The sequence below is a fragment of the Paenibacillus sp. UNC496MF genome (assembly GCF_900113915.1).
Taxonomy (GTDB): Bacteria; Bacillota; Bacilli; order Paenibacillales; family Paenibacillaceae; genus Paenibacillus_Z; species Paenibacillus_Z artemisiicola.
This window is the reverse complement of record NZ_FORE01000015.1, coordinates 1-57,671: the sequence shown is the minus strand read 5'-3', so window position 1 is coordinate 57,671 and position 57,671 is coordinate 1. Positions and strand designations below refer to the sequence as shown.

Annotated in this window: 48 protein-coding genes (1 of these 48 running past the window's edge); 14 read left to right on the top strand and 34 right to left on the bottom strand. The window is 51.9% G+C overall.

Features of this window, described 5'->3' with window-relative positions; translation table 11 throughout:
- The 3 genes from BMZ79_RS25405 to BMZ79_RS25390 all read right to left on the bottom strand — a co-directional run.
- Positions 1–683, bottom strand: the 5' portion of a protein-coding gene (locus BMZ79_RS25405) for a GerAB/ArcD/ProY family transporter (protein WP_090645698.1). Its footprint begins 451 nt before the window's first position; the window shows 683 of its 1,134 coding nt (coding positions 1–683); the start codon lies at positions 681–683; its stop codon lies beyond the left edge, outside the window.
- A 236-nt stretch (positions 684–919) separates the two neighbouring features.
- Positions 920–2,116: a Ger(x)C family spore germination protein gene (locus BMZ79_RS25395; RefSeq protein ID WP_177222333.1), complete on the bottom strand. Its 1,197-nt coding sequence runs from the start codon at positions 2,114–2,116 to the stop codon at positions 920–922.
- Positions 2,113–3,660, bottom strand: coding sequence for a spore germination protein (locus BMZ79_RS25390; RefSeq protein WP_177222332.1), 1,548 nt, complete (start codon positions 3,658–3,660; stop codon positions 2,113–2,115). Before BMZ79_RS25390 ends, BMZ79_RS25395 begins: the two co-directional genes overlap by 4 nt.
- A gap of 366 nt (positions 3,661–4,026) precedes the next feature.
- Between BMZ79_RS25390 and BMZ79_RS25385 the strand changes: the two genes are divergently transcribed.
- On the top strand, positions 4,027–5,700 hold the full coding sequence (locus BMZ79_RS25385; protein WP_090645688.1) for a metallophosphoesterase family protein: 1,674 nt from the start codon (positions 4,027–4,029) through the stop codon (positions 5,698–5,700).
- A 274-nt stretch (positions 5,701–5,974) separates the two neighbouring features.
- Here BMZ79_RS25385 and BMZ79_RS25380 read toward each other — a convergent pair whose 3' ends face one another.
- A complete protein-coding gene (locus tag BMZ79_RS25380) occupies positions 5,975–6,469 on the bottom strand; it encodes a phosphoglycerate mutase family protein (RefSeq protein ID WP_090645685.1) in 495 nt (164 codons plus the stop codon).
- A 530-nt stretch (positions 6,470–6,999) separates the two neighbouring features.
- Between BMZ79_RS25380 and BMZ79_RS33810 the strand changes: the two genes are divergently transcribed.
- Positions 7,000–7,137 carry a sporulation protein YjcZ gene (locus BMZ79_RS33810; protein ID WP_143089085.1) on the top strand — a complete coding sequence of 46 codons (138 nt, stop codon included), beginning with the start codon at positions 7,000–7,002 and terminating at the stop codon, positions 7,135–7,137.
- A gap of 173 nt (positions 7,138–7,310) precedes the next feature.
- Here BMZ79_RS33810 and BMZ79_RS33805 read toward each other — a convergent pair whose 3' ends face one another.
- Both BMZ79_RS33805 and BMZ79_RS25375 read right to left on the bottom strand, forming a co-directional pair.
- A complete protein-coding gene (locus BMZ79_RS33805) occupies positions 7,311–7,613 on the bottom strand; it encodes a WGxxGxxG family protein (protein ID WP_256253142.1) in 303 nt (100 codons plus the stop codon).
- 111 nt (positions 7,614–7,724) lie between these two features.
- Positions 7,725–8,351, bottom strand: coding sequence for a DUF3231 family protein (locus tag BMZ79_RS25375; protein ID WP_090645683.1), 627 nt, complete (start codon positions 8,349–8,351; stop codon positions 7,725–7,727).
- A 664-nt stretch (positions 8,352–9,015) separates the two neighbouring features.
- On the opposite strand from BMZ79_RS25375, the gene BMZ79_RS25370 reads away from it, so the two are divergent.
- Positions 9,016–9,480 carry an MBL fold metallo-hydrolase gene (locus BMZ79_RS25370; protein ID WP_256253113.1) on the top strand — a complete coding sequence of 155 codons (465 nt, stop codon included), beginning with the start codon at positions 9,016–9,018 and terminating at the stop codon, positions 9,478–9,480.
- 16 nt (positions 9,481–9,496) lie between these two features.
- Here BMZ79_RS25370 and BMZ79_RS25365 read toward each other — a convergent pair whose 3' ends face one another.
- Positions 9,497–10,585: a helix-turn-helix transcriptional regulator gene (locus BMZ79_RS25365; RefSeq protein ID WP_090645680.1), complete on the bottom strand. Its 1,089-nt coding sequence runs from the start codon at positions 10,583–10,585 to the stop codon at positions 9,497–9,499.
- 298 nt (positions 10,586–10,883) lie between these two features.
- On the opposite strand from BMZ79_RS25365, the gene BMZ79_RS25360 reads away from it, so the two are divergent.
- Entirely contained in the window at positions 10,884–12,578 is a 1,695-nt protein-coding gene (locus BMZ79_RS25360; protein ID WP_090645678.1) for a M3 family oligoendopeptidase, read from the top strand.
- A gap of 693 nt (positions 12,579–13,271) precedes the next feature.
- On the top strand, positions 13,272–13,907 hold the full coding sequence (locus BMZ79_RS25355; protein WP_256253112.1) for a peptide-methionine (S)-S-oxide reductase MsrA: 636 nt from the start codon (positions 13,272–13,274) through the stop codon (positions 13,905–13,907).
- A 251-nt stretch (positions 13,908–14,158) separates the two neighbouring features.
- Here the strand turns inward: BMZ79_RS25355 and BMZ79_RS25350 are convergent, their stop codons facing one another.
- From BMZ79_RS25350 to BMZ79_RS25315, 8 genes are all read right to left on the bottom strand, one after another.
- Positions 14,159–15,817 carry an S-layer homology domain-containing protein gene (locus tag BMZ79_RS25350; protein WP_090645675.1) on the bottom strand — a complete coding sequence of 553 codons (1,659 nt, stop codon included), beginning with the start codon at positions 15,815–15,817 and terminating at the stop codon, positions 14,159–14,161.
- 610 nt (positions 15,818–16,427) lie between these two features.
- Complete coding sequence (locus BMZ79_RS25345) at positions 16,428–21,077, bottom strand: DUF7402 domain-containing protein (protein WP_090645672.1); 4,650 nt, start codon at positions 21,075–21,077, stop codon at positions 16,428–16,430.
- 655 nt (positions 21,078–21,732) lie between these two features.
- The gene (locus tag BMZ79_RS25340; RefSeq protein WP_090645670.1) at positions 21,733–22,236 is read right to left on the bottom strand and encodes a P-loop nucleotide/nucleoside kinase family protein; all 504 of its coding nucleotides are present in this window, start codon (positions 22,234–22,236) and stop codon (positions 21,733–21,735) included.
- Between the two features lie 1,133 nt (positions 22,237–23,369).
- A complete protein-coding gene (locus tag BMZ79_RS25335) occupies positions 23,370–26,840 on the bottom strand; it encodes a hypothetical protein (RefSeq protein WP_218154785.1) in 3,471 nt (1,156 codons plus the stop codon).
- Between the two features lie 207 nt (positions 26,841–27,047).
- Complete coding sequence (locus BMZ79_RS25330; RefSeq protein WP_090645665.1) at positions 27,048–27,596, bottom strand: HupE/UreJ family protein; 549 nt, start codon at positions 27,594–27,596, stop codon at positions 27,048–27,050.
- A gap of 35 nt (positions 27,597–27,631) precedes the next feature.
- Entirely contained in the window at positions 27,632–28,906 is a 1,275-nt protein-coding gene (locus BMZ79_RS25325) for a tetratricopeptide repeat protein (RefSeq protein WP_090645662.1), read from the bottom strand.
- 22 nt (positions 28,907–28,928) lie between these two features.
- Positions 28,929–30,104 carry a HupE/UreJ family protein gene (locus BMZ79_RS25320; RefSeq protein ID WP_090645659.1) on the bottom strand — a complete coding sequence of 392 codons (1,176 nt, stop codon included), beginning with the start codon at positions 30,102–30,104 and terminating at the stop codon, positions 28,929–28,931.
- A gap of 234 nt (positions 30,105–30,338) precedes the next feature.
- On the bottom strand, positions 30,339–33,353 hold the full coding sequence (locus BMZ79_RS25315; protein WP_256253140.1) for an S-layer homology domain-containing protein: 3,015 nt from the start codon (positions 33,351–33,353) through the stop codon (positions 30,339–30,341).
- A gap of 427 nt (positions 33,354–33,780) precedes the next feature.
- Between BMZ79_RS25315 and BMZ79_RS25310 the strand changes: the two genes are divergently transcribed.
- The 4 genes from BMZ79_RS25310 to BMZ79_RS25295 all read left to right on the top strand — a co-directional run bounded on the left by BMZ79_RS25310 (position 33,781) and on the right by BMZ79_RS25295 (position 36,580).
- The gene (locus BMZ79_RS25310) at positions 33,781–34,344 is read left to right on the top strand and encodes a hypothetical protein (protein WP_090645654.1); all 564 of its coding nucleotides are present in this window, start codon (positions 33,781–33,783) and stop codon (positions 34,342–34,344) included.
- 31 nt (positions 34,345–34,375) lie between these two features.
- Positions 34,376–34,768 carry a hypothetical protein gene (locus BMZ79_RS25305; protein WP_090645651.1) on the top strand — a complete coding sequence of 131 codons (393 nt, stop codon included), beginning with the start codon at positions 34,376–34,378 and terminating at the stop codon, positions 34,766–34,768.
- A 229-nt stretch (positions 34,769–34,997) separates the two neighbouring features.
- Entirely contained in the window at positions 34,998–36,197 is a 1,200-nt protein-coding gene (locus BMZ79_RS25300) for a hypothetical protein (RefSeq protein ID WP_218154784.1), read from the top strand.
- On the top strand, positions 36,197–36,580 hold the full coding sequence (locus tag BMZ79_RS25295) for a hypothetical protein (RefSeq protein ID WP_090645646.1): 384 nt from the start codon (positions 36,197–36,199) through the stop codon (positions 36,578–36,580). The genes BMZ79_RS25300 and BMZ79_RS25295 overlap by 1 nt, the downstream gene beginning before the upstream one ends.
- Before the next feature lie 109 nt (positions 36,581–36,689).
- Here the strand turns inward: BMZ79_RS25295 and BMZ79_RS25290 are convergent, their stop codons facing one another.
- Positions 36,690–37,799, bottom strand: a complete 1,110-nt coding sequence (locus BMZ79_RS25290; protein ID WP_090645644.1) for an AraC family transcriptional regulator — start codon at positions 37,797–37,799, stop codon at positions 36,690–36,692.
- Positions 37,800–37,965: 166 nt separating this feature from the next.
- On the opposite strand from BMZ79_RS25290, the gene BMZ79_RS33795 reads away from it, so the two are divergent.
- Positions 37,966–38,214 (top strand): hypothetical protein, encoded by a 249-nt coding sequence (locus BMZ79_RS33795; RefSeq protein WP_143089081.1) that lies wholly within the window; start codon positions 37,966–37,968, stop codon positions 38,212–38,214.
- 43 nt (positions 38,215–38,257) lie between these two features.
- Here the strand turns inward: BMZ79_RS33795 and BMZ79_RS25285 are convergent, their stop codons facing one another.
- Together BMZ79_RS25285 and BMZ79_RS25280 are read right to left on the bottom strand one after the other, a co-directional pair.
- On the bottom strand, positions 38,258–38,725 hold the full coding sequence (locus BMZ79_RS25285; protein ID WP_090645641.1) for a hypothetical protein: 468 nt from the start codon (positions 38,723–38,725) through the stop codon (positions 38,258–38,260).
- A gap of 115 nt (positions 38,726–38,840) precedes the next feature.
- On the bottom strand, positions 38,841–39,260 hold the full coding sequence (locus BMZ79_RS25280) for a cupin domain-containing protein (RefSeq protein ID WP_090645639.1): 420 nt from the start codon (positions 39,258–39,260) through the stop codon (positions 38,841–38,843).
- Between the two features lie 387 nt (positions 39,261–39,647).
- Here BMZ79_RS25280 and BMZ79_RS25275 point away from each other — a divergent pair, with 387 nt between their 5' ends.
- Positions 39,648–40,199: a VanZ family protein gene (locus tag BMZ79_RS25275; RefSeq protein ID WP_090645636.1), complete on the top strand. Its 552-nt coding sequence runs from the start codon at positions 39,648–39,650 to the stop codon at positions 40,197–40,199.
- Positions 40,200–40,248: 49 nt separating this feature from the next.
- Here BMZ79_RS25275 and BMZ79_RS25270 read toward each other — a convergent pair whose 3' ends face one another.
- The 7 genes from BMZ79_RS25270 to BMZ79_RS25240 form a co-directional block, all read right to left on the bottom strand.
- Complete coding sequence (locus BMZ79_RS25270; RefSeq protein ID WP_090645631.1) at positions 40,249–41,325, bottom strand: Ger(x)C family spore germination protein; 1,077 nt, start codon at positions 41,323–41,325, stop codon at positions 40,249–40,251.
- Positions 41,322–42,410 (bottom strand): GerAB/ArcD/ProY family transporter, encoded by a 1,089-nt coding sequence (locus tag BMZ79_RS25265; protein ID WP_090645628.1) that lies wholly within the window; start codon positions 42,408–42,410, stop codon positions 41,322–41,324. The genes BMZ79_RS25270 and BMZ79_RS25265 overlap by 4 nt, the downstream gene beginning before the upstream one ends.
- A 22-nt stretch (positions 42,411–42,432) precedes the next feature.
- A complete protein-coding gene (locus tag BMZ79_RS25260) occupies positions 42,433–43,884 on the bottom strand; it encodes a spore germination protein (RefSeq protein WP_090645625.1) in 1,452 nt (483 codons plus the stop codon).
- Between the two features lie 146 nt (positions 43,885–44,030).
- A complete protein-coding gene (locus tag BMZ79_RS25255) occupies positions 44,031–45,209 on the bottom strand; it encodes an NAD(P)/FAD-dependent oxidoreductase (RefSeq protein ID WP_090645622.1) in 1,179 nt (392 codons plus the stop codon).
- Between the two features lie 141 nt (positions 45,210–45,350).
- Entirely contained in the window at positions 45,351–45,875 is a 525-nt protein-coding gene (locus BMZ79_RS25250) for a GNAT family N-acetyltransferase (RefSeq protein WP_371263797.1), read from the bottom strand.
- 57 nt (positions 45,876–45,932) lie between these two features.
- Complete coding sequence (gene msrA / locus BMZ79_RS25245; protein ID WP_090645616.1) at positions 45,933–46,451, bottom strand: peptide-methionine (S)-S-oxide reductase MsrA; 519 nt, start codon at positions 46,449–46,451, stop codon at positions 45,933–45,935.
- 149 nt (positions 46,452–46,600) lie between these two features.
- On the bottom strand, positions 46,601–47,002 hold the full coding sequence (locus BMZ79_RS25240) for an antibiotic biosynthesis monooxygenase (RefSeq protein WP_090645613.1): 402 nt from the start codon (positions 47,000–47,002) through the stop codon (positions 46,601–46,603).
- 339 nt (positions 47,003–47,341) lie between these two features.
- On the opposite strand from BMZ79_RS25240, the gene mraY reads away from it, so the two are divergent.
- Both mraY and BMZ79_RS25230 read left to right on the top strand, forming a co-directional pair.
- On the top strand, positions 47,342–48,301 hold the full coding sequence (mraY, locus tag BMZ79_RS25235) for a phospho-N-acetylmuramoyl-pentapeptide-transferase (RefSeq protein WP_090645610.1): 960 nt from the start codon (positions 47,342–47,344) through the stop codon (positions 48,299–48,301).
- Between the two features lie 150 nt (positions 48,302–48,451).
- Positions 48,452–48,727, top strand: a complete 276-nt coding sequence (locus BMZ79_RS25230; RefSeq protein WP_090645608.1) for a hypothetical protein — start codon at positions 48,452–48,454, stop codon at positions 48,725–48,727.
- A gap of 165 nt (positions 48,728–48,892) precedes the next feature.
- Here the strand turns inward: BMZ79_RS25230 and BMZ79_RS25225 are convergent, their stop codons facing one another.
- The 9 genes from BMZ79_RS25225 to BMZ79_RS25180 form a co-directional block, all read right to left on the bottom strand.
- The gene (locus tag BMZ79_RS25225; protein WP_090645605.1) at positions 48,893–49,861 is read right to left on the bottom strand and encodes a prenyltransferase/squalene oxidase repeat-containing protein; all 969 of its coding nucleotides are present in this window, start codon (positions 49,859–49,861) and stop codon (positions 48,893–48,895) included.
- A 217-nt stretch (positions 49,862–50,078) separates the two neighbouring features.
- A complete protein-coding gene (locus BMZ79_RS25220) occupies positions 50,079–50,282 on the bottom strand; it encodes a zinc ribbon domain-containing protein (protein ID WP_090645603.1) in 204 nt (67 codons plus the stop codon).
- A gap of 107 nt (positions 50,283–50,389) precedes the next feature.
- Positions 50,390–50,917: a DUF4181 domain-containing protein gene (locus tag BMZ79_RS25215; RefSeq protein ID WP_090645600.1), complete on the bottom strand. Its 528-nt coding sequence runs from the start codon at positions 50,915–50,917 to the stop codon at positions 50,390–50,392.
- The gene (locus BMZ79_RS25210) at positions 50,914–51,471 is read right to left on the bottom strand and encodes a nicotianamine synthase family protein (protein ID WP_177222331.1); all 558 of its coding nucleotides are present in this window, start codon (positions 51,469–51,471) and stop codon (positions 50,914–50,916) included. The genes BMZ79_RS25215 and BMZ79_RS25210 overlap by 4 nt, the downstream gene beginning before the upstream one ends.
- Before the next feature lie 456 nt (positions 51,472–51,927).
- Positions 51,928–52,332: a DUF2500 domain-containing protein gene (locus BMZ79_RS25205; RefSeq protein ID WP_090645596.1), complete on the bottom strand. Its 405-nt coding sequence runs from the start codon at positions 52,330–52,332 to the stop codon at positions 51,928–51,930.
- A 130-nt stretch (positions 52,333–52,462) separates the two neighbouring features.
- Positions 52,463–53,554, bottom strand: a complete 1,092-nt coding sequence (locus BMZ79_RS25200; RefSeq protein WP_256253109.1) for a polysaccharide deacetylase family protein — start codon at positions 53,552–53,554, stop codon at positions 52,463–52,465.
- A 301-nt stretch (positions 53,555–53,855) separates the two neighbouring features.
- On the bottom strand, positions 53,856–54,557 hold the full coding sequence (locus tag BMZ79_RS25190) for a class I SAM-dependent methyltransferase (protein ID WP_256253108.1): 702 nt from the start codon (positions 54,555–54,557) through the stop codon (positions 53,856–53,858).
- A gap of 267 nt (positions 54,558–54,824) precedes the next feature.
- Positions 54,825–55,301: a GNAT family N-acetyltransferase gene (locus BMZ79_RS25185; protein WP_090645983.1), complete on the bottom strand. Its 477-nt coding sequence runs from the start codon at positions 55,299–55,301 to the stop codon at positions 54,825–54,827.
- 274 nt (positions 55,302–55,575) lie between these two features.
- Positions 55,576–57,051: a sulfatase family protein gene (locus tag BMZ79_RS25180; protein WP_090645587.1), complete on the bottom strand. Its 1,476-nt coding sequence runs from the start codon at positions 57,049–57,051 to the stop codon at positions 55,576–55,578.
- Between the two features lie 361 nt (positions 57,052–57,412).
- On the opposite strand from BMZ79_RS25180, the gene BMZ79_RS25175 reads away from it, so the two are divergent.
- Positions 57,413–57,671: transposase (locus BMZ79_RS25175; protein ID WP_143089079.1), on the top strand; the 259-nt coding region annotated here is incomplete at its 3' end.

Here is a 57,671-nt window from a genome sequence, read left to right as displayed (position 1 = left end):
AGGATCCCGCAAGCACCGATAGCGCAGATTACGGTCCGTCTGACGGTTGAAGTCCGATTCACGTACGGAATCAGCATGGCGAAAACGATTGTTTCTCCAAGCGGTACAGTCGCGATCTGTCCCGCGCCCCACAAGACGGAAGGCCATCCGTTATCAAGGATCGGGAGCATATTGGCGGGTTCCATATCCGGGATCAATAAGACGCATCCGATAAATGTGGAAACGAAAATGAGCACGAGGATCATCAGCGAGCATCTGCTTACGACCTCGATTCCCTTGGTTGCGGTCCATACCGTAAGCGTGATCATGACGGTCCCGAGGACGACGGTCGGCGTTCGCGGCAACAAAACCGCAGCGGTCATATCCGTGAAGCTCCGAAGAACGTAGCAACCAAGATAGAAGCCATACCAGGCATATAACAAGCCGACGAGTTTGCCGATCCAAGAGCCTAGAAGAACATGCGCAATCTCCACCAACGATTTATGCGGATAACGGTGGCAAAGGTAAACGTATAACCCATTAATGGCTAGTCCAACAAGCGTACCGATCAAGACGGATATCCAAGCATCGTGCCCGGCTGCGAAACCGACAGGAATCGTCAGTAAGCTGCCCACGACGAAAACGAACATGAGGGCGAATAACTCCATGTTGGAAATCCGGTCGTTGTACCCGTAGCTTTTCATGACTCCTCTCCTCCGTTTCGTTTACATCTCCATGAACATGAGCCATTTTTTAATGAACAACGACGGACTGGGAATGGGAACGTTCAAAATCAATAGAAAACCGATAGTGGCCACCCCTACATACATTATCGTAACGAGTATGTAATCCTGTATGCTCGCCTTCATCTTCATCCAGCGAAATTGCATCCATGCGATGACGATGATGCCGAACATATACAACAGCCCCGACCCTAAGATCATCGCTTCGCCTCGGTTTCTTCGTTCGTTAAGGAACCCGTAGTAATTCCCGCCCGATCTATCTTGATCGTCGCCTTTACAGAAACTTCGGCGCTAGCAAACGTCGCGTCCCAATTTTTTCGTACCTTTCTCCAAGCGCTTGGTTGGAACCGGTGAAGCTGCAAGCCTATTCCGAAAACGTCCGCTTTCCATTCGGTTTGCGCTTTTTTCACTGTATGCAAGGCTTGCCTGGCAATCAATTGCCCAAGCTCCTTTTCGATGACTGAGACGTTCTTCGGATCGTTCATATCCATATTTACGTTCGCTTCGTTGAGTACGCCTTCCCCGTAAAGCTCGATACACAACAGGACTTTGCCGTCTTTTAACGTCGTAACAATACGACTGCTCGTTTTGTTTAACACGGCGCCGACGTTGCCTCCTGCCCGGGGTAATTTTTCGGCTACAATTGTTTGACCAAGCTTATTTTTGATCCAATTCATGCTTCTCGTTTCGATGTCGTTCAGATAACCTACAAGCCGATAGTCCTTAAAAACGGCGGTCGAAGACAGTGAATTCAATCGAAAGCCGTCCTCTTTCCCGGGATTGTCCGTCGGGGAGATTAACTCGATCGCCCCCATGATCGGGACGATACCTTCGTTTGCTTGTGCCATGAGAAAATCCCGAAATGTAACCGATGTGCCCGTGCCGGAACGTTCAAGCTCGCGGACGTCCTCCGACGGAATGCGTTCAATAGGGTGGTCGTTCATTAACAGTTTCGTTGCTTCTCCCCCCTTTGCAACGACTAAATACGTTCTTAATCGGCTTCCTGGATCTCTGGCGTAATAATCGAGAGCGTCTTTAATTCCGCTTCTGGCAAACTTTTCTCCGATAAAGACGACTCTTCGATGGCCCTTGAAAAAATGCCGGGACATCTTGTATTGAATTTTTCTTTCCGCATCGTGAATGTTAATTCCTGTAGAGGTTACAACGAAATACGTTTTGCCGAGCATCCCCCCCGTTGATGCCTTCCCGCTCTCCCCGCTCCCGGCACCTACGGGAATTGGCACTTGGATCGAAATTTTCAACTCGCCTTTGTCCGTCAGATCCAAGGCCGATGCCATAAAAAATGAAATGTCGTTCATTTCGACCCGATCCCAGCATCCGCCGAGCAGCGGGACGATCAAGAGAAGCCAAAGCGATCTCATCGCTGTCTTCAATCCTTCCCGCTCCCTTTCGATCGTTGACCGACTGATTGCGGCCGAAGATAAAGCGTCCATATCGGAGCACGGAATAACGCGTCCTTAAGACCTTTCAGGTTAACAGGCGCCATTGGAAACAAATACGGCACGCCGAACGATTTCAGTTCGCACAGATGAACCAAGATCACAAGCAAACCAACCGAAACCCCGTAGAGTCCAAATATGCCGGCAAGAATAATTAAAGGAAAACGTAAAATACGGAAAGCAAGCGAGAAATTATAACGGGGAATCGTAAAGGAAGCGATTCCCGTCAAAGATACGACGATGACCATTGGAGCCGAGACGATACCCGCTTGAACAGCCGCTTGACCGACGACCAAGCCTCCTACGATGCTCACTGCTTGGCCGACTTGTTTAGGCAGTCTCACTCCCGCCTCCCTTAAGCCTTCGAATGTAATTTCCATAATCAGGGCCTCCACCAGCGCCGGAAAAGGTACTCCTTCTCGCGCCGCCGCGATGCTTAGCAACAGGTTCGTCGGAATCATTTGTTGATGGAAGGTTGTCAGAGCGACGTAAAGTGACGGCAACAGCAACGCGATCATGGAAAATAAAAGGCGGATCATCCGAATCAAATTGGCGTAAACGACCCGCTCGTAATAATCTTCGCCTGCCTGAAGGAATCCCCAGAAGGTCATCGGTGCGCTAATAACAAATGGAGATCCATCTGTAAGGATCGCGACCTGGCCTTGCAATAAAGCAGAGACAACATAATCCGGTCTTTCCGTCGCGAGGAACTGAGGAAACGGAGAGAAAGGCTTTTCTTCAATGAATTGCTCGATATTTCCCGATTCCAGTAATTCATCCGTATGTATGCTTTGAATTCTGGCCTTGATTTCCCGCAGAACCCGTTCGTTGGCTAAACCGTTAATATAAGCTATCGCAATGCTTGTTCGAGTGATGTCACCGACCGTCATTCCGTCGATCTTCAAACGGGATGACCGAATTTTCCTGCGGATCAAGCTCGTGTTCGTGTTCAATATTTCTGTGAAAGAGTCCCGCGGGCCGCGAACCGTATTTTCGGTGGACGGCTGCTCCACCGATCGAACGTTCCCTCCTGCCACGTTTGCCAAGATCGATTCTGATTGTCCGTCGACGCACAAAACAACGAAGCCCTTTAAGATTTCCAGCTCGATCTGCCGGAGACTCGACGCCCGTTTAACTTGGCCGATCGCAATCCCTCTCTTCTCGAGGACCCGAATCATATCCGCTTTTGCTGAAAACGATGGTAAGGAATAGTCGCTTGTCATTAACGGTTTCAAGATCGTCTCTTCCAATTGTTTCGCGTCGACGAGTCCTTCGATATAGACGAGCAGAGCATCGGTCACATCACCAATGCTGAATGCGCGAAAGACCACGTCTGAGCAGCCATTAAATATTTCCTTAAGCTTGCTCGCCGTCTCCTCCAAAGAGGAGGATAGCCTATCTTCTCCTTCGGGAATCGGATTTTGTCTCTCCACGAATACCTTCTTTGATTGTCCTTTCCCCAAAAGCCTTCTGATCATCGCAGTCCTCTCCCACGAAATGCTTGTTTGGATTCGCATGTATTTTACACTTATGACCATTTTTTTATGTATCGGTTTCGGGGTGAAGCAATAACCGAAAGTTTGACTAAAGAAACAGAAGTATGTGTTTGCTACCCAGTCGCCGCCTACTGACTTTTTGATTCCCGGGAATGGGCTGTGCTTCGTTGCCGGGAGTCTCACACAATCCTAGTCCCCCTTGGAGTGTGAATTTGTAGGTATTTTACTAATAAAAAACATAGATTTGATTTGGAATTAATGGTTAAGGTTCTATATTTACTTCAGAAGCTTGACCAATCTCTAGCAATTCAAGCTCAATGGTTCAAATGTTAATTAGGAGGAATAATTATGAGACAAATCCGCAAGAAAGGGTTTATCCTGCTTGCCGCCACCGGCATCGTCACCGTTACGCTCCTCGCTCCCGGCGTAGGGATCGCCACGGCAGCGGCCCCGTCGCACCCGACCGCAGGGGACGGCCACGCCGCTCAGCCCGCGCAGCAGACCATCTGGCGTGGCGACTTCGACAACTCCAGCTCCGCCTGGACCGTCGAGACCGCCGGCGACACCGCCGCTTGGCTCGGTTGGACGTTTACGCCGCGAGACGACTGGTTCGCCTCCGCCGAACCGACGGACGTCGGCTGTGATCCGGACGTTGATCAGCCGCTGGACATCACCTGCTTCCTCGACGAGCGCAACCAGTTCTCTCGCGCGCGCGGCACGATCGCCGTGGCCGACAACGGGATCGCGGCCGCGAACGGAGCCGTCATTGACAACGCGCACCCCGTCTCCACCTCGCTGATCAGCCCGAGCGTCTCCGTCGAGGGCCGCGACGCCGTCGAACTCGTCTTCGCTTCGCACTACGAGCAGGCGCACAAGGCTGTCGCGCGGGTCACCGTATCGTTCGACGGCGGCGAGGCGCAGGAGATCCTGCGCTATTCCGGTGCGCGCATCAGCGACAATGGCGGCGGCGACGTGCTCTCCGGTCAGGAGGTCATTCCGGTGGATGTCCCCGCCAGAGCAAAGTCCGCTGTGTTCCGCTTCGAGTACACCAGCAATAAGCCCGAGCTGTACTGGGCACTGGACGACGTGCTAGTGCGCACGCCGCTCGCCCCGCTGGCTCCGAACGCAAAGGGCACGACGCTGCAGGTGTTCAGCGACATCCAGGGTGAGGGTCTCCCCTACCTCGACGCCGCCCTCGATCTGCTGCACCGCGAGGCCCCGAAGGCGCCTGCCGCACTTGTCGTCGGCGACATCATCAGCGGCCCGAAGGAGAACGGCCAGGATGCGCAGCTCGCCGAGTACAAGGAGGTGAGCGACATATTCGCCAAGCACAAGATGCCGCCGGTGTACCCTGCGATCGGAAACCACGATACGCGCAGCTCCGTGCTCAGCCTCGGTCAGCAGGTCGACAATTTCATCGCCTGGGGCAACCAGTGGGGTGCCAAGATCGACAACACCTACTACGAGAAGGTGATCGACGGCATTCCCTTGATCGCACTTGGCGTTGAGGACGGTACCACGGCCGCCGAAGGCGGGGTAAGCGAAAAGCAGGTTAAGTTCTTGAAGGACCGCCTCGCGTACTGGAAGACGCAGGGTAAGCAGGTCATCGTGATGGGCCACTACCCGTTTGAGTGGTCGGTCTCCGGCACCTACAGCAGCTTTTACCAGAACAGTAGCCGCGTCCAGGTGCTCGAGGACATCATCGGCCAGTATTCCAACGTCGTTTACATCAGCGGCCACTCGCACTGGTCGCCATATCTGCGCGACTGGTCGGGTCGCCCGGTGACCAAAGGCGGCGACCCCGACGGTTACGCTGCGTTCAACACGGGCGCACTAGCGATGGAGTTCGGTCCAAACCCGATTAACCCGTGGGATGAGGACTCGATGACCGACCGACCGGAGTCGCCCACGGTTATGACCATCACTAAGTACGACGACCGGATGATCGTGCGTGACTTCGACGTCCTGACCGGGGAGAAGATCCAGGAGCTGACCGTAGCGAACCCGCTCTCAGGAGACTGACACCTCTGAATCCCAACGCCCCGTCTCGCCTCTTACTGGGCGGGGTGGGGTGTTTTCACGAGGGCCGTCAGAACCCAGTGAGCCACGCGGAAGGAACTAAATCATTTAGAGGAAGCATAATGAACAGAAAAGGCGCAACACCATCTGATGGTCTCACAGGTCGAAATGGCGACGCCACAAGCTTCTATTAAATCGCCCGTTAGGATCATTGCAACGGCAGCCGATCGTCCTGCAGCCGGCTGCCGTTGCGTCTAAATTGAGCTATTGTGTCCCGTCAGTTTAAATGACAGGTGCTATTTGAAAATTTTATAATATCTGCTTTGGGATGATAGTGTAAGAAATGAATTCCCGTGTTGTTGGTATGGAACCAGACATTATTATTTAAAGGTAGCCGGAGGAAGTTCTCGATGAGTTTCGTAATCGTTCCTCCGTGGATAACAATAGCAACTCTTTTATATTGACTGCTATTCTCTTTTATGTAAGAAAAGATTTGTTGGATTCGCTCATGAAATTTCAAGTCGCATTCGTCAACTTTCTGCTCACAGAGATGATCAAGATATTTCACTTCACAATCAACGATATTCGCTACTATATCCGCTGTTTGCTTTGCACGTTGAAGTGTACTTGACCAAATTAACTCTGGCGGAAATTCTTTTGAAACACGTACAGACATTTTTTTGCTTTGCTCAATTCCTAAGTTTGTTAACGGTTCAAGCACATTTACTGTCTCATCCTCTGATTCACCATGCCGAATTACTAATATCTCCATAGTTTCACCTCAATCAATTGATTTCCACTAATTACAATATGATGAAAATGTGATCATGATCTTTTCTGGCGTCGAACTATCGTCCCAATAAGCCAAATTGTTTGCGAGTTTCTTCAATTTCGTGTCGTAATGTACGAAGTTTCACCCCCAGTCACCTCATCTCTCAGTCTGAAGTATTCGCGGTTTGAGTAGCCTCTCCTGCCCTTTAACTTAATGAGGAGCAACCTGCCGGGGCGGCAAACTGCTCCTGGATTATTGAACTCTAGTGTCCCGTCAGCTCAACGAAGTGTAGTTCGTCATCTCTGAGTGACCGTTTTCATTATGCGGTTCGCTTGCTTCGGGAACGGGATCAAGCTGCTGAGGTGTGTCGGAATTTGGGCAATCGAACATGCGTGCACGTTCGATTAATTAATAAAAGCCATTTTTAATGGTCTTGTACCTGGTCGTTCGCCCCTTTATGGCAACAGCCCATACACGTAACCCATATCAACATATACTGCGGTGTACCTCAATTAAAGGAGCTGACCACAATGGGCTATGGTAACGTTGGTGGCGTAGGCGGCGTAGGTTGCGGACCTGTCGGTGGTTTCGGTGGCGGCAATGTATTAGGCTTTATTCTTGTACTGTTCATTCTGTTAGTCATCATCTCGCGGGGATGCTTTTTTTAAGGAATGAACTTCATTTATAGACCTGAGTGCGTCAACCTCCAGGTTCATTAGCATTGCAAGCGGATATGGTCTGCTAACCGGACAGTAGGCCTCCCTATTGAGAAGGTAAAAGCCCCAGCGAACATTCGCCGGGGCCTTTGTTTTCTTGCTGTTCGCTTTCTTATAAGAAGGAATTAGCTACGCTCCGGTTCACGTTTATGACTGCGGCCTCTCAAGCCGATCAAACCGAGCAATCCTAACCAGCCTAACCAGTCCCAATCCATACCATAGTCATCATTCGCTGCATTTGCCCGATAGTTGCCGCCAGAAGTCGATGTTGCATTGTAGCTGTTTGTATTCATGGTTTGGTTGTCATACGATTGATTCGTCATACTATTGTTAGTTTGGTTTGTGACGGTGCCATGAGCACTTAGAACGCCAGTGCTTACCATGAACGTCAAGCAGCTTACCAGCAGCAAAGCGCATAGAGTTTTCATTTTCAACGTATTTACTCCTTTATTGGGTAGTTGAAATACTTAGGTTTGTTTTCCCCGAACGGAGATTAATTATTCTGCAATACCTGCATGTGGTATCGAGCGAGCGAGTTCCTAAGGACCGCTCCGCTTGCCCGTGACAAAAAAGAAAACCATTTCTCGCTGGGGTTCCTTAGTACGGTTTGCAGCATGGAAAGCTGTTTGGCGCTTTCTCGTGTAAGTGTTTGCCTCTGCCATCTCTGGCTTGTTTAATGCCAAGGGCGGGGGAATTAACCAGCCTTTTTCTTTGCTCAACCTTAATGCTTTTAGTCCGATTGCTGCTTTAGCATCATGATATTTTTTGAAGAGCACCGCGAGATCTTCCCGAACGGATTTGCCAATTGTCTGACTGCATGCGATCAAACCGGCAGCCATGTCTACGGAAACCATCGGTGCAATTTCCTGATCGGCAAAGCGCGCACCAACCGGTATGTCCGCTAAGTTAACCTCCGGGCGGTCAGGAAGCGCAGGAGACGGCACAATACCATTCTTAATTAATATCGAATCGATCTCGCTTACCTCTTGCTCCGCTTGAGCAATGACGTCATTCAGAATTTTTCTCAAATCTTTGTCTCCACAATGATTTTTAAGCAAACGGTACGAGGAAATACATCCCTTGGCAGCTGTGGAGGCTTGCCACAAGTCAAAGACCTCACCATAATGCAATGGCTCATGCTTAGGATTTCCGCTTAAAATACCCATAGGCTCACTCCTTTTTGGATTTCTTTGGGTTACAGTTGAATGATCAAGCCGTAACGTGCTGACGCATCTAATCTCTTATCTTCCAGAATCGGTTGATCCCTTTCGAAATAAGCGATAATCGTTGATCTTGTCGGTGTGAACCAATACGCTCCAAAGCAGGGCAAGGACATAATAGATCAAAGAGGTCACACCGATGGCGCTACTTATCACAGACATGAATACGAATTTCATTTCAGTCACCTCCAAAGAACAACTTTACTTTATCCTTCCTATGTTAAATGTAATCAGGGGATTTATGGACGCCACCGGGTACTTCTTCATGAGTTAAAGTCCTAACGAAATTCCCATTCGGACGGTATAAAGGAATTCGGCACGAGCGCCGAAACGTTTCCTTCTGTCCTGTTTATTTTGACGCCCGTTGAGGGATATACAGTCAAAAGGAGCCCGAGATCTCTCCCGGGCTTCTTCTCGCTGATGTGCGTGAGCGGAGCCGGCATTGGGCTCGTCCTGCCGAGCTTGGATGCGCTCATTAGGGAAGGCATCGAGAAGGAGCAGCGAGGGATGATCACGTCCTTCGGGGAAGTCTCGTCGCCATGCAAGGCATAATCGGAACAAAAGTAAGCAATGAAGCGGTTGCCAGTGGATAGGCTCGGAGGAGTGGGTATTGATCGATACGGGCATCGCGGCATTCGGGGACTGGATTAGAGCCGCAGCCGCAAAGCGGTTCGGTCGCGCCAAGCCGCGCGCGATCGTCCTGACGCACGGCCATTTCGACCATGTCGGGTCATTAAAGGATCTGTTGGCGCTCTGGGACGTGCCCGTGGTACGCACACGCACAGGAAATGCCTTACCTGAACGGACAGGAAGATTATCGCCTGCCGATCCATCCGTCGGCGGCGGGCTAATGGCGGCCGTCTCACCGCTTTATCCGCACAAAGGCATCGACGTGCGGCGCTCGCTCAAGGAGCTGCCGCCGGACGGCTCGATCACGGAGCTTCCGGAGTGGCGATCGCTTCATACGCCTGGGCATACGAGAGGGCATGTTTCCTTATTCCCGAGCGCGACCGGGCCATCATTCCAGGAGACGCGTTCATCACGGTCAAGCAGGAATCGGCTTGGGCCGTATTGACGCAGGAGGAAGAGCTTCACGGTCCTTCTTTCAAGGCTTCAATTATTTTGATGTATTGCAAATCCCCTAGTCCATAGTGAGGAAATATATGAAATAAGCTTTGCAATAATTCATCCTGTGGCTTACCTATATGCTTCTTAATAAACGTCGTGATTTCATTATCTTCCTTTAGATAGTCTAGATATAAACGAATCCCCTGGTACATCACAGGCATGACATTCACTTCGGGCATACGATGATGAATCAAAACCTGCTGATAAAGGTCTTGGTAACCTTCCAGCCAGATCTCCGTTTCTTCCACTTCATAAGTCATTTCGTTAACCATATGGAAATACACTTTTCCATCGAATCTCGCTTGTTCTAAATAGGCTAGTACGGTTAGTAAATTGATTTGACAGAACATGTCATCTCCGAACCATAACACCATGCATGTATAGTTATTCTCAAACAGCGGTTTCAAAGGAGTCACGGTAATCTTCTCATACTCCTGTAAGGACACCCGATGTCCGGAGGCTCTTGCTTGTTTAAATTCATCGCTGAAAATCGTCGCGGTCGTATCGTTTGAACACATCGCTTCGTTAAAAGGAACATAATCGCTTTTTTCCATTAACTGATGATTATAAAACTCTTCATACATCATTTGTCCATTTAAGATATTCAATATGTCGTGATCAAACTGATTCTGGATCTTATCTTGCAAAGCCCCAATCTTCAATTTCTGCGAGATGTCCATCGAGAATCCATCCTCTCTGCGATTGATTTTGAATTTGAGATAGGTTTGCAATGGTTGCGGTTTTTTTCTAAAGGCACTCGGGCTTATGCCAAACGTCCCTTTAAATGCTCGCGTAAACGCCTCCTGAGATAAAAATCCGTACTTGAAGGCAAGATCAATCGTCTTTTGTTTGGTTTCTTTCAATTCAATCGAAGCCAGATACATTTTCCGAAGAGATTTATATCTTTTTATGGTGATGCCCGTCATTTGATGAAATTTGAATGAACAGTAATAAGGAGAATACCCCATATCACGGCCTAAACTTGCTAAAGAAAAATCTTCAAAAAGATGATCCTCAATCCAGTCAATCATTTCTTGCATCGTGCGGTCCATAGGCACCTCCCCTTAACTGATTATAAAAGAATCGAACCTCTTTTTTTTGATATAAGTTGCGGTTCTATTGATTATTTGCTGTCTTTCGCTTCCCGCGCCATTAGGACGGCATTGTCGTTTCGTTTCGGGAACAGTACCACGTTTGTTTGTTAACCTGCTCCGCGGAATGGAGTATAATGGAATAAGGTTGCGCTCGTCGACTCGATGATGGGTTTGCCGGATGCGGTAAACGGGTCGACTAGGTTAGCCTGCACGTATACGATTCAGTCTTATAAAACCGGAAGGCGGTGAAGGGCGCATGACATTTAGCGAATATACATACGAGAGACCGAACGTGAAGGCGTTCGAGGTGACATTCAAGGAGCTGCTTGGCATATTCGCCGCGGCTGACAGCCTCAAGGAGCAGGACTCCGCGATGGCGGGCATAAACAAGCTCCGCAGCGAGTTCGACACGATGCAGACGATCGCAAGCATTCGCCACTCCATCGATACGAACGACGAATTCTACAAAGCAGAGCAAGACTTCTTTGACGAGAACAGCCCCGTCGTGCAGGAATTCGTGACGGACTACTACCGGGCGCTGGTCGGCTCGAAGTTCCGTCCCGAGTTGGAGGCTAAATGGGGACGGCAGCTATTCCGGCTCGCCGAGCTGTCGCTGAAAACGTTCAGCCCCGAGGTTATCGAGGATCTCCAGCAGGAGAATAAATTAACGACGGAATACACGAAGCTGATCGCTTCCGCGAAAATTCCGTTCGAAGGTGAAGAACGCACGCTCGCGCAGCTCGGTCCGTTCCAGCAATCGACCGACCGCGATATGCGCAGACGCGCCGCCGAAGCGTCCTCCGGCTTCATGGCGGAGAACGAAACGACCCTCGACCGCATCTATGATGATTTGGTCAAAGTCCGCACGCGGATCGCGAAGAAACTCGGCTTCGACAACTTCGTCGAGCTCGGCTACGCCCGCATGAGCCGAACCGACTACGACGCCGGCATGGTCGCGAACTTCCGTAAGCAAGTCCAGGACCATATCGTCCCGGTCGCGACGGCTCTCAAGGAACGTCAACGGAACCGGATCGGGGTCGACAAGCTGCTCTATTACGACGAGAACCTCGCCTTCCTATCCGGCAACGCAACGCCGAAGGGCGACCCGGATTGGATCATCGCCGGCGGCGCGAAGATGTACGCGGAGCTATCGCCGGAGACGGACGCGTTCTTCCGGTTCATGCAAGACAACGACCTGATGGACCTCGTCGCTAAGAAGGGCAAGCAAGGCGGCGGTTACTGCACGTACATTAGCGAACACAAAGCGCCCTACATTTTCTCCAACTTCAACGGCACCTCCGGCGATATCGACGTGCTGACGCACGAGGCCGGACATGCGTTCCAGGTGTACGAGAGTCGCGGCTACGCGGTGCCGGAATATGCCTTTCCGACCTACGAAGCCTGCGAGATCCATTCCATGAGCATGGAGTTTCTCACTTGGCCTTGGATGGAGCAGTTCTTCAAGGAGGACGCGGACAAATACCGGTTCGACCACCTCGCCAGTTCGCTCATCTTCATTCCATACGGCGTGACCGTGGACGAATTTCAGCATTACGTATATGCGAATCCGGAAGCGACGCCGACCGAACGGAAGCAGGCGTGGCGCGAGATCGAGAAGAAATATCTCCCGCATCGCGATTACGCGAACAACTCGTATTTGGCCGCAGGCGGTTTCTGGCACAAGCAGGGACATATTTTCAACTCGCCGTTCTACTATATCGACTATACGTTAGCGCAGCTTTGCGCATTTCAATTCTGGAAGAAGTCCCGCGAAGACCGCGAAGCCGCATGGCATGATTACCTCGGGCTTTGCCGTCTGGGCGGCAGCCTCTCCTTCACGGAGCTTGCAAACGCGGCCGGCCTGATCTCGCCGTTCCAAGACGGCTGCGTCGCCTCCGTCATCGGCACCATCGAGGCGTGGCTAGATAGCGTGGACGACAAATCTCTGTAAGGCTGAAGGCTGTTCGCGGGAGTCGTTTTATCTGTCTTGAGCGTTAAGCACAAAGGCGAGTATCAGACACTAATCATAAAACCAGCAGCAGTCTTGGACTGATAAGTCTCGGACTAATGCTGGTTTTTTGCAAAGTTGCTTATGTTTGGTTGAACTATCGTTCCGTTAGCGCACGACCGTTAGCCGTTTTATTTATCAATCATCCAGCCATAATTAAAATTATAGAGCCTAAAACAACGACTGCAATTTCTTTAATCTCCATTTTGAACTCTCCCCATTATCAGCATTGCACATGTGAATATTTCGTTCGGTTCATTAACCTGTTCCATGATTCTTAATGACTGCCCGTTAGGCGCAACAACGGCAGCCGCTCGTTATGAGGCCGGCTGCCGTCACGTCAAGATTGAGCTATCGTGTCCCGTTTGTTGAATGACATATGTTTGTTTCTATTGAGTACTTGGCCGCCGGGTGGCGGAAGACGCCTAAATTCTTCGAATATACTTTCTACTGCTGGACATAATAACCAAAGGTGACTTACCCCGAAATGCGGATTGAAGGTGCGAACCCCCTGTATCTTTCTTTGCGTTGCTGCGTTATTGTCGTATAGGGAAAGGCAGCAAAGGCGATCCGAACGTGCTTTCCTGGCTCAGTCTAAGATTGCGGCAAAGCTATAAGGTTACCGGAGGTGGTTTGATGAATGACAATAACATAGGCACGGTAACGCTTGGCATGGGCTGTTTTTGGAGTCCTGACGCTTTGTTCGGACAAATAAGAGGAATCATAAGAACCCGCGTTGGCTATGCCGGAGGTACCCTGGATCAACCTACTTACCGGCAGCTTGGAGATCATACGGAAACGGTCGAAATGGATTATGATACCCGGATCCTTTCATTGGAGAACGTCCTGGATGTATTTTGGAGTAACCACAATCCTTTCAATATTAACGATTATAAAGGCCGTCAGTATCTATCCTTGGTTTTGTATCGTGGGCAAAGTCAGCTAAACGTAATCCAGAAAGTCATGAAAATACGAGAAGAAGAAGGAAAAGGAAAGCCTGACACCGAGATTGCTCCCTTTAACCGGTTCTACCCTGCTGAGGATCGACATCAAAAATATTATTTAAAACGCCATCCTAGTGCAATCGAAGAGCTGAGCAAACTTTTTCCGTCCCCTCAAGAGCTGACGAATGCAACCTTGGCTGCAAGGCTGAACGGTTTGGCCAAAGGGTATACCAATCTGCGTACCATCCTAGACGAAATCCGTACATGGCCGATCAGCGAGGAGGAAAAAGGAAACTTGCTCCATCTTATCCAAAGAATCAGATGGTGATTGAGCACAATCCCTTTTTCCACCTTGCATAATTCTGCCCGTTAGCGCCAAGACGGAAGCCGACCGTTCTGGGGCAGCTGCCATCTAATCAATACTATCTCTCCAAAAACGTACCCCTCTTGGATATCTGGGGGTCTGGCATAGGGGCAGTGTTTATTCTACTTTGTAGTTCTTTGATACCAAATTATTTATTCGGAAGCGCGAAAACGGCAGCCACGATATTGGCTGCCGTTTCTATGTGAACTTTAAGGTTAAACGCCTTGATAATTGACAGTCACGGAGCTACCGTCCGTAGTTGCTTCGGTTGTAACGGAGTAAAGTCCCGCTTCATTACGGACGTTGATTTGGAAGCTCATAGCGCCCAATGGGTCGGTTCCATCGAGAACATACGTAGCTGTCGTTACCCATTCATTGCCGTCTTGCACGGATTCAAAGCTGTTCGGGTTGCTCCCGTTGATCTTGAAGTTGCTGAGCTTGAGAAGTTTTTGTGCGGAACGTATTGTCAGCGTTACCGTGTCGCCGGATGTTGCTTCTGCTGGGTTAGCATTGTTTGAAGCAATGGTAACAGACGACAGCACGGGCGCTTTCTGCACCTCAACGTATTGGCCATTCGTTGTTTGCTCGATGGTTTGCGAATAAGTCCCTGCGGCGTTCTTAACGTTAATTTGGAAATTCATCGCACCTTCTGGATCTGATTCGTCAATAACGTAAGTCGCCTGGCTAATCCATGTGCCACCCTCTTGTGTCTCGGTACAAGTGAAGCTCGTAGGATTTCCGCCGTTAATTTTAAAGTTGCTGAGTTTTATTACCTCTTCCGATGTTTCGAATTGCAAAGTGACTGTGTCGCCCACTTTAGCAAGCAACGGGTTGTTGGCGTTATCAGACGACAGGGAGACGTTGGATACTGCTACCGGCCTGGCTACTGTATGGGCACTCACAGGATCGGTATAGTTTGACATGTTCCCTGCTGCGTCATACGCTCTAACCTCGAAGTGGTAATCGGTATCGGGAGTCAGCCCCGTTACAATCATCGACGTACCGTCGGTGCTGTTAAATACCTGGCCGGCATTAATATACACCTTATACATAGGTGCTCCTGCATTATCTGTCGAAGCTGTCCAGCTTACTTTTACGCTTGTTTCTGTGATATCGGAGACAGTCACATCTTGTGGTAGCGTAGGAGCCTGTGTGTCTACAGTTGAGCCGCCGCCAGTTACAGGAGGAATTACCACAGGCGGTTGCTCTGGCTCAGCCGGATCTGTCGGTTTGTTTTCGTCCTTAACTTCCTCGGCCGATTTCAAGAAATTAGTGCCCATAACGGCTGCTTGTTCGCGAGTTGCGTTTCCTTGCGGATTAAACGATCCGTCGGGATTGCCTTTGATTAATCCGTAAGCAACGGCCATTGCTACGTACGACTTCGCCCAGTCGGAGATCGCATCTGCATCGGTGAAAGTCAGCGGAACGCCCGTCCCTTTAATTTCTCCTACCGTTTGCAGTGCCTTAACCATGATGACGGTCGATTGTTCGCGAGTCAGATTACTATTCGGGCTAAACGCGTTAGCTCCGGTTCCTTGAATGATACCTGCCTTGTACGCCGCATCAACATACGGGGCAGCCCAACCAACTACATCCTTGAACGTGTTAGACGCCATACTCGAGGTATCGACCGGCAAGTTCATTGCCTTGACCATCAATGTAACGAATTGAGCGCGAGTCAACTCGCCTTTCGGATCGAAATGCTTCGAATCAACACCATTGATAATTCCCGCTTCAACAAGCCGTTGAATAGCGTCCTTAGCGAATGAGTTATCAATGTCGGTAAAGCTTGATGTAGTATCAGCGAATGCGGTTGGCACTGCTCCTAATACTAGCGCGGATGCAATAGCCGCAGAAATGATCTGTTTTTTCATTTGTCTTCCCCCGATTGTGTTGGTTTCGCATAGAATTGATAGTGGGTGCAACTCAACTGTAGCTCGTAAATTTCATCATGAGTCTTTTCTCGGGTGCCACTTCCCATCTCAAATGGCGAAGGAAAGTGTAGTAATTTCAATAGTACTTATTACTCTAATTGGCAGGCTCTAGATGCAAATATCTCAATGATGATGTCGTTCTCTATCGAATTCTAGTGCGAAGGTAATATTATCACATATTGTAAATACACGACAATAGATAGAGATAAAAATGGTCCCTTCGATCTATTCTTCGTATCATCCGATTCCAGGACAAGCCCTCCCAAGCGGAAGAGTAGATCGGCGAAGCTATTAGCCAGCCGGGGCGCCTATGCCTCAGAGCCGTTCCGGGCGAAAAGATGGCGTCGCGAACGTTGGCGAACGACGGCAATCGAGCGTTCTTAACTGTTATCTGTCTTTCCAAGCTAGCTTCAATCGGGAGATAAATATATGAATAGCCCCTCATCCGAAAGGGATGAGGAGCCGCCGCGTTACCACCCTAAATCAGAACATTCCTGTGTAAAAACAGGAAGTGCTATCCCTTTATCAAGTCGCCGTTAATGGTTCGCCTCTACTTTGCGACTTCATCGACAATCTTAAGTTCTGATAAGCCGACATTAAGGCCGCTTCCGCCGGATACTTGGAATTTCACCCAAGTTATATCCTTACTCGGGAACGTCACGGAATGCGGGCTTCCATTGTTTGGAATCCCCGTAACGGACAATGAGCTTCCATCGCTGAACGTGAGCGTTCCGCCAGGTGCCCAGTCCAAATTATTCGTTCTGTCGAAGAAGGTGATTTTGTTGACTGTTTGACTGCTGCTCCAATCCAGCTGCAGCCACGGATTCAGTTCCCCCTGCGAGGCCCATTCGCCGCTGTCATGAACGCCGGTGATACCGTCTATGGCTTTGGATGCCGCATAGTTGCTGCTAAAAGCGGACGATGCCGTCGCCGTTGCCGTTCTTGCGAGATTGTTGATGACCGTCATGTTGCTAGCAGCCGTATGGCTCCCATCTTCCGTCGTCACGGTAATGACCGCGCTGCCTGCAGCGAGGCTCCGTACGACGCCGTTCTCGACCGTTGCGACGCCGGGGTTGCTGGAACTCCAGGTTATATTTTGGTTCGTCGCGTTGCTCGGCGCAATCGTAGGGGTCAAGTCCAAAATCGTATTCGTATCCATTTCGGCCGAACTTGGGCTTAGGCTAATGCCCGTTACCGGGAGGACCGGCGAATCCGTCGTAAACACTTCCATTTCTGAAAGTCCGACATTGGATCCGGTACCTCCGACAGCCTGAAAGGTTACCGAAGTGACTTTTTTGGGAGCGAAGAAGATCACTTTCCCTCCGTCATCCTGCGGTATCCCATTAATCCCCGTCATGCTTGTGCCATCGCTGAAGGCCAGCGTACCGCCATTTACATTATCCGTCGCATTGGCCCGATCATAGAGTACGATTCGGTTGATCGTGACGGCGGATGGCCATGTGAGCTGTATCCGCGGGTTTTGCTCATTCAGAGATGCCCATTCGCCGGTATCCCCTACCAGGCCATCCGCCACCGCTGCCGCCGCGTAACGGGCACTTAACTGAGAAGATGCCGTTACGGCAGCATCGGGAGCAATATTTCCGGGCGTTCGCCAGCCTTTGGCCGTTGTCGCGTCGACCGCATGACTCGAAGCCGAGAGGTTGCCCGCCTGATCATAGGCCTTAACGGTATAACGGTAGGTCATGCCAGGCAAGACGGTGATATCCAGGTAACTGTTTAGCGTTGCCGGAACATCCGCAAGCCGGACGCCATCCCGATATACGTTATACCCTTTAACCATAAGATTGTCCGTTGACGGAGCCCATGAAATCGACGCCCGGTTTCCAAACGCATAATCAAGGCTTAAATTTGAAGGCGCCGTAGGGGCTGGATTATCGCGGTTCGCTCCGCTGGTTGCAGTAGCGGCTTCGGATGGCGTCCCCTTCAGCCCTCCCCGGACGGCTCGAACCTTATAGTAATACGGTTGGGTCAGCCCATCGACCACTTGTTTGTCGAAGTAACGATTCACCGATGTCGTTCCCATGTAATTGCCTGAACCCGGTTTGAAGTTTTTGTTCGTACTTCTAAACACCTCGTAGGCGGCGAGTTTGGTATCGGATAGATCCGTCCAAGACACGAGCGTACCCGAGTCATCCTTCGTTGCCGTAACCCCTGTAACCTGAGCAGGAGCCGAACCGTACTTGAGCCGGATGGTAGAATAACCGTACCCATTAATCGTAAACGTCACTTTACCGCGCGCAAGCGGCATCGCGCCTCTGTCGTTTTCCAGAAGATCGGTTCTCGTGACGGACGACGGGTTAAAATAGGACAGGTCGACGGTTACTGTCGTATCGACTCCCGTGGTTTCATTGAATCGCAGAATCGTGCCCTCTCCGTTGGCTTCGGCGGGTTTGGCCGTCGTCATCACGACATTGTCGGCGCTGACTTTTACGAATTGGCCTTTGGTTTCATTGAGTCCGGCCCCAGCCTGTGCACCGGTGATTACTCTCGCTTGCAGCGGGGTCGTCGATTGCCAGCCATACTTATCCGCTCTGCCCGCTTGCCAGTTCTCCCCTGCGTGAGACATTAGCGTATACTTGAAGGTTGTCGGACCCGGTTGCGATTGAATGAAATTGGTACTCCATTTGTTACCGTACACATAGCTAAATATCCAAGGTTTCGGCGTATTGTAATCGACATCGTACAAGCCCGATCTTCTGCTGCCGTACTCCACCACCGGCGCGGATTGCGGGAATAGCGTAATCCCGTAATTGCCGGACGGATTCGAAGCGTCGATCCACCTATGAACGGTGCGATAATCGGTGCTCGATGCATAGTACTGTTCATTCTTCGGATTGTTAATGTTAGGATCCACATACGGCCTGAAATCGCCTGAGGGCATCTCGGAACGCAGCGTGAAATCGGGCACGTTCAACGGGAAAGTAAAGAAACCTTCCTCGTCCTCGGTAACTCTATACGACCCGGGCGCATCGATCTTATTCACGACATTGACGATATCGATTTTTGGCAACGCATCATACAGGATGACGTTTCTTTGAATCCCGGCTGTCCCATCGCTAAAGCCCGTGGAAGTCATTTGTCCCTGCAGGGCACCGACATCAATCGAGACGGAAGCTCCGTAGACCGTGCTTTCCGATTTAAGGGTGTGGAAGTCGAGAACGCTCTTATCGTAGACGAATTCATTCATTTTGTATGGCGAGGCAGGATCCACCATTTCGACATTCCCATGCTGCTTGTCAATGATGCTTGAGATTTCCCCTTGTTTGCCGAAAGTGACCTTGAAAAACCGGTTTTCCAGCGTATGTTCGCTTTTCTTGAACGTTGACGGAAATGCAGGATCATTCGCTCTTGCCGTTACCAGAAAGGTCTTATAACCAAGACCGGGCACGTTCGGCGTAACAAACGCTACGGTCCCATCGCTTAATTTGTCGTATTTCAATGGCGTCGACGTCTCGGTATCCGTGATATCGAAGTGTGCGGGCAGATCGGAGAGGTTGACTTTGACCAGATCCGATCTCGTCCAAGACAACGAATTGAAGACCGAAATTGTCTGGCCTGTCGTAGGAATCAGCGTGCTTAAACTGGCCAAGGAATCGTTCATGATCCTGTCCGAGAGGTTCTTGGCCGTTATGGCGTTATTTCGTTTCCAAATGTGCGTATCATCCACCGCGGAGTCCGAGCTCCCGAATGTGTGCTCGTCGTATAAATTCAAGTTATTATAGGCGTTCCACACGTCTTGGTAAGGATATCTGAAATTCGGGCCGGCCTGATTGGCGAACGTCGCGAACGTTTCCGCTGCCGGCACATTGTCTTGCGCATCCTTTTGGACGCTTTCGCTGTAAGCATCCGAAGGTATGCCATAGTTCCAATAATTCTCATAATTTCCTTTGAAAACGGGAATCGATGGACTGAAGTTCGCATCGACGTATTGATAAAAATCCTTCACATTGGAATCGACGAACTTCGGAAAAGCATACGGTCTCCCTGCTGAATCTACCCTGGCATTCATTTCTTTGATCCGATCTTTTACCGAAGACAGGAGCGGGCCGTTATCCAACCATGGCGTATTTTTTTCCAACACCGCGTCTCCGACATAGGTCGAGGACTGAAACACATTCATTAACGTATCGCTAACGGCCTGGGTCGTATCCGCGATCGTAGTCGGAGCGGCATTATTTACTCCGGTACCTAGAAATTTCATTTGGTTCTGATTGTACAAAGCGCCTTGGTAGATGAGCACTTTGTTATTCGGCTTCCTGCCTTGAGCATAAAAAATGCGGGGGTACTCCTCGAGCATGACTTTCGGCGTACCGGCATATATGTTGAAGCCCAAGAACATATATTTGATTCCCATGTCTGCCATGACGTCGACATTGGACCACGAGAAACTCGGATTATCATCCATGATCGCCACGCCGCTTGACTCCGTTCCGAGCTTGTCCTTCAGGTGTCTTTCCGAAAAGTAATAATATCGGATGAGTTCCTCCGTGCTCATGGCCTCGAAAGAGGTGTTCACATAACTTGCCGGATATTGAAGCCGGTCGTTTTTTATATTCGTTTTCAGGGTTTCGATTTGGTCGGCAGTTCGGCTGTTTAACGATCCAAACAGCCTTATGGATTGCTCCATCGGATACCTGAACTGATCAGGCTTCGCCCAACTGTCCGTCTGGGCGATGTACGTATTCGCATCGTCCGTTTCTTGAGGCCATGTCGAATTGATCAGCGTCTCGGGATAATCCGTATAGCCAATATCCGTGTGCGAATCGTGGGCGACGTATACGGTCCAATGGCGGATTTTTTTCTGAGATACCGTTGTCGATTCGCGCGCGGTATCTGCTCCGGAGGCATTATCGTACACTTCGAAGGTTACGTTATCGCCATCGTTAATAAGTTCAACGACATGAACGGTTACTGTATTGGAGCCGTTGTCGAGGATACCGATCGGTTCCATGTACGGGGGTTGACCGTCGGCGGCGATTTTAACCCACGCGTTATAGGCAGGGCCCGCATTATGAATCGTCAGCTTGGTTTCTGATTTATACGTCCCGGCTTCATCGATAATATACGGGGTTTGCGAAACCGTAATCGTCGACGCAGCCTGCACCTTTTTTAAATCAAACCTACTCACACTTGATAACATAACAGCAATGATTAAGAGATAGAGCCCTACTTTTTTCACTACCTTACCCGCCTCCTAATGGAAGATTTCGGTTCATGAACCGTGCTGCCAGCTTGATAAAGCCTCAAAACACCTCCCTATAAACGATGGATATAACTTCCATGCCGAGTATATCCTGTTATGCGCCATAAGGGTAGCACGCACTTTGTTCTTACATAGTGTCTAAAAGTATACTAAGCGTTTTTCCCGGCATCCTTCGGTAGTCGCTGATCTACGGGCAGCAGCACCGAAAAGGCTCGCACGGCTCTGCTTGATACCGATAATTGCCGACCTGCGGCGACGAAGCGGCCTCCGGAGCCGCCTCCGGTTCGCGCTGATATCGCTTTCAAAATGAGCCAGCCTCCTTGTTTTTGAAACCTTACAACGTTGTATTAGGCTCATTCTATTTCGTTGGGAAAGCCCCTCCATAAAAAATGTTTCGGCATTCTATTAATAATTTCATGAGACGGCTTCCTTGGCATCCTCCGAACGAATTAAAACGCAAAAAACCTCCGCGTCGCTGCGGAGGAACGATGAGCTTCCGGCCGGATGCCCGTTAGAGCAATACTACCTATTGTCCCGTAAGCGGAGCACCATATATAGCAACAGAACGTCGTAGTTTGCGTAAGTGAGATCTTTCCAAAATTAGATTGTATCGTTTATCTTTCCAGTGTTGCTACGGTAGGCAGGCAATAATGTCATCCGCGACTTTAGTTAGCGGTTGAGTAGCATCAATCGGTATCGCGCCATCTTCTTCGATTGTTCGACGTTGGAAACCTTCAAATGTGCGTAAGATTTCATTTAATTCCTCGGGATGCATACCGTAATCACCGGCACTGCGGTTTTGAAGGCGATTGGTGAGAGTTGCCGCATCTATTGTCAGCATAAATATTTTTCTGAATACCGGATAAAATTGTTGCTGATTGGAGGTAGCGCCGGTAATAAATACATCTCTGGGGTTGTTAAGTATTTCTCTTAGTCGATTACTGTCCCAAACCCAATCTGTTTCAGTGTACCGGTCCAACATTTCGGTTATTGGTCGCCCTGTTAAACGGTCCGCGTGATACGTGAGTCCAGGGGTTCTGTCACCATCGTAGGCGATGTACCCCCGCTTTTGGAGCTCTATCGCTAGGGTAGATTTCCCCGTACCTGCTTCACCTGTTATAAGATAAGCGGGCATCCTAACACTCCTTTCAATTATAAAAAGCTGGCGTAATGAAGGCAGCCGAATTCGTTCGACTGCCTTCAATTTTGACTGTTGAGCTACCGTATCCCGTTAGTTGAACAGTGTGCTATATATACTTTTTAGTCCAGTGATTAAAAATGACAGTGAACATAACTATGCCACTAATGATAAGTATTACTCCTATAATAATAGGACAATATACAAATGCATTAATTATGCCGACTTGTACCAGAAGATCTTGATTCGGATTAATGAATTCCTGACAGTCATTTATGAAGTGAAACTTTAGTCAGCTTGATTCCAGTAAACTGTCCGTTAGCATAACGACGGCAGCCGACTTACTCTTTGTTCCCCTGAAGTAGCGTTAGAATAAGCTTTCTCCCCTCCAACGATTCCGCTCGAGTCGACTGAAGAAGGCATCAAATACTTTGCTTCAAATTCTTTTATTGACTCATCCCTCTTATCTGTGCCTCTAAGAATCCAGGTTTCGTCTTGATATCTCGTTCCCATAAGTTTTTTTGCTATATCGACCCTTATGCCTTTACTTTGAGGTGTGAAGCCTAAAGAGCAAGTCATTAAAATCAGATTGAAATCACTACAATCATTCGTTTTATATTGGAGTTCATAGTAAGGCCTCCACTTTATAGCATTTTCCGTCTCCCATTATTTGACGTTAGTCAAACGGAATTGTTGCGCTAACCTGCCCACCAGTTGCATTTGTGTGCATTGAACTTCGGTGTCCCATTAGTTGCGCTTCTGGCGATTGGCAGCGTGGTTCTCTCTGCCCTAGAACCGGTCGCGCGCTAGCCCCATCCAACTGAGTTCTCCGACCAATTTCCAAATAAAACCGCTACCCTTTACCGCCCTGTTGGCCTAAAAATGACAGCCACTCTGAAAGCGGCTGTCATTGACCGGCAAGGAATCTTGAACGCTTCTTGACCAAAATGAAAAGCCCTAAGAGTGAATCCCACCCTCAGAGCCAAAGGTACACGTAATAAATCACTTAAAAGCAATATGAGGATAGGACGTATCTATTTTTGTTTTTTTCATTGTCCTCACCTCATTGCGATTATTTTTATAGCAACACAATCATAACTTTAATTAACTCTCAGAGGTTTTCCTTGCGTTTACGCGGCTTCATGCAGGAAAACGCGATCTACAGCTGTGCCGGAAGTAACGGCATCATCGATCGAGAACGGCAAGATCGTGGTTTTTGTTCCATCGGCTGAAATCACTTTAAGACGATAATCGGTTGTAATCGCTTCGGTTGAATCAACCGCGCGATCACTACCATCGACAACCGAAATCGTTTGGACGCCAGCGAGCGATATAATCTCGTCTAGAACGTTTCCGACCGTAGTTCCGGCTTTAATATCGATCGCATGGTCTGAAATGGCGTTAATATGCGTGCTGGTATAGGCGATATCCACGGCTTTGTCAGCGACAACGCTCGGGAAAACGTAGGATTGCGATAAATTTGCTTGTTTGGAACTATCAAAAGCGGTACTGCCGTTTGCGTCGGGATACACGGTCGGCGTTTGGGTTGGATACAGTTTATTGAACGTTTTAATCGCGATATTGCTGAAATGATAACTTGACGTCCCTCTAACTTGTACGGCGCTGCCGATTAACCCGCCTTGCAGAATCGTGAGGTTATTCAGATCAACGTCCGTTCCGTTATCCACGACAATCGCATAACGGTCATTTCTTAACGCGTCTTCATATTGGATGGAACTGTCTTGAATCGTGACATGATCGACATATTTCATGAGTATGCCATAGGCAGGGAATGAACTCGCATTCGAATAGGACGATGTTCGATAGTTCCCCCCGTTTTTAGCTTCGGCGATCACTTCCGTCGTGTTGGATAGAACCGGCTTGGAAGCAGGTTTGGCAGGATTAAAGGACGCCGTGAGATCAAGATTCTTAATCGTGATATTGCGAACGGGATACGTTTCTCCATCTACGATGGTTCCAACCGATCCAACGTCGACTTGGCCCGCCGCTCCGGTGCTTGGAAAACGTTTATAGCCTTGAATCACGATCGGGAACGCTCCGTCTCCTCCGGCGTTCTTGGATAACACAGCCCCATCGACCGTTACATTGGATATCGAACCGGGTCTTCGTATCCCAAGCGGCAGCCTCGCTGTTTGAAGACTTCCGTCTTCGTCAAACCCGGCACCTTCAAAACGAGGAGATACGCCGAAAGCAATGCCGCCGGATGTGTTTTCCAAATGCAAATCCGAAAAGGTGACGTTGCTTACGTTTGAACCGTCGTTGACCCAGATGGCCACGCCGGTCTTGTTGGCATTGGTGGTCAGCGATAAATTTTTGGCGGTGATATTCGCCATATCCCCAACCGTTTCCGAGCCTAACTGGAACACGTTTCCGCCAGCGATGTCGCCGGCAACGATTTTTTCAATCGCGATATTAGAAACGTGTCTAATAAATCCTAACGAAAAATCGCTTCCTAATTTTGCGACGTCATTACTGGATTTCAACGTCGTCACGTTATAAGCGGATGCGTCGTTATCTTGCATAAAGTTGAAGGTGTCTCTTTGGCGACCGGAAGTAGAGTCGGGCAGAACGATATTTTGAACCCGAATGTTATCGCAGCCAGTGGTTAGTATCGAGAACCAGCCGCCTTGTTCAATGGTTAAACCATGCTCCTCATCCGCTCCGCCAACCACGATATCTTTCGACAGTTTGAACGAGATGGTTTTCGTTCCGTTACCAGGAACGTAAGGATCGCTATAGCCCGTATATAAATTCATATTCCCGTAAATCTTGGCCGAATTCCCGATAATTTTAATGTTCTCTACGCGAACGCCCCACATAAGGGCGTCTTCCCAGTAACCATGACCGTCATCCTGCCCCAAAGCGAAAGGATAATTTAAAGGAGCTTCTCTGGCGTCGATCTTGTCCAAGGCGATCAGTTGGGCGTTTTTGTCAAAATATAAATAGACGTTGCTTCTTAAATGGATGCTGTTCGAAGCAAAATTCGAGTCTCCTCGGAAATAAACCGTTCCGCCGCCATTTTTGCTTGCCGCGACAATCGCTGCATTTATGGCGGCAGCATTATCCGTTCCGGTATAGTGAACAATGTCGCCCGCGCTTTCCGATACGGTTGCGTCAGCAACGGCACCAAAGTTCGTGACATCGTATTGACCTGAATAATAGCTCACCATGTTGGAACTTCCATCGGATGTTACCAGCTTAAAAGAATAATTGGTCTCCGGCAACAGGTTCGACAGGATGGCTTGTTGCGCTTTGAAATCTGTTCCCGTATTCACCCAAGTTAAACCTTTGTCTAAACTTGCATAGACGCTTGCTTGCTTATTGATGGAATCGGCTTCCAGTACGACCGTTGTCGGGGTGTTATAGGAGACATCGGCAGCTTTTCTGACTAGATGGGTTACGGTAGAAGCGACATTGAAGTTTGCCGTCCCCGTTTCCGTATAATCCGCTTCGCGAGGCGTTCCCGAATAAGCCTTGCCGCTAAAAGTCGCACGGAACGTTCCGCCTCGGCTCGGAATTCTTTTGTTTTTCAGAACAAGCGTAACGTCAACGCCATTGTATGCGCTAAAATCCGTGTCCTTGATGGAAACCGTTTTTCCGCCGTCCGTGATGGCCACTTTGGTTCGTAAATCCTCATTCGAATTCATATCTCTAACCCAGTTTCTTCCCGAATGGTTATAATCTTTTGCAGAAGCGATAGCCGCATCATTGAGTTGTACGAAACCGCGGCCGATTAAATCGAACGTATCCGTAGAGGAAGCCGTTATGCCATCCGGCAAATGAAAGGTTAGCGTCCCGTATAAATATTTTCTTTCTGGCGTGGTTTTATTAATCGAATATTCTAATCGTATATCTTGCGTTTGACCGACTGTATATTGCTGCAGGTCGGCCTTCAACGTGGATAGTTGGATGGTAAACGCTTTGGACGTTCCATCTTCCGCAACGACGGTTAATATGTCGTGATTTACGATTTCATCGGCCGGCTTTTTTTCGGCCCCCGAACGATCCGTAACCGAATAACGTTGAATCGAAGGGTCGGTTGCGTCAATTTCGGCAAGCAAGTGTTCAACATGAGATTGAGGGAGCATATCAATCGTGCGATGCGCGTTGTCGATGTTTGATAGGTGAATGGCGTTATTCAGCGCTCTAAGATCGGTGTTGGAAGAACTTTGCGGCTTGAAGGCAACCTTTTTAAGCGATATCGAAGCATGGCGAATTTGCAGCGTGTAGGATTTGGCACGGTCAACCGCCGGCAAATTCGTGATCGAATACGCTATCCCGTCTATGCCTTTGAGTGCACTGATTTTGGCATCGGACAAATCGATATTATCGTCTCCGTCACTGATTGAAAGATATGGCGGAACACTGCCGTTTGTCAGATTCAATAGATCGCTCGTTGACGATGTCTTGAACGAAAACGTGTCCGACGCTCTTACGTTAGACGAAAACCCCAAAGGCGTTATTTTTTTGGACTGTCCGTGATTATCCTGCTTTACCGGTTTCAAGCTGTCGCCAGGTTGCGAATTAGACGCAGCCCATGCACCGTTAGCGAGACTAAACAACATCGTTAGCGCAATCATAGTGGATATAAACGGCTTATGTTTCAACTTTACTCACGCTTCTTTCTTTTCATTTGCATGCAATACTAGAATAATTCAGTTTTGTTTATGGTTGTTCATGAGGAAGTAATGAAAACGTAAATTTGCCCTTCTCATCCATAATTGAGCACAAATGCCTAGGAAGGCAGCCATGCCCCACGCCTATGAGACGCATTGAGAGGCAGGTGTTTAGAAGAAGATCCTTTCGGTTAACCACAAGCCGCCTAATACAAAAGCGATCGCCGAACAGATATTGACGACTCGGACTGAAAACTTCCATTTATGAATCACGAAGAGCAGCGGCAGCAGGATCGCGAGAATCCCTAACTGCGCAACCTCGATGCCTAAATTGAAACTAAAAATATTAAAGGCCAGATAGTTTCGGGCCAGATCCATGCCTTTCAACAAATCGGCGAACCCCATTCCGTGGATCAAACCGAATACAAACGTAATCATCCAGCGTTTCTTCACGTCTTTTCTGAATATATTTTCAATGGCAACATAGCAAATGCTAAGCGCAATCGCGGGTTCAACGATACTAGCCGGTACATTGATAATGTCGAGCACCGTCAAGGTCAAGGTTAAACAGTGCGCAATGGTAAAGGCCGTAATCACCGCGGCATATTGTTTAATCGTTTGCCTTGCGATTAACAGCGAGAAAATAAACAATAGGTGGTCATAACCGGTTAAAATATGTTCCACGCCTAATCTGAAAAACGAAATAAAAGCGGAAATCATTACTACGAACCCCTCCTAAAATGTGAAATGCGCCGTTATTTCGCCTTACGTGTTGCATAACCAAAGCTATACGCCATATAGATGAATAAACTTGCAATAGCCGAGCTCCACAATAAGATGACGAACGTGGACGTCAAAGGATCTCGATCTGCCTCTATTGCAGTGTTTAGGATGATCTTCCTTCCGCTATAAATCGTCAGGTAATACGCCATGAACAAAGCAGCCGCCATATGCAAACCGCTCACCGAGATGAAAACCAATCTGCCGGTTATGCGCGACAGCGGAGCAAGAAGCTTGATCACGAGTATGGAAAAGATCGATAAGCCCAACAGCCATAAGAAAAACCGCGGGTCCGCTTCCGGCTCCTCCCTGATCTTCAGGACAAGAATAGGGACTAGTGAAGCCAGGGCAAGCAGGGAAATCGGCCTGGCAAGTCGCTCGAAGTACGGACTTACACGGAAATCCCCCCGATAGTGGGACGGAAACAGCAAGAGAACGACGGCTAGATAATAAGCAAGACAACCCATAAAGCCAATCGCCATGTTCCTGTGATTCATAATCTCGTTTTTTTTCACGGCATAATTAAACCGTTCTTCCGGACTCGCGAGAGTCATAGCCTGGTCCAGGGCTCGAATGGCCTTGTTATAATGATGTTGCTTCACGAGAATGTCGGCATATAAACGCAGGGCCAAGGCTTGGTCCGCAGGGTCTGTCATCCCGGCCTTGCCAAAGCTGTTGATATCGTTTTCCACATGCTCGCTAGCGGCTTGATATTCGGCGTCTTCAAAATATTGATTAGCCAAGTAGAGATGCATTTCGGGCGCAATCAATGCGTTTTCATTCTTGGAAAGAATGGCTTCCACTTTCGCCAGCTTGTCTTGATCGGAACGCTTGTCCTCTTCCAACTGAACGCTTCTAAAATCCCGCAAGGCTTGCCATTCAGAGCGCCTCTCCTCGAGATACGTCATTCTGTCCCGAAAGTCGTTCGCGAACGTACCGCTCGGAAAACGGTCGAGATACGTCTGATACAAGGTCAATGCCTGATCAAAATCAAATAGGTAATCATCGTAGATATGGGTTAATTGCTTGTACACGATCTCATCCTTCAGGTTCGGGTCCTTGGCCAACAGTTCTTCCAAAACCAGCGCCGCCTGCTCATAATTTTTAGCGGCAACGAATTGGTTGGCCTTCGTACGGTAAGCTTGTCCATCGGCCTCGGAACTGCCAAAAGCCGTGCACGTACCGGAAATCATCATGAAGACCGCACCTATGACGAAAGCAAAGAAATAAGGCGTTTTAATCTTTTTCATGGCGTTCTCTCTTCCCGCTTTCTTAGAAGGGTACCCATTGCAAATTGAATAGCCGGTCGACGAACCAGAGGAAACCAACCATGAAAATAGCTGCGGAAGCCACGATGGTTACGGTCCGGGGAGAGAACCATTTCCTGATCAAGTAAAGCAGGGGCAACGCGATTAATAAGATCGACAGTTGTCCGATTTCTACGCCGACGTTAAACGAAACCACCGAGCGAACAAGATTCTCTTTGTCCGCGACATATTCCCGAAGCACGCTGGCAAAGCCGAATCCATGAACCAGGCCGAACATAAAGGTGACGAGCCATCGATAATTGACCTGTTTGGAAAACAGGTTCTCCACCGCGATATAACAGATGGAAAGGGCAATGACGCTTTCTACGAATTTCGCGTTCAGATTGACGATATGCATGGCCGCCAGCAGTAACGTTATGCTGTGCGCCACCGTAAACGACGTGATGATCTTTATCGCTTCCCTGACGGATAAGCCGATGACGATTAAAGCAAGCAAGAACGCGATGTGATCATAGCCGGTTAAAATATGCTTGATGCCGAGTACGACATAAGTCGCGATGTCGGACAAGAACGCAGCGGTTTTATCCGAGAAATTCCATACGGTATGATTGGAGTCGAATATAGTTTGCAAATTCGGCTGGGTCTTATCGAAGACCGCCTGCACGGAATCGTCATCGGCATCGGTATAATAAACATAGCCAATATTCACATGCTGATTTCCGGTTTCTTCAAATAGAAGATGATACGCAATGCTCACCTGGTTTTCTTGCCAATTAAAATTCAGATCGCTTATCTTCAGCCAAATTTTCCACAATGTCCCTTCCCGTTCTATTTTAACTACCTGTTCCGGATAGGCGCGGCCGTTAATGGAAACCGATAGCTTCTCGTCGATATAGGGTTGGATGACTTTGGTTGTCAGGTCATGGAGCTGATCATCGGTGAGATGGTCCAGATCATACCCGAGTTCCTTAATCCCTTTTAATTGCTGAAATAAACCGGGGTCGAACTCGATCGTGGACAAAATACGATCCTTGCCAAAAGCCCATTTGGAACTCCCGAGATACATGTCGTGAGCAAAAACGGGGGTAACTCCGAAAAGCAGCAGTGCGATTCCCAAGATCAGTGCGGCTAATTTCTTGAATCCTTGTATACGCATACGATGCACTCTTTTCTTCTTCATGTTAGGATGCGGTCCTTGCCTTCTCGCAATACGCAGACCAGGCTGAATCCATTTACCGCGTACCTGTTTATTTTATGAAATCTATGTATGCCGAACGTTAACGTCACATTGACGTCTCGTAAAGCGACTCGCCTGTTACGCGGCAGGCAACACATTCCAACAACGCAATGGCGGCGAAAGGATAGACTCCTCGCGCCGCCATTTACGTTTACTTATGTTTCGGGATGAACCGGCTTAGAGGCTGCCGTTTTGCTGCAGCAGCTGATAGAGATGATAGATCATTTGCGCGGTTTCCGCCCGGGTTGCCTGACCCGTCGGGTTCAGCGCCGAATCGCTGCCTTGCACGATGCCCGCTTTGACCATTTGCGCAGCCGCTTCGACCGCGTAAGGCGCGATTTTCGCTTTGTCCTTGAAGCCGTTCAACTCCTCCGGCGCGCCGCTCAGGTCGAGCTTGCCGGTGACGTCCATCGCCCGGCTCATCAGCACCATCATGTCCTGACGCGAGATGAACTCGCGCGGATTGAACTTGTTGTCGCCCGTGCCGTTCGCGATGCCGAGCGCCTTGACGATGCCAAGCGCTTGATAATAGTAGTCGTTCGCCTTCACGTCGCTGAAGTTGGAAGTAACATCCGCCTTCAGGTTCAGCATGCGGACGAGCATTTCCATGAAGTCAGCTCGCGTGATCTGCTTGCCCGGCTCGAAGGTCGTGGCCGTCGTGCCGTTGATGATGCCCTTGTCGGCCAGCACCGCGATCGCGTCCTTCGCCCAATCGTAATGCGAATCGATGTCTTTGAACGGGTTGGCCGGAATAACCGGCGTGCCGCCGTTACCGTTGTCCGGTGGCGTCGTATTGCCGTTGTCGCCGTTGTTCGGAGGCGGAGTGCCGCCGTTGTTCGGAGGCGTAGTACCGCCGTTGTTCGGAGGCGTCGTACCGCCGCCGTTGCCCGGAGGCGTCGTATCCGCATCTGCGTAGATGACATGGAGTTGCGGAATTTGGTCCGCGTTGGCGCCCGCGCCCTCAAAGGACTCGGCGGTTCTGGTGCCCTGGCCGGTTAGAATGAAGCCCAATGTATTTCCTTCATTCCATCCATCCTTATTTACGATTTCCTGAACCAAGGATGCCACGTTAGGCGTTTGCTGGGCCGGACCCGCTTCATGTTCGACTTCCCACTTCGGCGCATCCTTCCAGTTTACGAGATCCTTCGTCTTAATCCGCGACGAAACATTAGGCGGATCTTGCAGCTGCGAGTTCGCAACGTCCTCCGCATAAATATTCACGTCAAACGGATCCACGTTCTTATCGGGCTCGTCGACGGAGAATTGAATATAGGCGTCAAGAATCTTCGCCCCTTTAGGAATAGCCAGTTCGGCGAATCGGAGCAAGATCTGTTGGTTGGAATCTTCCGTTACGATTTCCAAATCGGAACTTTCAAGATCCAACGTTCCATCCGCGCCTTCTTCCGTATCGTCGTATTGGCCTTTGATCGGCGCTACGAGAACATGGGCATCTTCGTCCGCCGAAGGGCCGACAATGATGGATACCTTATCGCTATCGACTGTTATTCCATCGACGGTAACGGCTGCCTGAATGGTCACGGCCGTCGTGCGGGAAGGTTGGTTTTTCACGGTTACGGTGCCGTCAGCGGAAATGGACACGATATCCTCCAGGCTCGTCGTGTAGGTCACTTGAGCCGAAGAAAGATCCATGGCCGCTCCCAAGTTGTCTTTCGCCGTTAAGCTCAGCTTAGCCGTAGCGTCGCCGGACAACGAACCGCGATCCGATGTCAACTTCGCTTCGGCCAGCCCGTTCGGATTTTGGATCTTAATGGTCACCTTGTTACTGGTAACCAACTTGCTGCCGTCATAGATCTCAGCCCAAACCTGAGCGGATTCATTAAATACAGGCTTGTTCTTCAGCGTCACGGTTCCGTCCGCCGCAATGGAGAGATAATCCGGCTTATCCGTGTAATATTTTACAAGCGCTTTGGAAAGATCCACGTTGGCATCTTTGCTGTCAACAGCAGCCAGATCGAGCTTAACGTTGCTGTCGGGAACAGCCGTTTCCAACGTATCTTTGTCCGCCGTCATGGTCAGCTTGGAAATATCCAATTGAACTTGCGTGTTGTGAACCGTGATGGTCTCGATATCCGTGCCGTCGATTCGACGGGAGGTCACGTTCATCGTATCCCCATTCACATCGAACTCGGTCAGGAAGTACGACTTGTCGGCCTTGACGATGTTCGGCCAGGTCGGGTCCACGTCATACGACGGAGCGCCGCCGCCGCCGGAGGTGAGGTACTCGATCCCGTCGACCTCGGCACGGGCATAGTTGTGATTGTGTCCGTTCAGATACAGCGGCACCCCAAACTGCTTCAGGATGGGATGGATGTATTTTTGGAGATCCGTATTGTTCTCATGCGTACCGGCACCCCAGGCCGGTTGATGGCCCATGACGATTTTCCACGGCTTGGTCGTGGTGGCCAAATCGTTGATCAGCCAATTGTACTGCGGCGAGTCGGGCTTAAAATCCGCATACTCGTCCAGGACGGAGATATGGACCGGACCGTAATCGAAGGACCAGTAGAAGTCGTTCACGTACGGATATGGGAAGTACTTCTCGTAGACCGAACCTACGCCCTCGTGGTTGCCCCTGGCCCCCATCATCGGCACCTCGGTTTGGAGCGCGTGCAGCTGCGGGTAGGCTGATTCCGGAACGAAGTACTGGGCGGTCCAATTGCTCTCGGAGTCGCTCGAAGCGATGTCACCGCTGTTCAGGAGAATCGTCTGGTAAGACGGGTCTGCGGCGTAAGCCTTCCGCGCCAGGTCGGCTACCTTCTCCTGGTAATCCGGTTGGGTACGGCTGTCGCCATAGGAGAGAAATTTCACGGAGGTCGCGTCATCCGCAGGCGCCGTGACGAACGAACCGGCCTGACCGTCTACCTCATAATAATACTTGGTAGCCGGTTCCAACCCGGTGATGTCGAACTTATGCTGGTTGTCTTCACCGTACGTAGCGACGGACTGTTCCCCCAGCGCATACGTGGTGTCTTTCCCCCACTTGATCGTATTCGGCTGGCTGTCGCTCGTCTGCCAAAGGACGCTCATCGAGCTGTTTGATCCTGCGTACAGCAGATACGGCCCCTTAATAATCGTGCTTTCAGCCGATACGTTGTAAATGCCGATGGTGAACAAAACCGTAGCTACGAATAGAACCAAGGTCAAACTTTTCCACTTGGCTTTTAACTTCACCTTCACTTCGTCATCCCCTTCTCTGTCATTGGCAGTCGGCCATGGAACCCCCCCGGTCGGCCTCTTCCCCGATCAATCCAAAACTAACGAACTCCCTCCTTACTCCGCTTTTATCGACACACCAGTAGTCTGCCGGCACGCTTCTTTCGTTCTCAATGTGCCGCGTAAAGGATTGCGGAAATTACACAATATTTCCGATAACCAACTGCCCTAGCCATTATACTCGCAATCTATCCTTTTAAAATTTAAGAGTAAGTAAACGTTATATGAAGCTAATTTTAAGCAGCCAAGCCGTTTCGCCCCGGCAATAAAAACCGGATACGTTCAGCAGCATTTGCAATTTCCTAAACTAGCCTTAACATTCTCCTGATTATTCTTCTCTACAATAATCGACATCCTAATCCCGAATGAAAGAGATGGACTGCCGATGAAATCCATGTTCAACGCAAGAGACCTTGCGATTACGCAAGCGAGCGCAGCCGCCCTGCTTTTTTTATCGATCCCTTTGTTTAATGTCATCGGATTCAGCAATCATAAGCTGGAAGCCGTCCTGCACGGGCTAGGCGCGACCATCACCGTGATCATGAGCTGCCAAGTCCTTCATTTGACCTATCCCATGCTGCGAGGCAAGAAAGGGGCCGCGGTCACCCTGGAACGGGTGCTCTGGCTTACCAACATCCTGGTTCTGATTACGATCATTCTCGGCAATTGGCTTTACATTGCTTACCGAGGACCGGACGGTCCCCAGCAGTGGCTGATGTACCGCAGCCCCGAAGCCCATCTAGTCGTGATGGAATACAAAGAATTCGTCTCGCTGTACCCGCTCCCCTTGGGAATCGCCGCAGCCGTGTTATTGCGCCGGTTTCGCCATGAGCTCGAAGCGGGCTCGGCCGTTAGCGGCATCATCGCTTTACTGATCACGCTATTCTGGATCTGTTTACTGCTCGGACTTGCATTCGGATTCGGCTTGACGAAACTGAAAATGGTATGATCTTCAACATGGTCGATAGGGAGAGAAAACAGTGAAGGAATCCAAACCACGAAAAACCGGTGAAATCGCCGCCGTTCTGCTTTCCGTATGGCTCGGCATCGCAGCGACGACGCTCTGTCACTTATGGAGCTATTACAATCCGCTCCACGCGAATCCGACTCTGCTGAAATGGGGTTCCTGGATCCCCTCTTGGTGGGCCATCGGTCCCTACACCGGCAAAGAAACGGCGGGACTGGTCGTCTGGTTGGGTACATGGGCGATCCTCCACTGGACGCTCGGCCGGGCAGAAGTCAAGCTGAAGCCTTGGACGATCGGATTTGCGGTTGCCTTTATCGCCAATCTCATCATTCTCTGGCCGACCGTCTACCACGCCATTCTGTGGTGGCCTACCCTGCCGAACACGTTACCGGGAGGAGAGGGGTAAGCTTATGGCGATTCTTTACAAATATAAACTTTCGTTATCGCTGCTCGCGTTAATCGCGGTTCTGTTCTGTTCCTTCTATTGGACAAAGGTACCCATGGAGGGCTTCAAGTCATCCGCTTCGTCCTCCGCGACGTTTCGGTTCGGATACTTCAGCCAGCAGGACGGGGAAATCGGAGATTGGATCAAGCACTTCCGGGACATCTCGTATTTTGCCGCGTCCAACCGGTTGATGGAGGGTCATCCGGAAGCGCGGTCGTTCCAGTTGTACCCCATCTATGACGGTTCGACGACGGAGCAGAAGTTCGACCAAGCGTATCCTCATGTGCCTACCGAGACGCTTCCGGGTTACGGGAAATCCGTTTACGCGATTAAGCAAGGGAACGCCAAGCTCTTCTTCCTGAACGCCGGTCGGTTACAAGAGCCGGGAGACACCCAATTGGAATGGATCCGCAAGACGATGAATGATAACAAGCAAACCTTCGCCCTTGCATGGCTAAGCGAAGATCCGAAACTTCCCGAGGTGTGGAAGGCGCTCCGGACAGCCGGAATAAGCGCGGTCTTCATCCGCGATACCGTCTACGCGCTTCATGTAGGCGTATCCCAAGAGCCTTCCGATTATCGCCCCTCCGATTATGAGGACTGGGACATTTGGGGCTTGTCCGATATGAAGGAGAAGCCTTTTCTTACGGAAATGGAAGCGAATGAAACCGCGTTGACCATTAAAGCGGAGAACGAAGAAGGACAGCCATTGGATCAGCTGGAACTGAACGCGGATAATCTGGCTTCGCGGGACCTTGCCACGTTGAAGGAAAAAGAAGAAATTCCGCTCGTGGGCATTCAATCCTTATGGCATTATCACGCCGGCGACGATTCGATCAAATTCGCCATCCCGGATGGCGTGGACTTGGTGGGAGAAGGTCCGATCATTGAGACGTCGCGCACGGAACCGGTTCCCCTGCCGGATTACGATTGGCGCAGTCCGGATTACGACGATTCCGGCTGGAAGACCGGCAGAGCTGCTTTAGGCTATACGAATAACAAGGAACGGCAGAGCTCGATTCAAACCAACCTGGAAACCGTCGCATCCCCGACGTATTATTTTCGCAAGACGTTTGAATTGAATGGCGATCCGGAGAAGTTGTCGGGATTAATCCTGCACATCGCCTACGAGGACGGTTACGTTGTCTATCTGAACGGTCAGGAAGTCTCGCGGGACGCCATCCTGACCGGGGTCCTAACCGAATCCTCGCTCGCCATTCCGAACGACTTTGCCTCTTATCGGAGAATCGATCTCAAGGCCCATTTAAACAAGCTCGTGAAGGGGACCAATGAAATTGCCGTTGAAGTCCACCGCGGCCATCCCGGCGCGCCCAATCTGTTTTTCGACCTCGGCCTGTCTGTCGAATCCAATGGAGAGGAACGTCAATAATGCGGACAAACCTGCAGACTTGCATTAGAAAACCCGGCATCAGGGACGTTGCATCCTGCTCGCTGATCGTGTTTCTGGCCATCTTGCTGACCGGATGCGTCCCTGCTCCGAAAAGCTCGATTCCGATTGCCGACATTGCCGTTACGAACAACCATCTGATTGTCCAAAACGAAACCGGATTCGTCTGGTTCCATGCCAAGCTTACCATTGACGACAAGTACACCTATGAAGCGGCGATGATGACCGCCGGCAAATCCAGCGTGCCGCTGGCAAAATTCGTTGACGACCAAGGCCATGCTTACGAACGCGGACGGTGGAGCATCCGCAATCTGACGATCGATATTACCGATACGCTGGGCCGAAAAAAGCACTTTAGCTGGTAACGTCGAAACAGGCATTCTTAACAAAATCCAAGTTGGCATCACGCAAAAGCCGTACCCTCATGTTTGTCCGCAAACGCGAAGAAGGAGCTGCCGGTCGGCAGCTCCTTCTTCACGTTTCTTTGTGATTCTCTCGCGTCCCGATACCTTCGCCCCGGTTTGCCAAGCTGCGGTATTCCTTTGGGGTAACCCCGTATAAGGATTGAAACTTTCGATAGAAAAAGGATAAATTGTTATACCCGATTTCTTTGGAAATGTCCTCGACGGTGCGATCGGTTAGTTTTAGCCGCAACGCCGCATGCATGAATTTTTGCTTTTGCACGAGCGCGGAATAGGTTTTCCCGGTTACGTTCTTAATGATTCTGCCTATATGCTCCGCCGAGTACCCGAAGTGCTCGGCCGTCTGCGCCAATGTCGTGTTTAGATAGTGTTTATGAATGTAGGCGATGATTTCGATGACGGAGAGCCCGGATTTGCGTATTCCGTCGTTTACAAACAATCGGTAGCTTTCGCTTTCTACCAATCGGCTGACAAGAACGGTCAAATACGCTTTAATAATCTCCCGGTTCGCCGCTTTAAGTCCGAACGCCTCGCATAATAGGTTCTGAATCGTTTGTTTAATTTGCCAATTATTCAACGTATGGATCAATAGAAAATTCTTCTCTCTAGAAGCATCCGCGATAATCGAAGCGATTGTCCGACCAAGCATATGATCCCCGAGGATGTTATAGATGAATGCACTATCGAAAAATTCATTCTTCGCCAAAAAGTTGATGAGAATGTCATTTTCACCGCATTTGGCAATGGAATGCTCCACATTCTTATTGAGGATAATCAAATCTCCTTCTTTTAATTCGAACCGTTCGCCCTGAATATCTTGATAGAAGGTACCGCTGTAGATGTAATTCATCTCGAATAGGTTATGGGTGTGTGTGGGCATTTGCACAAACCTGGTATGCCTGGAGATGGCGAACAATTCGCCTGTGACATGCAATCGAAGCACATCTCCCTCCAAGGTGTAATGGTAAATGGAAGGGTGAGTGATGGCCATAGCCGGAGCCGGGGCGCCATGAGAATCGTTTTGGACGGAGGGGCTTTTCGCAGACAGGGCACGAGCAAGAATCCGGCTTTTTACGGCATCGTCCGTAAGATCGTTTTCTTTTAATTTCATCTCCAGATCGGTCAATTCAAATAACATACGATCCAATTCTTCATAATTCATGTAACCGCCTCCCCTGGATAGTATATCAGATTTGGTCAGTTAAATAGACAGCACGAGATATTGGAGAACGGGGTTTCATACGATACGATATCCGAAAAGGTTAGTTGACGATAAGTGCCATGATCAGGATGTACGCATGCATGTCAAACGCGCGGAGGAAATGTTCATGAAACTTGCCGATATTGAAAATGCTGCCTTGTACTCCAACCAAGCAATCAGAAGCATCGTAGAAGAGATTTTCATCGAAGGCGAAAGGCTGCTGCGGATTCATACGGCTTGGCAGCTAAAAAACGGCCAAATCTTACTCTATGAATATTCGCCAAGAAACAGTCCCCCTAGTAATTTTTGCATCTATGATTGTTTGGATGATTATAACGAACTCTGTCATGAACTTGATTGGGTGCATGGAAAATAACGAAAAACGGCAGCCGACGGCTGCCGTTTTTTTCAATAGGCGATTAGGTAGTCTCTGACGAATCCATGGCGTCCGGACCGTCAACAACGTCGATTGCACCGACCGCGAGGATGGATACCGCGGCTGCTTTGCCGAGTTTCTTGGCGCCTTCTTTCATCAACCGCTTATCGTTTTCCTTGATTCCGGTCACAACATCCTTCCCGCTTTGGACCACGTATTCGATGCCTTGGCCGGCACCTCTGACAGTCGTCGTGACCGCATCTCCAAGATCCTCGAATCCGGTCTTCGCCTGCTGCTTATCCGCCGTTATTAAACCGGCGCCAACATCCCATACCCCGCTCGCTGCTCGGCCTGCAAGCTCGCCCGTCTTCGCCGTCACTCGTTCCACGTCGTTACCGATTTCTTTGATGTAGTCACTATGGACAAGCTCGCCGGCAACGCGCACCGTACCGCCAAGCACTCTTCCCGTGAGATCGCCCGCCAGCTTTCCGACGCCCTTCAGCAAATCCATTTGAACACCTCCGTATCTTCCTATATGCTGTATAACGAGGATTGACGCCTTTCGTTTCATCCTTTTTCAACTTACGCGATCGTGACCCCTGCCCCGGTCATCGTTTCTTTTCCTTTCAAGCGACCGGCCAATCCACCGGCTTATCCGGAATGACGGCATCCGTCATCTCCCACCGGCGAAGACTGTTGGCTTGGACTTGAACGACGATGAACAATAAATCCCCGGTACCGATATTGCGGAGCGCGCGTTCTCCATCAGGGCCTACGCGAATCGCGGTTCCTTCCGTGACTTCAAAGAGATGGCCATCCACCTGAAACTGGCCCCGGCCGCCTATGAAAAGGTACAGCTCCTCATTATCACGATGTCTGTGGTAGAACGGAACCACTCCTCCCTGCGGCAATTGGTTAAGCGACACCTCCATGCCGGTCAGCCCAAGCCTGTCCTTGAGATAATACTTTCCTGGCGGCCCTTCCGGCACATGCAGAAGACCATCAAACGCTCCCGCATGCATAACCGTAAAATTCGTTCCCGTCATTTGTCGAAATCACCTCTCTGAAATTAGCGTTTTTTGAATCCCGGACCCGCCGCCGATCCTGATGGAATACGCTTCAATCTCGCAGGCGGTAATCACACCAATAATGTAGCACACACTTAATTAAGTGTAAACTATATATAAGATTGTTGTCGTCTCTCCTAACCTAAACACCACTCCTTAAACGATCTCTGCGGTTCGTGGCGGCTGCATTTTGCGAATTTGAGAAAAATTTAAGAAATCGCGCCTGAAAATTTTAAGTCATTACGCTATCTTCGTCCTAGCGAAGCTCACGCAGGTCATCAATCGTTGCTAAAATAGGCTTGACCAGGCAGCCTTGCTCCGCATATCCTTGGTTGCGAAGGATGCAGAAGGGGAACTTATGAGGGTATGAATAGACGAGATCGCATAATAACGGTCATTTTATATGGTGTTTTCATCGGTTACATCGTTTTGTTAATGAAAATCCTGTTCTTCTCGAGGGTTTCGATCATGGAGCTATTCGATGGCCAGCGGGCTTTTGTCCGGTCCATCAATCTCGTTCCTTTATCCAGCATAAGCGCGTACCTATCCGGCGGCTCCGTCAATTTAAAACAATTCGCATTTGCTAACGTGGGCGGCAATATACTTATTTTCATTCCCCTTGGCGCGTATGTGTCCGTATTGCGGAACAATCATGGCGGACGAAGCAATCTATTGCTGATACTCAGCATGAGTTTAGCCGTGGAGGTCATTCAGGGGCTATTGGGCATCGGAACGGCGGATATTGATGATATCCTGCTCAATGGTTTAGGCGGATGGATCGGTATTTTAGCGTGTAAGTCTTTACGATTCCTGTTACGGGAAGAGAAGAACGTACGCGCGGTCATCGCGGCACTATCTGCTCTCGTAGGTTTACCGGTTATGTTTGATTTATTATTCATGATCCAAATGAGATTCTAAACGGCGATTCGACGAACAAGAGGCACCCTGTCCTTCCTGGCCGGATGCCTTATTTTCTGATCCCCGTTTCCGTCAATACCACATGAACCTTCAGGCTCACGTTTGCCGCCGGGTATGCTTGCTTCCACGCCGCTTCGCTCCAATGCCGCGTTTTGCTCCGCACGATATCCCCCAATCCGAGCGGGTCGATGCCGTCTTTTTGGAATTGGCGAATAAGCCCCGTCCCCGTCGTGCCGAGCTCCTTCTCCAAACTGTCTTGAAACCTCCGATGCTCAAGGCCGGTTAACCGAATCCCCTTGGAATCGATCACTTCAGCGTTCAAACGAAGGGTGATCAGCAGGCTCGGACGGTTCTTATCCCGACTGACGCGATACTTCACTTTGGACCCGACGTTTTTGACGGCGAAGTAGGTCCCGTCTTGAAGCCGCGCCTCGAGTACGCCGTATTTCGCGTTTTCGCGCAAAAGCTTCACGACTCGCATTTGTTGTTCGTTCAGCGACGAGACGTAGCGGTCATCCTTGAATAAGGCTAATCCCGAAATCACCGCTTGGTCGCCCCTTAAACCGAGGATCGGCAAAAAAGGATCCATGCCTTTGCCCAGGTACGCGTATTCGAAATCGTTCAGATTAGCCCGGGGGACTAAGCCGGTTCGGACGTTGGTATCGAGCAAATCGAACAAATACATCCCTTTCTCGAGATTTGAACTGAAATTGGTTTGCAGCACTTTCTTCGCTTCTCCATCGACGATCGCCACGTACATTTTGCGCGAAGCGAGCGCGTCGCGCAGAAGAACGTCCAGCTCGTTTGAAATTCCCTTGGCCGCGACGGCCTTCCCGATTAAGACTACCGATATTTTCCCGGTCTTGATCGGCCGATTCAGCTGCATGTTCATTAATTCGGTGATGCTTCTGCTGGTATGGCCGACTTTAGAAAGCAGCAGATTGGAAACGGTTCTGGATTTGCCCGCTTGAAACTTCGGCGGCGCCAGCGTCAATTCGAGCTGATCCCCAGGCGCTTCGTCGAATGCGCTGACAAACGATATCGTGGTTTTTTCCAAAATATCTTGTTTCACGCAGCCCGTTAACGAAAGACAGAGCAGCAGTAGCGGCAGGAGGATCCGAATCATGCCGTTCTTCTCCCTTTCGTTCGGATCAAGACGACCAGATACAAGAACGGAATGTAGGCAAACATCAGGTAATTACCGGCGACGGTTAATAAGGCTTGAACGTCTTCGATCCGGCTGCGGCCGGGAATAAGGCAGACGGCGGCAAAGACCGCCGCGATCAAAAACGGCAGTATCGACGCTTGTCTCATCGCGAACATCACCCTGCCTATTCGGCTTGAAACCCATAGACAGAAGCAGGTGATCGGGATGATCCATAAGATCTGAGAGGCGGCACCGATATATTCGAAGCGGTCGATAAACGGGAAGTGAATGAACTTGTACTTGGTTAATTGCGGCCATATTTCATTCGACAATTGTTCGGGTTTAAACATCAATAAAGCAAAGAACAGAATGCAGAGATACGAAAAGGTGGTAAGCAAATTCGCCCCATGCGCCCATTTCTGCGAGGTTTCCGGCGATTTGACGAAGGTGTAGCAGAATAGAATGGCTTCCACGCCTATGTAGGGAAACGTCAATTGCTTGCCTCCTTGGAAAATCTCCTGGAGAGAATGATCGAGTATCGGCGACAAATTGTTAAAATGAAAATACATCGCCGGAAAAAACAACGCCAATATGGTGATATAGCGGAGCATGCTGAACATGCAAATCCCCACGATCACCCGAAAGCCCCCGGCAACGATGTAATACACGAGCAGCAGCAGAACCGCGGCCAGCGGCCAGGTCGTCAGATCCGGAAACAGCCATACTTGAATCACCTCGATGAATAACCGCAATTGAAAACAAGCCACGAGCAGAAAGTAAACGACGCAGGCAAGATTAAGCCCCCCGCCCGCCCACCTGCCGAACAATTGAGGATGAATATGGATCAGATCCGTACCGCTGTAGTTGAGCACTTGGTACATCATCCATATGATCACGTGGAAGCTGAGTCCGCAGAGGAGGACCGACATCCAGACGTCTTGGCCTGCCCATTGAATCGGCTTGATCGACATGGACAAATACTCGGGTCCGAACTGCATCGCATGAATCAGCACGAACACGAGAAAAGCCGATATGGTTAATCGCGGCTGCTCGGTTGTTTTCACCTTTCTTCACTCCCGGAACGGTTCAATCGTCGATGTCTTTTTTGGCCGCTGCCTTCTTCCGCTCGAATCGGACGGGGTTCGGCGATCTAAAAAAGCTGAACCGATGATGGAACTTGGAATATGGCGGACGAATCGCCGTATCGTACAAGTCGGCCTTGCGGAACGGATAGAGGGGAACCAAGTACGGCATCCCGAGAGACGTTAACCGCAGCAGGTGCGCAACGAGCGCCAAGGTACAGATGAATATCCCCAGCAGCCCCCAGATTTGTGCGGCGAAAATAAAGGGAAACCGAAGCATCCGGATGGTGGCGCTCATTCGAAAAATCGGCGTCGTGAACGAAGCCAATGCGGATAACGCGACGATGATCAATAAAAAGTTGCTCGTCAGCGCGGCTTCGACGGCCGCCGTACCGAGCACGATGCCGCCGACGATGCCGATCGTCTGTCCGATCTTCGAAGGCAATCGAGCCCCCGCTTCCCGCAGCAATTCAATGACGAGCTCCATAATGAGCACTTCCACGATCGGAGGAAACGGCACGTTGATTCGCGATGATACGATCGTGGGCAAGAACAGGTTCGAGACGCCTTGGCCGTGATACGTGATCACGGCCACGTACAAAGGCGAGGCAAACACGGAAAAAAAGACGGAGAAAAACCGAATCATCCGCAGCAGGGAAGCAATAATCCAGGGCAAATAATAATCCTCGTACGTAATGAAAAAGGACCAGAAGTTGACCGGCGCAAACACCGAAGTGGGGGACCCGTCCTTTAAGATGCAGATTTGGCCCGAAGACAAGGCCCACGCAACGTAGTCGGGCCTTTCGGTGCCGATCGACTGCGGAAAGATCGAGTTGGAATTATCTTCGATCATTTGCTGAAGCAGCGTGCTGTCCGTAACTTGATCGAAGCGCACGTCTTCAAGCCGCTGCACGCAGGTATTCAAATAGGCTTCGTTTGCGATTCCCTTGAGGTACACGACCGCGACTCTGGACTTGGAGACGCTCCCGATCGTCAACTCCCGGATGCGCAGCTCCGGGACCGGAACGCGCGTCCGAATCAAATTCAGATTGATGTCCAAGGACTCGACGAAGGCTTCTTTGGGTCCTTCCACGGTAAATTCGACTTCCGGAATCGTAACGCTGCGCCCTTTGGATATCGCGGCGTTAATGAGCATGCAATGATGGCTTTGAAGACCGAATTGAACCGCCACGTAGCCGCGGTGAATGTTGTCTTGAATGATGTTCCAGTCATGGGCGATTTCTTTTTCCGCCACGGGAATGACGGCATACATTTCGTTGAAGCTTAGGCCGGGATGGTCGCTCAGGCAGCTTAGAATCTGACGCTGGACCGTTTCCATGTCCGTTAAGGTTTTGATATACCCGATGAATACCCGTTCCGCGTTCATGAAATGCTCGTAGCATACGAAATCCGCCGATTCCTTCAGTTCCTTCCATAATGGCGGGACTGTATCCACTTCGAATCAATCCTTTCGCTTCTTGATTCTCCCGTTCATTGTCCCCCCGAAGTGGAAAAACATACAAAAAGAGCCTGTAGCAGCGACCGACCACGCGAAAAACCCCCGGTTCCGCGTCCGGGGGTTCGGCTAGCGGCCGCAGCCGCTCAATAGGCCAGCGAGAACAAGCCGTGGATGTGCGCCAGATAGCGCACATCGCTCGCCTTTTTCATCAGGGTTGCCGGTAAGCCTTTCAGTTCGATGCCGTTTTCGCCGATCCAACCGATGCCGTCCTTGCGCCCCAGACTGGCGAGCGAACCGGAATTCACCGGCTCGAACGGCGTCATGGCGGCGCCTTTGAAGTACGCGAACAGGTTCGCCCCGACATGCTCGCCCATTTGCCAGGACAGCTGTGCCGTCGGCGGGTAGGGGCGCCCATCCGGTCCCATCACGACGGCGCAATCGCCCGCAAGGAACACTTCGGGGTGCGAGACGGATTGCAGATATTCGTTGACCGAGGCGCGTCCGCGCTCGACCGCAATCCCGCAATCCGCCACAAGCGGGCTGCCTTTCACGCCGCCGGCCCACAGGACCGTGCCGGCTTCGAGCGTCCGGCCGTCGCTCAGGCTGACCGTCGTCCCGTCCAGCCCCGCGATCCTCAGCCCCAACAGGAAGCGAACGCCGCGCGCTTCGAGGCTGGTTACCGCGCGCCTGATGAGATCCGCGGAGTAGGTCGAAAGTATCGACGGCTTGGATTCGACGAGGTACACGGACACGTCCGAGAAGTCGACGCCGTGCGTTCGGCATAGACGCGGAAGCTCGTCCGCCAGCTCGCCGACAAGTTCGACCCCCGTCAAGCCGCCGCCGCCGATGACGAACGTCGCGTCCCCTTTGCGCTTCGATGTCGCGTACGCGGCGATTTTGTCGTTGACGTGAGCGAAAATCCGCTTCGCGTCCGACACGGATTTCAGCGTGAAGCTATTTTCCTGCAGGCCCGGCACGCCGAAGAAATCCGATTCGCTTCCAAGCGCGAGCACGAGCGCATCGTACGAGAAGGTGCTTCCGTTCGCCAGCACGACTTTGCGGCCGTCCGGATCGATCGCGGTCACCGTGCCGATTTCAAGGCGGATGTCTTTGTCCTTAAACAGATTGGCGAGCGGCAAGGTAACGGCCTTCTCGGCGATATTGCCCACCGCCAGACGATGCAGCTCCGTCACGATCTGGTGCGTATCGTAACGGTTAATGACCGTAATCGCGGCTTCCTCCGCCGAAAAGCATGCGCGAGCGGAAAGCGCGCTGAGAAGGCCGCCATATCCGGCGCCCAGAATTAAAATGCGTTTGCTCATGTTCCCGTCCTCCCGAGTCTTCGTTGTTGTGATTCGCTCGGATTCTCCCGTCTGCCGCCGGATCCCAAGCGCATGCGTTCGGTTTCGCCGTCGCACGTGAAAAACTTCACATTGTAAGCCGCAAGCCGCCGCGGGGCTCCGTTAAACGCGGCAAATGAAGGAATAGGCCGTCTTCTCGTAACCCATCTTGGTTTCATAGAACCGATGGGCATCGAGGTTCGCCAATCCCGAGCCCAGAGCCACGATTCCGCATCCGCTTTCCTTCGCGTACCGATGGACATGCGCGAGCAGCTCGTTTCCGTATCCCTTTGATCGCATGGAAGACTTGGTGACCAAATCGTAGATGAACACATGCCTACCGAAATAAAAATTGGTTAGTATGCCGATGCCGGCTAATGCCGCGATTTCGTCCTGTTCATACAAAGCCAGCAGCGTATAGCCCTCTTCCCTCATCGTGCGCAGACAAGCAAGATACGCGTCTTGGTCGAGATGGGTTCGTAATTCATGCATGACCGGATAGCCTTCGAGCCATTCCGTTTCGTTCGTTAATTCCTTGATCATCGTCGTTCCCTCCGCTTCATGAAGTACGCTCACTCTTATAACGACGAAGAGCCTGATTTTGTGAAAGGAAGAAACTGGTTGGATGCCGGCCCCGGCGATTTTCAAGCGCGCGAAAGCGCGATAGCAACAAAAAAAGCCGCGTCAACCGCGGCTTCGTTAAGCTTATTTGGACCAATTGTCTTGAATAAACCGATCGCGGCCGGACTTCTCGCGGTCTTCCTTATAATGCTTCGGATTCTTCTTGTGGTAATCTTGATGATACGCTTCGGCTTCATGGAAGGCCGCCGCCGGCAAAATTTTCGTGACGATCGGTTTATCGAACCGTCCGCTGGCTTCAAGCGCTTGCTTCGATTGAAGGGCCAGCTCCATTTGCCGGTCGTTATGGCAGAAGATCGCGGTCGCATATTGCGTCCCCCGGTCATGGAATTGCCCGAATTCGTCCGTGGGGTCGATTTGCTGCCAGAACAGTTCCAGCAACCGTTCGTAAGGGAAAAGCAACGGGTCGAACGTGATTTGTACCGCTTCGAGGTGGCCGGTCTCGCCCGTCTTCACTTCTTCGTAAGTCGGGTTTTCCTTGTGGCCCCCGGTGTAGCCCGATACGATCCCCAGGATGCCGGGCAGTTCATCGAACGGCGTAACCATGCACCAGAAACACCCGCCGGCAAAGGTTGCCTTTTCCATCTCTCTATCATCCTCCTGCGATGTCGATAATATGCGCGGATTCCGCTATGTTAGCACATCTTCGCGGTCGTCATCTCGCGGAGCGCCTAAGCAAAAAGCCGCCCCGATCGGCGGCATCAGGTCAATCCGTGCGTCCTTGTCCGGATCGGCTACGCTTGTTCCGCAGGCGCGGCGGATTCCGGCAAGTGAGAGACGAATACTTGATAAACCGTGACTTTATTGCCGATCACGGGACCGCCCTCGTTCGCTTGCGGCGATCCGCCGCGAGCCTGTCCCGAAGGGGGCTCGCCCGCCGAACGCGCGGTCTCCTCGTCCCGGCGGCCATGCGCGCCGCGAAAGGCTTGGCTGCTCGCCCACGCTTGGAACGAATCCTCGTTCTCCCAGGTCGTGCATACCCGAATCTCGTCGTTGCCCGCTTCATTGACGCTGTGCAGGACGTCCATGCGAACGAACCCCGGAAACGTATGCACCATTTTCGGCTGACGAAAGCGTTCCATCACGCCTTCACCGAAACCTTTTTTCACTTCAATCCGATTTTCCACGAGAATCATGCCGCTCCGCTCCTTCGCTTCTTCCTATTAACAGCTTCCTTCGTTCCTATCGTAACAAGCTTGGCCCGCCTTCGCAAATGCGGGCCGTCGGCCGGTTAGGATCGGGCTATGCCGCAAGGCAGATACACCGGTATTCCCGCGAGTCTGATTGTCTATTCGGAGGACCTCATGTTTAGCTTTAAGACCTCCCCCCGTTCATTCAATAATGGCGGTGAAAATAGGAAATTCCCCCCGATAAACCTTCTCTTTTATGGGAAGCCCGCGATTAGGTAAAGTGAAGGCAGAGGCATGGCCGCATCCTGGAAGAGATGAAACGGATATGGAAAGGAGCCTGTTGGAATGAACGAAATGAACGAAATGTTGGCGGTCGCGGGTCTTTCTTTTGTGCTGGTCGCGTTCCTGACGCCGCTGCTCATTTGGTGTCTCCGCCGCTTGAAGCTGACGCAGCCTATTCGCGCCGAGCTGCCTCCCGACCATCACGCGAAGAAGGGAACGCCGTTGATGGCCGGCCTCGTCCTGTTGATCGGCGTCGCCGCCTCCCTGGAATTCCGCCCCGCGCCGTTGACGACGTTATTATGCGCGACGTTCCTCTTGTTCGGCATGATCGGGTTCCTCGACGATTTCAAGAAAGCCGCCTGGCAGGATCCCTCCGGCATATCCGGGCGGACCAAGCTGGTGCTGCAATTCGCGTGTACGGGCCTGGTGCTTCTCCTTTTATTCCGCACGTTTGCGCTGACGAGCGATATTTCGCTGTTTCATGGCTTTCAGCTCCACCTGCCCGTTTACGCGTACGTCGTCGTTCTCGCCTTATTCGTGGTGGGATCGGCGAATGCCATCAATTTTACGGACGGGCTGGACGGCTTATTGATTAACGTCGCCATTCCGACTTACTTTTTCTTTTTCCTTATCTCGGACAAGCCGGAGGTCCGAGCCTTTTCGCTGGTCATGATCGGCTGCTTGATCGGGCTCTTCTTCTACAACATCTTTCCCGCGAAAGCGTTCATGGGGGATACCGGGTCGCTGGCCATCGGGGGCTCGCTCTCCTTTTTGGCGGTCATGGAGAAGGTGGAGGTGCTGATTCCGCTCTTGTTTTCCGTCTACCTGGCCGAACAATGGTCGGTCATGCTGCAGGTGTGGTACTTCAAACGAACGAAGCGGCGTTTATTTCGGATGGCGCCGATTCATTTCCATTTTCGGTTAAAATACGGCTGGAGCGAGAATACCATCGTCATGGCGTTCGGTTTCGCGTCCTGGGCATCCGCGCTCGGCAGTTGGTTGATTTGGAAATTCGCCTTCTAGGCGTGCCACTGCGCGTGACGAGGATGGAAACGGGGCAGCTTATTCGTCCTCCTCGCGGTCGAAATCCGCGGACGAGGGAGGAATCGGCGCGATCCGCGTCGAATAATAGCGTGATCGGCGTTGCAAAAATGTTTACGGGAGTTGACAGGCATGGCAAGAGGAATCAACGGCGTGACGATGGAAATCGACTTTGAAGGCGGCAAGCGCGTGCGGATCCGCGGCGAATACGACCCGGTGAATAATGAGATGGATTTCAAATTCACGGACCGTCATAAGCGGCCGCTTCAGCTGGAGCCATGGGAAGCGGAGGAGTGCCGCATGCTGTTCATGGGCCTGGCTCAAATGTTCGGGTCGGCCGCGACGGGAGCGAACGCGCCGGAGGACAAGCTCTTGGACGCGAACACGCTTCGCAATCAAGAGCGCTAATCGATCTGCATGGATAAATGAACAAGCGCACAGGAGCCGTTCGATCTGCCGAAGCCATTTCCGGCGACCGCGGATCGGCTCGGCGAACGTTGAAAAGGTGCCCGTCTCGGCGGGCGCCTTTTGTTTGCATTTCGAATTCAATGGCAATTCCTCGAGCAAGCCGGCCTAATGAACGGCTGAATACCAGTCCAACACGCGCAAGGCGCGCAGCGTCACCCAGCGGCTCGCTTGTCCCTCGCCCTCGTTCAGCTCGACCGCCATGGAGCCGGGGTACTGGCGCTCGAGCGGCCACCGGCCGTCGTCATCCCGCTTCGACGCGACCAGCTCGATCGCTTCGGCCATTCGCTCGTCCGGCGCGACGCTGGCTTTGCGCAGATAGTCGAGTCCCCGCAGCACGTCGTAATGCCACCACGTCGGGAAGGCGAAGCGCGTCCAGTCGGCCCCGCCTTTGCGATCCCGCTCGATGGCTTCGCCTGTCGACAGCCGCCTGAAGAGCCGTCGTTCAAGGAGATACGCTTGCCCAACGAGGCGGGCCTTCGTCACTTCGGCGCGGCTCCCGAAGGCGAGCTCGTATTCAAGCAAGGCTTCTAGCACGCAGATGGTGGTGTTGAACGACGACCGCAGCGAGCCGTTAGCCGCCTCGCAGTTCCAGCCTCCGTCGGGCAGCTGCTCGCCGAGCAGCCGGTCGACGAGCCGCCGTACGTCCTGGCCGAAGTAGGCGCCGCTCGCCGCCACCTGGCCGTTGATGCATGGCTCGACCTCGCCCGCAAAGAACGGATTGCCTTCATATTCCCAGCCCCGCCATGTGCCGTCTGCGTCCCAGCCCCGCCAATTGACCCGCTCACGCACCAGGCTCACCGCTCGGCGCGCTTCGCGGCTCGCGGGATCGAGGCCCAATTCGCGCAGCAGCGTCAGGATGTGCATGGTGGAGTCCCAGTCGCGGCTCCACGCCGCTCCGCCCCATGACCCGTCATCGTCCTGAAGAGCGAGCAGCCGCGCGCCGATGCCCTCGGTCGCCACCCGAGCGCGCTCGGCGGCGACCGTTTCCGCGGGCGCCCCGATGAGGTCGCGCAGGACTTGCCAACGAAGCGAAGGGTCCGAATCCATGAGCCATGCCAAGACCGTATTTTCCATAGCATCCACCGCCGATCTTTTTTGTTCTTCGACTAGCTCGTCCCACTCTTGATTGGACAATCATTCATTCGTTGAAAATCCGATGAACAACCACAAAGCCATCCACTCCTTTGCTAGTCAAAGAAAATCGATCATAACCAAGTTATGATCGATTTGTCGTTCAGGTATAAAGAAGGTTAAGCCTGCGATCGGCGGTTCCCGATCCTCGGGCTAGATCTCAGCCGAAGAAGAGGTCAAGGATGTTGGAGCCGGCCGAGGATTGTTTATTGTAAAATTCCGAATACCCGCAATTCGCGCAGGATACAACCACGAATTGATTGTGCTGAATATCGAACATTTTCGAAAGTCCCGTGCCCGTCATCGCGACTTCTTTTGTTCGCGCGTCCTTGCTTCCGCATTTGACGCATCCCTTTTCGTCCACCGCGTATTCCTCCCTGCCTGTTATCTGTCCCCCAAATAATACCATATCTTGGAGCGGATCCGCCTATCGGCTTATATCGCTTTGAACCGATGTGCCCACCCGCAAGCTTAACGGTTAAGCAGCATCACGTAGTGCCCCTCGAATAGAAAAAAGTAAATATAGATCAAGCCGAACGCGGTCGATAGCAGCGTCGCGAGATATTCCTTCGCCCGCTTCGCATAGCGCCATTCCCAGAGCGCCTGCGAGCCCCTGACCGCGATAAAAGCCGACATCCAAAACCATTTCATCGTATCGTCGTCCGTCGGATCCAAAACAAAGGCGTACAGAGCGACGGCCACCAGGATCAAAGCTCCCATTGACCAGCTCCCGATGCGTTTGCCGCCGATATCCGCCGGCTTTCGCGATGCGCCGGGAACGCGAAGCTTTTTAAACGCGATTTCCAGCACTACGAGCAGCAGCGCTAAGTAGGACATGGCGACTTGCATGACTATCCCCTTCTCCAAGATTAGAATCGGCTCGTCGGCGAACGCTTCGATCGCCTCTTCCTTTATTGACGCTTCCACAACCTGGAAAGTTCCGCGAGCGCTAAATAAAAAGCAGCCGACGCGCTGTCCCGCTGCCGCATGGGTCTTCATGGCCGACTTACGATCATGGTGTCATAGATGCTCCCGGCGCCATTCAAGGCCTCTGCTCGCCAATCCTTCAGCCCGTCGATGTCCAATGGATAATTATAAAGCGACTTGAGCCCGTTGCCATACCTGACGACGAAGCGGCAATCGGCCCGGAAGATCGGGCGCAATTCCCGCAAAATATCCAGCTTTTCCGGCACCAGCGAAGCGATGAAGATATGCGTGGCGGAGGCGGCGAACGCAAGGTCGCTCAGATGGCTTTTCGCATAACGGAACGCGTCATCCAACCCCAGATGCCGCGCAAGGTCGGTCCCATAGCGGATGGCTTCCTCGTCGATATCCACGCACAGGACTTCGGACGACGCGGATTCCGCGATCTTAATAGCGGAGACCGGACAAGCGCCGGCGCCGATAAACATCACCTTCGCCTCTCGCGGTTCTTGGAGCCGGTTCCACTCTTCCCGCAAAGAGGCGGACGGCAGCGCCGCGTATCGGCTGTCCGTTTTATTTTGCGAACAGATATCGCGCGCTCGTACCTTCTCGAGGGCGCCAAGCGCCATTGCGGAGGCATGCCGCATATACGCTGCCGCGTCTCTCGCCGATTCGTCCTCCGCATGGTCCCAGAACCGTCTGTTGTCTTCTTGGAGAATATACGCGCTCAGGCGATCGAGCTCGGCGCTTAACCGCTCGCAGCTGCCCGCGTGGCCGCAAGCGCGGGCCCGCAGCCCATTGATATCGTCCGCCCAGGCGCGTATTGCTCCGTGACGCACGCCTCGCTTGTGCGTTCCACTTCCCGCCTCCTCTCAAGCGGCAACCGCCGCGGCTCTCCTGCCGAGACGCTTCGATCGTCGCTCGGCTCCTATCCTTATCATCTTATTGCACATAATTGAGAATCATTATCACTTATTTTGCGAAGGGGCCGTGCCGCTTAAGTCACGCGAATGAAAAAAGCCCGAAGCTTCGGCTTCGGGCTGTTTCCGTTGAACCTGCAGCGCGTCGGCAAGGAATGCCTGCGTCTACCATTTGACAGCGCGTTGCTCCTGTCGGTGAAACGCCTTAAAGCGCGTGCCTTGATAGGTGAGCCGTCCATGATCGCCTGCTGCAAGCAAGCCGAATTGTTGGCCTCTGACCTGTAATTCGAGGCGCGAGCCGTCGCTGAATTCAAACGTCGCGAAGTAATCGGTCGTCGAGCTCGAATCCCCGGATCCTCCCCAGACTTGCGTTCGTTTATCCGCGACCGTTACGGGCCGGGTCGTTACTTCCGCGGCATTGTTGGTCGTCCAGGTCAACAATCCCCGAATCAGGACATACAAGAATCCGCCGATGACCACGGTCAATAAACCGCCGCCAAACAGCTTAAAAAACAACGGCATCTCTTTCAAAAACCCAAAAAAACCCGGGTCGTTCGGAAAATCGCTCATCCAAGTTTCTCCTTTAGCCAACGTAGTTAGAAAATATTCCCTTCTCCTCATACGATGCCTGAACTTGGAAGGTTGCGCTTGAAGGGACGCAAGAAGCAGCCGATCCTGTTCGCCGGCTGCTTTCGCGTCGTTATGGAAGGATCGCGTCCCGTTCGCAGCCGCCTGAACCTGCTACGTTCCCGTTTTTTTGCGCAAGCGTTCCTCGGGTCCGTTTGGCTCGAAACAGCTTATACGCCGCCTCCGTCCACAACGCCGCGACGATTGCCATGGCCGCCAACGTCCACAACGCCTCCCGTTTTCGTTCGGGCGCCCGGTCGAAATGCGCGTGCCCCAGCCGCTGCCGCGCTTGCTTCATCAGCGCCAGCTGCAGATCGGGATTATTTTGCATGCCGCCGGCATTGAGACGGAAGCCGTTGCTCTGGGACGGGCGATCCAAGCCGTCCTTAACCGTCAGCGTCACGTCAATGCCTAGCTGCGCGCAAATCGCCAGCAGCGGTTTGGAAAACGCGCCGTAAGGAAACGCCAACACATGGTTCGGAGAGCCAAGCTCCTGCTCCAGAACGGCATTCGCCTTCTCGAGGTCGGTCTTGACGCGCAGCTCGTATTCCCGCTCCGTTTCCCGTCTGCCTTTATCGCGCGAATAAATCGGTCCGGACAACGCGGCAATGGCATGCTTGCCCCCGGCATCCGCAGGCGCGTACAGATGGGAATCGAACGAATGGCTGTAAAACGAAATGCCGTTCCGGTTCATTTCCCTCACCTGATCCCACGTCAGCTTGGGCACTCCCGCGTGATGCGGATTGCCCACCGTATTGACGATCAGGAAACTGGTCGCCGGCGCCTCGTATTTACGCAAGATCGGATACGCATCCCGGTAAAACGATGCATACCCGTCGTCGAAGGTCAGCAGCACGGCATTGTCGGGAACCGGGTCACCATGCAGGATGAAGCCGCGGTACTGATCCATCGTGATCCAGTGAAAATTGTTGGCTTTCATCATGCGGAGCTGGCGCTCGAACTTGGCGGTAGACAGCGCGCCGGCATCCTGCGGAGCTTGCACGACCTCGTGGTACATCAGCACGATTACGCGGCCCTTGTAATACGTACCGTGCGGTTCATCGTGACCGGGCTTCAGCCCGCCGTACAAGGAAGACGCGCCTTCCGGGCTGCCGATGTCGATCACGCTCCCCGCTCCTTCGAACAAGCGTCCCACAATGGGCATGCGACCATGACTCGCTTGGAGGATCAGCACGAAACAAAGCGCGCCCAACCCCAGCAGCAAAAAAGAAAGAAACCCGATTCTCGTTTTAAGCGACATAAGGACTGCTCCCGTACTGTATTGTCATGGCGATGATGTAAACGTCAGTTAATCGACGAAGGAACGATGACGGAAGTTGCTGGTTTCCGTAAACTTTGTGAAGGCATTCGAATTCGCGCATTTTACCTCGGTGAACGCATAAAAAGGCGATCCGGCTGACTGCCGGACCGCCTTTATTGATTGAAAACTTCCGTATTACCTTCATTCAACCCCAAAGGCCATGCCTCTCCTTACGGCGGGCAACGTGGAGAACGGCGCCCCAGTGGCGGCGGACCGACTTATCCGAGCGACGATTAAGGCGTTCCCGGATTTCATGGAAGAGCTTGTCGCGTTTCCGGGTCTCCATCAAAATGTGCCCGGAGAACGTTTCGAGGAGTTGAATATACGCTTCGACGGCATAAACGCGCTCCCAGTCGAAATGCCTCAGGTGCACCGCTTCGAACAGGCCGCTTTGTTCAATCTCGTACCGGTACTCGCGAAGCTCGCCCGGCCGCGGCCAATCGTTTTGATCGGCCGGTCTCCCTTCGCCGAGCGCATGGTACACCGCTTGAATATCGCGGAAGAACGGATCGCCCCCGTCGGGAAAAACGTGTTCCGCGCTCCAAAACGCCAGATGCCCGCCGGGACGAAGAGACTGCCATGCCTTCAAATACCGGACGTCGGGATCCATCCACTTCCAGGCGGTCGCTGCGAATACCAGATCGCATGCATATTCCGCCTCGGGCTGCCACTCCTCGAAGCTCTGGTTGACGATGTCGACGTCCATGCCGCGAAGGTTTTGACGGGCCGCCGCTGCGAGCCCGGCGCCAAGCTCGATGCAGGTGATCTTGAAGCCGCGCTTGGCTAATGGGAGCGTCGCCTTTCCCGTAGCGCAACCTACTTCCAATAAGCGATCGCCCGCATGCAAATTCGCCGCTTGGATCAACTCCCCGTACAATGCCTCCGGGTAATCCGGACGCGCCTGCTGATAGATATGCGCGGCTTGTTCAAAGGACGCCCGCAATTGTTTGTGATTATTGCTCGAAACCATGTTACCTCCCCGGTCACATTGATTACTCTACCATTCCGCAGCGCGCTAGAGGTTTCCTGCCGCCGATTGCGCTCGCATAGGCAGTTGGCCATCTTTAAACCGGCTGCCTCCTGCTCGATCGTCAGGTGCCGCCAGCGGCGGCGGTCAAAGCCGCAGCACGGTGATGGACTCGTCGTTGAACGCTTCGCCGTTATCGCCGAAGCCGAATCGTTCGTATAGTTTTTTAGCAGGAAGATTGGCGTGTTTATATGGAATCCAGCAGCAATCCGCCGGTCCTGCCGGGAAAGTGCGAATAAAGGCCATGATCTCGTTCATGGCTGCCCGGCCGTAGCCCCTGTTCTGGCAAGCCTTATCGATCATTAGGCGCAGGATGCAATAGCTGCGCGCGGCGAACGACGGTTCGTCGTACCCGGTCGTTCCGTACGTTACCAGGACAAATCCGACCGGCTGTTCGTCCGCGTAGATCGCAAACGGAAACGGGTGACCGCCGTTGGTTGCCAGCACGTAACACGACGCCACGCTGGAGAGATTGGACGCCACGAATCGGCGTTGATCCTCGGCGACTTCCAGATTGAAGACGGCACGACGGTTTTCCAGCGTTATTTTACGAAGCGTAACGATACGAGTCTTCTCCCTTCGATTATACGGATGCGCGCCGGCCGCATGAATGATCATACAATCGATGCCAAAAAAGGAATAGACTGTTTCGGGATTTTTTTATACACTATTCTGTATCCATGGCTTTTTTAAGGAACCGGAGAGCGATCCTAACCGGCCATCTTCAAGCCGCTGCAGGCAGGCATCATAATCGCTCCATAACATAAAGAAAGGCAGCCGATCGTTCCCGATCGGTTGCCTTTTGCTATGATCATACCCTCGCGCGCGCCTGGCCACGTCACATCCGCCGGTTCGTCTTGAGCGGCACGACGTCCGCCGTTTCCATATAAAACGTCAACAGCCGCTCCTTGAGCGCGGCCAGCACCTCCCGCAATCCGGGATCGTCGATCCGGTTATCGGCTTCCATCGGATCGCGCCGCAGATCGTAGAGTTCATCCCGCTCATAGAAACGCCGCACGTACTTGTAGTCGCGCGTCCGGCACATGACCGCCTTCGTATGCTCCGGCCCTTCCTGCTGCTGCAGGCCGACGCGAGGCCAATACAGGCCGCTCGGCGAGCTCATCGACGAGCTCTCCAGCTCCATCGCTTGCGTCTCGCCATGCAGCCGTCCTCCCTCCGCGAACACCGCGTCCCGGTGCTCGTCCGTCTCGCCGGCCAGCAGCGGCAGCAGCGAGCGTCCGAAGTGGGTGTGGCCGGGCATCAGCCCAAGCAGCGCCTCGACCGTGGCCGGGAAATCGATCAGCTCGACCAGCGCCTCGCTGACGCGCGGCTTCACCGGTACCCCGCGCGGCGGCTTGACGACGAACGGCACGTTGGTCAGGCAATCCTCGAAGGTGTTCTGCGTCTTCTCCACCAGCCCGTAATCGCCGGTGAAGTCGCCGTGGTCGGAGAAGAAGAACACCGCCGTATCGTCGTAGACGCCCGTTTCCTTCAGCGCGTCCAGCACGAGACCGAACTGATGATCGACGCGTGCGCACATCCCGTAGTAGGTGGCGCGGAGCTCGCGCCAGCGGTCCTCGGTCCAGCCCTGCAGCTTCTGCCGGTCGTAGATGCCTTTCAGCAGGCTCGGCTTTTTCGACCAATCCGGCGCCGGCGTCCTACCGGGCAGCTTGTCGCGATCGATCATTCCGTACCACGGCTCCTCGACGCCGTACGGCGGATGCGGATACAACAGCGGCAAGTAGATGCACATCGGCCGATCCTGCGGCGCGCTGCGGATAAAATCGATCGCGCCCCGCACCATCGCCCAGTCCCCGTCGTAATAGGCTTCCTCGTCGGGCGCTTGCTCCAGCTTGCCGGCGTAGAACGAGTAGTAGTTGTCCCCGCCCGGAGCGCCGCGCCAGCCGTCGGCGCCGTGCAGGTTCGTCTCCGGCCGCGGCCGCTTCTCCGGCACGTATTTCACGTCGCAATACGCGTCGAAGCCGTTCTCTGCCGGGACAAGATCGTTCTTGCCGCCCCACCATACCGCATACCCTTCGTCCTTGAGCGTCTTGAGCAGCACCGGCTCGTCTTCCTGCATCATGTGGAACATCGTCCGGTGACCGCGGACATGGGGATACCAGCCGCTCATGAACGAGCAACGGCTGGGCGTGCAGACCGGGTTCTGGCAGAACGCGGCGCGGAACGATACCGCGTCGGTTTCCGCGAGCCGGTCCAGATTCGGCGTTACCGCCGCCGGATTGCCGAAGTGGCCGATGACGTCCGCGCGCCATTGGTCGGGATTGAAAATCAGGATATGCGGTCTGTTGGACATGCCGTTTCCTCCTCTTTCTTTACAATCGATGCTGCGCATCCGTTCGGCCGGTTTTGCGCCGATGCGCCGCCGCCCGGCTCCCGGCCGGTCAGCCCTTGACCGAGCCGGCGATGCCGTTCCGGTCGTCCCGACCACTTCGCCGGGCAGCGATCGCAATCCTGCCAGCCCGTCATTCATGACTATGCCATTGAACGTCCGAGAACCGCCGGCGAACCGACAAGGGAACAACCGGACGATCGAGGACGAGGATTGACGCTCAAAATAAAAAACCGCGTGGATTGGTAATATCCCCTCATGGTTGACAGCGAAGAAAAGCCCATTGGTACAATGGACTTAAAAGCTGCAATCGGAGGGGATTTTTTTGGCGAAAAAGGGACAACTATTTTTCCAATACACGGCACAATTAAAAAGCGAGGCTATTCGTCTTTATGAATCAGGTGTAAGCTCTCGCGAAGTAGCGAAACAATTGAATATTCGTAGTAAAGCTCAAGTGTTGGATTGGGTTAAGAAATCCCAAAATGGTGTTTCATTAGAGGATGGTCGTGGACAGCATTCATCCCTCAGAGGTCGACCTAAAACGAAGTTCGCAAGTCTAGAGGAAGAGTTGGCCTATGTAAAGG

Excerpts from the sequence above, each read along its gene's own strand:
- BMZ79_RS25390 (WP_177222332.1), bottom strand. The coding sequence starts at position 3,660 with ATGATCAGAAGGCTTTTGGGGAAAGGACAATCAAAGAAGGTATTCGTG.
- BMZ79_RS25385 (WP_090645688.1), top strand. The coding sequence starts at position 4,027 with ATGAGACAAATCCGCAAGAAAGGGTTTATCCTGCTTGCCGCCACCGGC.
- BMZ79_RS25380 (WP_090645685.1), bottom strand. The coding sequence starts at position 6,469 with ATGGAGATATTAGTAATTCGGCATGGTGAATCAGAGGATGAGACAGTA.
- BMZ79_RS33810 (WP_143089085.1), top strand. The coding sequence starts at position 7,000 with ATGGGCTATGGTAACGTTGGTGGCGTAGGCGGCGTAGGTTGCGGACCT.
- BMZ79_RS33805 (WP_256253142.1), bottom strand. The coding sequence starts at position 7,613 with ATGAAAACTCTATGCGCTTTGCTGCTGGTAAGCTGCTTGACGTTCATG.
- BMZ79_RS25375 (WP_090645683.1), bottom strand. The coding sequence starts at position 8,351 with ATGGGTATTTTAAGCGGAAATCCTAAGCATGAGCCATTGCATTATGGT.
- BMZ79_RS25365 (WP_090645680.1), bottom strand. The coding sequence starts at position 10,585 with ATGGACCGCACGATGCAAGAAATGATTGACTGGATTGAGGATCATCTT.
- BMZ79_RS25360 (WP_090645678.1), top strand. The coding sequence starts at position 10,884 with ATGACATTTAGCGAATATACATACGAGAGACCGAACGTGAAGGCGTTC.
- BMZ79_RS25355 (WP_256253112.1), top strand. The coding sequence starts at position 13,272 with ATGAATGACAATAACATAGGCACGGTAACGCTTGGCATGGGCTGTTTT.
- BMZ79_RS25350 (WP_090645675.1), bottom strand. The coding sequence starts at position 15,817 with ATGAAAAAACAGATCATTTCTGCGGCTATTGCATCCGCGCTAGTATTA.
- BMZ79_RS25340 (WP_090645670.1), bottom strand. The coding sequence starts at position 22,236 with ATGCCCGCTTATCTTATAACAGGTGAAGCAGGTACGGGGAAATCTACC.
- BMZ79_RS25335 (WP_218154785.1), bottom strand. The coding sequence starts at position 26,840 with ATGATTGCGCTAACGATGTTGTTTAGTCTCGCTAACGGTGCATGGGCT.
- BMZ79_RS25330 (WP_090645665.1), bottom strand. The coding sequence starts at position 27,596 with ATGATTTCCGCTTTTATTTCGTTTTTCAGATTAGGCGTGGAACATATT.
- BMZ79_RS25325 (WP_090645662.1), bottom strand. The coding sequence starts at position 28,906 with ATGAAAAAGATTAAAACGCCTTATTTCTTTGCTTTCGTCATAGGTGCG.
- BMZ79_RS25320 (WP_090645659.1), bottom strand. The coding sequence starts at position 30,104 with ATGAAGAAGAAAAGAGTGCATCGTATGCGTATACAAGGATTCAAGAAA.
- BMZ79_RS25310 (WP_090645654.1), top strand. The coding sequence starts at position 33,781 with ATGAAATCCATGTTCAACGCAAGAGACCTTGCGATTACGCAAGCGAGC.
- BMZ79_RS25300 (WP_218154784.1), top strand. The coding sequence starts at position 34,998 with ATGGAGGGTCATCCGGAAGCGCGGTCGTTCCAGTTGTACCCCATCTAT.
- BMZ79_RS25295 (WP_090645646.1), top strand. The coding sequence starts at position 36,197 with ATGCGGACAAACCTGCAGACTTGCATTAGAAAACCCGGCATCAGGGAC.
- BMZ79_RS25290 (WP_090645644.1), bottom strand. The coding sequence starts at position 37,799 with ATGAATTATGAAGAATTGGATCGTATGTTATTTGAATTGACCGATCTG.
- BMZ79_RS33795 (WP_143089081.1), top strand. The coding sequence starts at position 37,966 with ATGAAACTTGCCGATATTGAAAATGCTGCCTTGTACTCCAACCAAGCA.
- BMZ79_RS25285 (WP_090645641.1), bottom strand. The coding sequence starts at position 38,725 with ATGGATTTGCTGAAGGGCGTCGGAAAGCTGGCGGGCGATCTCACGGGA.
- BMZ79_RS25280 (WP_090645639.1), bottom strand. The coding sequence starts at position 39,260 with ATGACGGGAACGAATTTTACGGTTATGCATGCGGGAGCGTTTGATGGT.
- BMZ79_RS25275 (WP_090645636.1), top strand. The coding sequence starts at position 39,648 with ATGAATAGACGAGATCGCATAATAACGGTCATTTTATATGGTGTTTTC.
- BMZ79_RS25270 (WP_090645631.1), bottom strand. The coding sequence starts at position 41,325 with ATGATTCGGATCCTCCTGCCGCTACTGCTGCTCTGTCTTTCGTTAACG.
- BMZ79_RS25255 (WP_090645622.1), bottom strand. The coding sequence starts at position 45,209 with ATGAGCAAACGCATTTTAATTCTGGGCGCCGGATATGGCGGCCTTCTC.
- msrA (WP_090645616.1), bottom strand. The coding sequence starts at position 46,451 with ATGGAAAAGGCAACCTTTGCCGGCGGGTGTTTCTGGTGCATGGTTACG.
- BMZ79_RS25240 (WP_090645613.1), bottom strand. The coding sequence starts at position 47,002 with ATGATTCTCGTGGAAAATCGGATTGAAGTGAAAAAAGGTTTCGGTGAA.
- mraY (WP_090645610.1), top strand. The coding sequence starts at position 47,342 with ATGAACGAAATGAACGAAATGTTGGCGGTCGCGGGTCTTTCTTTTGTG.
- BMZ79_RS25230 (WP_090645608.1), top strand. The coding sequence starts at position 48,452 with ATGGCAAGAGGAATCAACGGCGTGACGATGGAAATCGACTTTGAAGGC.
- BMZ79_RS25225 (WP_090645605.1), bottom strand. The coding sequence starts at position 49,861 with ATGGAAAATACGGTCTTGGCATGGCTCATGGATTCGGACCCTTCGCTT.
- BMZ79_RS25215 (WP_090645600.1), bottom strand. The coding sequence starts at position 50,917 with ATGAAGACCCATGCGGCAGCGGGACAGCGCGTCGGCTGCTTTTTATTT.
- BMZ79_RS25210 (WP_177222331.1), bottom strand. The coding sequence starts at position 51,471 with ATGGCGCTTGGCGCCCTCGAGAAGGTACGAGCGCGCGATATCTGTTCG.
- BMZ79_RS25205 (WP_090645596.1), bottom strand. The coding sequence starts at position 52,332 with ATGAGCGATTTTCCGAACGACCCGGGTTTTTTTGGGTTTTTGAAAGAG.
- BMZ79_RS25200 (WP_256253109.1), bottom strand. The coding sequence starts at position 53,554 with ATGCCCATTGTGGGACGCTTGTTCGAAGGAGCGGGGAGCGTGATCGAC.
- BMZ79_RS25180 (WP_090645587.1), bottom strand. The coding sequence starts at position 57,051 with ATGTCCAACAGACCGCATATCCTGATTTTCAATCCCGACCAATGGCGC.